This is a genomic window from Alphaproteobacteria bacterium (assembly GCA_024244705.1).
Lineage (GTDB): Bacteria > Pseudomonadota > Alphaproteobacteria > JAAEOK01 > JAAEOK01 > JAAEOK01.
The window spans coordinates 1-55,893 of sequence record JAAEOK010000052.1; the positions used below are offsets into that span (position 1 = coordinate 1).

The following is a 55,893-nucleotide window of genomic DNA, read 5'->3' on the forward strand; positions in this document are numbered from 1 at the left end:
AAATCGCATCTGGATGGGAAAACGAAACAACTCTATCCTCGTACATGGCGTATCCTTCCTTCTTGGAAATCGGCGACCTCAACATCGCCAGGATACGCCGCCTCTACATCACGCCATCACCAAGATTCGGTTATAGCTCGCTAATGGAACCGCGCCACGTTCGTGGGATCAGGGACGAGCACGCCGACCGGCCAGAAGCGGCAAACGCTCGCGTCAAAGCGCTCCGTCAGTTGTTTGGTTGGGCAATTGATCCGGACCAGGAACTTGCTGAGCGCAGCCCGGCGCGTGATGTTCCCTACATTCGCACTGGTTCAACAGGCTTCCATACCTGGACCATCGAAGAGGTTCGACAATTCGAGGCGCGCCATCCCATAGGCTCCAAACCGCGACTCGCCCTTGCGCTGCTGCTCTATACCGGCGTGCGACGTTCCGATGTCGTCACGCTCGGCCGTCAGATGGAGCGTCAAGGGCGGCTGCACTTCACGGAAGCGAAGGGCAGCGCCCAACATCCCAAGGAGAGGCAGATCCCCATCTTGCCGGAACTGCGCGCAATCCTTGATGCGACGCCATCCGGCCATCTGACGTACCTGACCACTGAGCACGGAAAGTCCTACTCGGCTGCCGGCTTCGGGAACTGGTTCCGGCGCCAATGCGATGCCGCCGGGCTCAAGCATTGCTCGGCGCACGGGCTCCGTAAAGCCGGGGCGACGATCGCCGCAGACAACGGCGCGACCGAACACCAGTTGATGGCAATGTTTGGTTGGGAGAGTCCGAAGCAGGCCGCGCTCTACACGCGGAAGGCAAACCGCAAGAAGCTGGCCGACAACGCCATGCACCTACTAGTCCCGGACGAAAACGGGAACGAAAGTGTCCCACTTTCCGGCGCAATGCACCCTAGTGGGACAATGAGGGGCAGAAAGTCGTGTTAAATCAACGACAAAAAACGGCAATGGTGCCCAGGGACAGAATCGAACTGCCGACACGGGGATTTTCAGTCCCCTGCTCTACCAACTGAGCTACCTGGGCGCCTGGGCTTGACCGCAGCGCTTATAGCCAAGTCGAGGCAGCCTGTCCACCGTCTATGGATTTGCGCGCGGCGGCGCCAAAACCATGGAAAATCAGCGCCTTCCGAGCCTAGATATCTCTGGTCATCGATCGTAGCCCGGGTCGTCGCGCGTCGCGTCTTCGTCCTCCGCCGGCTCCTCGTTGGCAATGCGGTAGGCGCCGGTGAACCAGCGCGCCAGATCGATGTCGGCGCAGCGCCCGGAACAGAAGGGACGATAGCGTGCGACCGTCGGCTTGCGGCAGACCGGGCATTTGCCGCCCGACCTCGGCACTGGCGTTTTCTGCTTTACGGTCACCCGGCCGTCCCCGCCACCTCGTTCATTCAGGTGTCATCGCCTCGGTGAGCGCCGCGTAGGCGTTGCGTTCGCGGCTCATCTCGACCAGTCCCAGCGGCGATATCCCCAATACCTGGACCCGGCTGCGGTCGTCGTCAAGCGCGGACCGTAGCGCCGCCACGACCCGGTCGCGGTCGTCCCGGTGCCGCATGTGGACGAAATCGACAACGACCAAGCCGCCGAGATTGCGGATCCGAAGCTGGCGGGCGATTTCCGCCGCGGCGTCGAGGTTGGCGGTGAGGACCGGGTTTCCCCGGTCGGCGCTGCGGGTGCCGGTGTCGACATCGATGGCGGTCAGTGCCTGAGTCGGTTCGACGGCCAGCGAGCCGCCGCCGGGCAGATCGACATGGCGCCCGAGGTAGGGCGCCAGAGCGTCATTGACGCCGGCCGCTTCGAATAGGCTCTCGGGGCGGTTGTCGATTTCGACGCGGCCGCCGAGGTCGGGCCACATGCCCTCGATTTCCGGCATCAGTTCCGCCATTCCGGCAACACCCTGGGTGCGGATAACGGCGTCGGAAGCCAGCTCCGCTTCGCGCAGCACACGGAGCAGCGGGGCGCCCCCGTCATCGACCCGCGTCGGCGCGGTCACGGTCCGCAGGCCCTGTTCGATCGCGGCCCAGCGCGACCGCAGGCGCTCGGCCTCGCCGCGGAGCGCGGCGGCGGTGGCGCCTGCAGCCAGTGTGCGCACGACAAAACCGTTGGCGCCGTCGAGCAGCGGTTCGACCAGTGCTGCCAATTCCTGGCGCTTTCCTTCGTCGTCGATGCGCCGTGAGATCGACAGGGCCGGATCGGCGGCGCGAAAAACCAGATAGCGGCCGGCCAAGGTGAGCTCGGTCGTCAGCACCGGCCCCTTCCCGGCGATGCCGGGTCGGGCAACCTGCACCGCCACGGCCTGGCCTTCGGTGACATAGTCGCCGATTCTCGGCCGGTCCTCGCCGATCGATCGGTCGTCGGCCGGCGAACCAGGCGCGGCGGCACCCCTTGCCGCCGAGGCGCGCAGAAAACCGTCGGTGGCGGTGCCGAGATCGACGAAGGCGCCGTTGATGCCCGGCAGAACCCGGCGGACACGGCCGAGAAAGATGGCGCCGACCGGCGCCTCCTCATCGATCGCGACCAGGAACAGATCGTCCAGTTCGCTGCCGTGCATGATTGCGGCGCGCAAATGGGCTTTGTGGATATCGACCAACATACAATCGTTCATCGGCTCGTCGGGCTCCTTGGCCAGGGGTAGCCGAGGCCGCCGAGCAAGGCCACGGTCTCGTAAAGTGGCAGCCCGACGACGTTGAAATAGGACCCGTTGAGCCCGGTGACAAATGCCCCGGCCAAGCCTTGTATACCGTAGGCGCCGGCCTTGCCGCGCCACTCGCCGCAATCGAGATAGGCGTCGACCTCCGACCGTGTGAGCCGTTTGAAACGTACCGAGGTCGTCACCACGCGAACCGCGGCGCGGCCGTCCGGTGCGACGACGGCGACTCCGCCAACGACGCGGTGGCGCCGACCGGACAGCATTCCAAGATATGCCGCCGCGGTATCCCGGTCCTGCGCCTTGCCGAGGATGCGCCGACCGCAGGCGACGACGGTGTCGGCGCCGATGACATAGGCCTCCCGGTGCGCCGCCTGCCCCGCCCTGGCCTTGGCCAACGCCAGACGCTTTGCCAACGGCGCTGCCAATTCTCTTCGTTGCGGGTGCTCGTCGACGTCGACCGGCGCGACGCGATCGGGGGCGAGCCCAATCTGCCTGAGAAGCTCATGCCGCCGCGGCGATGCCGATGCCAAGACCAGGGGCGGGCGATCGCTGGCGGTCAACTCCGGCCCTTAGAAATCTATTTGAAGCGGAAGGTGATGCGTCCCTTGGTAAGATCGTATGGCGTCATCTCAACGGTCACCCGGTCGCCGACCAGAACGCGGATGCGGTTCTTGCGCATCTTGCCGGAGGTGTGCGCGAGGATTTCGTGCTCGTTGTCCAAAACTACACGGAACATGGCATTGGGCAGAAGTTCCTTCACTGTGCCCGTCATTTCCAGGAGATCTTCTTTCGCCATTCTCGACCCTTTATCGGGAAACCGGGGTGCAAGGTACGGGTGGTGGCCGAAAAGTCAATGACTCGAAAGGCCGGCGTCGACGCCAACCGGCAGGTTTGCGGCCGCTAGCGTGCGGGAACGTGCTGGGTGTTGCAGTGAATACCGCCGCCGCCCTCGCAGATCTCGTCCACTTTCACTTGCACAATTCGGTACTTCGGCATCAGCCGGGCAAACAGATCCCGGGCCGCGTCGTCCCGCTCCCGATCGCCGAACCGTGGCAGGACCACGCCGCCGTTGGCGACGTAGCAATTGACGTAGGACGCGGCGAAATCGTTGCCTCGATCCACCATTTGATCCCAGCGCGGACGTCGCAGGCGGACCACCTCGAGGACGCGGCCGGCCGCATCCCGCGCCGCATCGAGTCGCCGGGCGTTTTCCAACAGGTCCTCGTATTCGGGATCATCGGGGTCTTCCGAAATCTCGACGACGAGCCGACCGGGCGCAACGAAACGCGCCAAGCCATCGACGTGACCGTCGGTGACCCTATCGGCGCGCGACCCGAACAGCCAGATGACCTTGGCCGCCCCGGTCAGTCGGCACAACTCGGCCTCGACTTCGGCCCGCGATAGACCCGGGTTGCGGTTGCGGTTCAGCAAACAGGTCTCGGTCGTGATCAAGGTGCCTTCGCCATCGACCTCGATCGCACCGCCTTCCGCGACGACACGCGCGCGAACTTGTGGAATGGACAAATGCCGGGCGAAGCGTTCGGCGAGGTCGCGGTCGTCGCCATAGCCGGGAAATCTTTCACCCCACACATTGAAGTTCCAGTTCACGGCATGGGTGCCGCCGTCGGCGCCGGAGACCAAGCTGGGCAGGGTATCCCGCGCCCAGATGTCGTGATGACGGAGCTCCAAAATTTCGACCGTTGGACCGCACAGCGCCCGAACCTCGGCCAAGTCGGCGCGATTGGCTATCATGGTCACCGGTTCGAATTGGGAAATTACCCGCGCGACCGCTGCCTGCTCGCGACGGATGGCATCGATCTGGCCCGGCGTATAGGTCCCGTGGGCCGCGCTGAAAGCCATGAAACAGCGGGCGTGAAGGTGCCATTCCGGGGCCAGCCGAAACGCCGCCTCCCCGCGCGCGGTCCCGATCGCACCCGCCATCGTCATGGCGCCGGCGCTGGCTACGAACATGCGTCGCGTCATCTCCATCGGCCTCACACGGGCTTCAGCGGCATCGGGAAACGCGCCATGATGCGCTCCATGATCTGGTCGCGCACTTGCCGATAGGCGGCCAATTGCACCTCGCGCGAGCCCTCGACGATCGACGGATCGAAGGTGTTCCAGAATTCCACGTCGCAGGCCATGGTCCGGGTCATCTCGACCGCCCGGTGCTGAGCCTCGGGAGACAACGTGACAACCAGGTCGAAGGACGAATCCTGCAATTCATCGAACGTCTTCGAGTGGTGCCGCGCGAGGTCGATGCCGATCTCCTCCATGACGGCGATCGCGAAGCCGTCGATTTCGCGCCCGTGCACGCCGACCGAATCGACGAAAATCAAATGGCCGAGAAAGTGTTTGAGGATCGCTTCCGCCATCGGCGAGCGCACCGAGTTGGCGGTACAGGCGAAGAGAACGCTGCCGGGAAGATCCGCCACCGCCGTACGCTACCCTTTGATATGGAGGACGCAGATCAGCGTGAACAGCCGACGCGCCGTATTGAAATCCATTTCGACTTTGTCGACCAACCGCTCCCGCAGCAGCTCCGAACCATCGTTGTGGAGCCCGCGCCGGCCCATGTCGATGGCTTCGATCTGGGACGGCGTCGCCGTCTTGATCGCCTCGAAATAGCTCTCGCAAACGGTGAAGTAATCCTTGATGAGCCGGCGGAACGGGTTGAGCGACATCAGCACCCGGTCCAACGGCTCGTCGTTGCCGCCATGGATATCGAGGGCCAGGCGATCGCCCTCGACCGACAAATGGAGAATAAACGGCCCCGGCATGGGATTGACCGGCTCGAACGAATTCTCGTCCAAGAGGTCGTAGATGGCGACGGCGCGCTCGTGCTCGACGTCGGCGTTGCGCCGAACGACCGTCCGTTCGTCAAGCTTCACGTCGATCAGGCGCTGGTCGTCGGACGCCACGGCGGCTAATCGGCCGTTGTCTGGCCCAGCCGGATGGCGACCGACCGCGCGTGGGCGTCGAGTCCTTCGGCCTCCGCCAAGGTGACGGCCGCCGGCCCGATCATTGCCAGGCCGCGGGCATCGCATTGGACCAGGGTCGTACGCTTCGTGAAATCGAGCACACCCAGGCCCGACGCATATCGAGCGCTCCGCGCCGTCGGCAGGACGTGGCTGGGACCGGCGACGTAATCGCCGATCGCCTCCGGCGTGTGGCGGCCCAGGAAGATCGCCCCGGCATTGCGGATCCGCGCCGCGAGGGCCTCGGGATCGGCGACCGCGAGCTCGAGATGCTCGGGCGCCAGTGCGTCGATCAAGGGTCCCGATTCGATGACATCGGGCACGACGATAATGGCGCCGTGTTCGCGCCAGCTGTCACCGGCAACCGCGGCCCGCGGCAGCGTATCGAGGTGTTCGGCGACGGCATCGGCGACGGCGTTCGCAAAGTCCGCATCGTCGGTGATCAGGATGGCCTGAGCCACGCTGTCGTGCTCGGCCTGCGACAACAGGTCGATGGCGATCCACGACGGGTCGTTGGCCGCATCAGCGACGACCAGGATCTCCGACGGTCCGGCGACCATGTCGATGCCGACGACGCCGAAGACCCGCCGCTTGGCGGCGGCGACAAACGCGTTGCCGGGTCCGACGATCTTGTCCACCGGGCTCACAGTTTGCGTGCCATATGCCAGTGCCGCGATCGCCTGCGCACCGCCGATACGATAAATCTCATCCACTCCCGTGATCTCGGCGGCGGCCATGACCAGGGGATTGAGTTCGCCGTCGGGGGTCGGCACGGTCATCACCAGGCGCGGCACGTTGGCGACGCGGGCGGGAATCGCGGTCATCAGGACCGAGCTGGGATAGGCCGCGGTGCCCCCAGGAACATAGATGCCGGCGGCGGCAACCGGCGTCCACCTTGCCGCCAAGCGGATGCCGGCGTCATCGACGAAGGAATCGTCGGCGGGAACTTGCCGCTCATGAAATGCGGTGATCCGCTGCGCCGCTTCGGCGAGCGCGCGGCGCGCATTGGCGGAACAGCGCGCCGCCGCCTCCGCGATCTCCGCCGCGCCGACGCGCAGGGTCTCGGGGGTAAGGTTCTGACCATCGAAACGCGCGGTAAGATCGATCAATGCTCGATCGCCCCGGGTCCGAACGTCGGCAATGATCTCGGCGACCGCGTCGTCGACATCGGCTTCGACGCCGCGCCGCGCTTCGACCAGCCTGATAAAGTCCGATTCGAAACCGGCCTCGGCGGCGTTCAATCTAAGCGTCATCGATCGCCTCCCTGAAGCGGTCGATCCACGGGCCCAGTTCGTCGGGCCGCGTCTTGAGCGATGCGCGGTTTACGATCAATCGAGAGCTGACATCGACGATCCGCTCGACCTCGACCAAATCGTTGGCCTCGAGCGTCGCGCCCGTCGATACCAAGTCGACAATACGGCGGCATAGTCCGAGGCGGGGCGCCAACTCGATCGCGCCCGACAGCTTTATGCATTCGGCCTGAACGCCGCGGGCGGCGAAATGGCGCTGCGTCAGCGCCGGATATTTCGTCGCCACCCGGATATGGCTCCACCGCGTCGGGTCGTCGCCCGCGACCAGGTCCGCCGGTTCGGCGACGCTCAGCCGGCACACCCCGACCCCCAGATCTACCGGGGCGTAGATCTCGGGATACTCGAACTCCATCAGCACGTCCTGCCCCGCGATGCCCATCGCAGCCGCACCGAAGGCGACGAAGATGGCGACATCGAAGCTGCGGACGCGGATCAGGTCCAATCCCGGAACACTGGTGCGAAAATGCAATTGGCGCGAATCGGGGTCGTCGAAAGCCGGTTCGGGCTCAATACCTGCCCGTCGGACGATCGGCATGACCTCCGCCAGGATACGCCCCTTGGGCAGGGCGAGGATGAGCCCCTCTTCCTTGCGCACCTTTCGTGACTCCGTGATGTGATCCGTGCATCGCCGTCAATCGCCATCGGAATCGGGGTGTCCCGGCTTCCATTGGGTCGGCCAGGGCTCCCCGATGTCCTGTAGATGGCATACTATGCGCTCTACTTCCAGCCGCACCTCGCCGCCGCCGCCGAGCACCAAGGTGATGCCATTGTCCTCACCGCTGAGGGCCAAAACGGTAAACGTCTGGCGGCGGTCCTTGAGATCGACGTTGCGGGTCCGCACCCGCGTCACGCAATCGAACATGACGCCGCAATTCACTCTTTCGTGGGCGCTGCAGTTTTCGCGGGCCGCATCGCAATTCTCCCAGCGGAACCGGCTGGCGACGAACGCGAAGCGGCGTTCCCGCGGCAGGTAGGTGATTTCGCTGAGCGGGACCACCGCATCCTGCAGGTGCGTCGAGACGACACTGAGATCGTCGCCGTCGAGGGCGCGCAGTTTCAGCCCGTCCTTCATCCTGCCTCCTTTACACGTTCGATGTCGGCGCCGCAGCCGGCCAGTTTGCGCACCACTTTCTCGAATCCGCGGTCGAGATGATAGACGCGGCTTATCGTCGTCTCGCCGTCCGCTGCCAGCCCCGCCAACACCAGCGACGCCGAGGCCCTGAGATCGGTCGCCATCACGGGCGCCCCGTGCAACCTCGGCACGCCGCGCACCATCGCCGTCCCGCCGTGAAGGTGGATGTCGGCGCCCATCCGCGACAGCTCCGGCACGTGCATGAAACGGTTCTCGAAGATCGTCTCGGTGACCATCGCCGCGCCGTCGGCAGTGGACATCAGCGCCATGAATTGAGCCTGGAGATCGGTCGGAAAACCGGGGAACGGTTCGGTATGGGTATCGACCCCCAAGAGCGGCCTTTCGGCGGCGCTGGCGACCAACCCGGCGCCGTTGCGGATCACCGTCACCCCGGCCCGGTTCAGGGTTTCGATCACCGCCGTCAAGTCGTCATGGCGCGCACCGACCAACTCGATCCGCCCGCGCGTGATCGCCGCCGCCATCGCGTAGGTGCCGGTCTCGATGCGATCGGCGATGATTTCGTGAGTTGCGCCGCCGAGGCGATCGACCCCTTGGACGGTCAGGGTTGACGAACCGATGCCATCGATCTGCGCCCCCATCGCCACCAGGCAGCGCGCCAGATCGGAGATCTCCGGCTCGCGGGCGGCATTCTCGATCACCGTTTCGCCGCGCGCCAGGCTGGCCGCCATCAGGACGTCCTCGGTGGCGCCGACCGAAACCATCGGAAACACGATACGCGCGCCGTTCAGGCCGCCCGTGGCGGTGGCGCGAATATAGCCGTCACCGAGCTCGATGTCGGCGCCCAGGCGCCGCATGCCTTCGAGGTGCAGATCGACGGGTCGGGCGCCGATGGCGCATCCGCCGGGGAGCGAAACCGTCGCCTGGCCGTAGCGCGCCAGCAGCGGCCCGAGGACCAACACCGAGGCGCGCATGCGGCGCACCAAATCGTAGGGCGCGGTGGTGTCGAAGATGCGGTCCGCGGTCAACGATATGGCGTGGCGCTCGCCGTCGCCGTTGCGGGAAACGCTGACCCCGAGCTTTTCGAGCAACCGGGCCATGCTCATGATGTCGGCAAGATCGGGGACGTTGGTCAGGGTCAGCGTGTCGTCGGTCAGCAGGCATGCCGCCATCAGCGGCAGCGCCGCGTTCTTGGCCCCGCTGATCTCGATCTTGCCGTCGAGCGGTCGCCCGCCGCGAATGTGGATCCTGTCCATGGTCCGCCCAAGGATTGCCGGGGCCGGCACCGTCGTCGCGGCGTCCCGCGCCCGATCGCGCCGAAGGCCCGTTTGTACGTGAGTCGGGGAACGGCCTCAAGGCCGCGCACGTCGTTAATCCGAATCGTGTTCGTCGCTATGCCGGCGCTCGGCGCGCGCCTTGGTCTGGGCCTTGCGGCGGCGCAGATTGGCGCGCAGGGCGGCCGCCTGGCGCTCGGCCCGGTCCTTGCTTGCGGCCGCGCCGCGCGGCCGGGTCTCATCCTCGTCGTCTCGCTTACGATTCACCGCGTTCCGCCCCATCGACTGCACGGTCGAAATGGTAGGCCGCGTGTCGGCCCGGCGCAACGGTTGCGCCGCCTTTTGGTGCCCCTATTGGACCCGCGGCACGCCACGGCAGGGGCCCGCCGCTTGGAGCTCGGTCAGGGTCATCGCGCCGTCGCCGTCGGCATCGACCCGACGCAGAAATGCCAGCCGCACCGCGAAGATTTCCGCCATCGTCACGGCGCCGTCGTTGTCCGCATCGAGCCTGACGAAACGCCGCTCTGCACGGTCGCCCTGGCGCCCTTGGCCGGCAGCCGAGAATTCGTCCGCGGACAGCACGCCGTCGCCATTGGTGTCGGCCCGCTGCACAAGCGTCAGGCGAACCTGCATCATCTCGTCTTCGGTGACGCGCCCGTCCCGGTTCGCGTCCATGCGGTCGAAATGCTTGGCCGCCCTGGCACCGTCGCAGCCGCCGGGCGGGTCGGCGCTCTGGCCGGCGGCGGGTGGGATGGAGACGGCGAGAATTGATAGGAATACGAGGATGCGGACGGTCACGGCGGCTCTCCTTGTCGTGGGCGCGGAGCGGAATGGCTCTCTGTCGTTGAACGGGCGAGCGCGCGAATCCCCGCGCCGGTGCCGAAGATTTAGCCGGTTTCAATCCGGTGCCGCCACGACCCGCGCCGAGCCGCCGAGCCGCTTGCGCGGCCAGGTCCCTTGTGGCATGTTGCGCGCCCTCTATGCCGCCGTAGCTCAGGGGTAGAGCACACCCTTGGTAAGGGTGGGGTCGTAAGTTCGATTCTTACCGGCGGCACCATTTTAATCCGCAGTAGATATGGGCTTTTCGACAATTCGCGCGGAAGTCCAACTCTGCATCGAACTGCGCAACTATGCATGGAGGAGGACCGATGAATGCCCTTGCGCGCTCAGGCGCGATCGTCGTCGCGTCCGTGCTCACCGCCGTTGCGATCGGGACGTCCGCTTTTGCCGATTCGTCCGTGCCGAATCTCGTCGGCACGTGGTCCGGGTCGGGTAACGAAGGAGCCGTACAGGGGACGCTTGGGCATCAAGCATCACGACAGGAACCAGTATTCGCTGACCGCTCGATCTTGTGGACGTTGAAGATCGACCGGCACGATGGTCGTGGGCTGATCGGCTTCTGGTCCTCGCCGACACACGTCGAGACTTTGGTCGGCGTGATCCGGAGCGACAACGAAAGCCTTTTGTTCTCCGACGAGGACTCTCTTTTCCAGGCAAAGTTGTTGTCGCCAACGTCAATGGAGGTGTGTGCCCAGGAGTCTGGAAGCGCGCTCATTGCCACCTGCAGGGTTCTCGAAAAGCAGTGACGATAGCCATATCGGGCCTGACCGACCTGGCAACTCAACCGCCCGAACTACTCTCACGCCACCTTCGCGTGGTCGCGCAGGTCGTGGATCAGCCGCCCGGTGACCAGGCGGATCAGGAAAAAGGCGAACTCCCGGTTCTGGTACAGCAGCTCCATCACCTTCTGGTCGGAGATCGCCAACAATTCGCCATCGGTGGTGCAGGTGGCCGAATCCATGCGCATCTGGTCGGGCGCGAAGAGACCGATCTCGCCGATCAGATCACCGGCACCGAGGTCGTGGCCGAGCTCATCCAGACGCACCGTGCCGCTGACGACATAGAACATCTCGTGGGCCGGGTCGTTCTTCTCGAACAACACCTCGCCCGCCGCGAAGCGTCGCTTGCGCATGTAGGGCAGCAGCCATTGAACATTGAGGTCGCCATCCACCGCTTCGCGCACGCCGCGAATCGTCTTCCGGATCTCGTGCAACCGGTAGAGGTTGAGCGGCAGCAGGATGGTGTGGAGGATCAGGATCGGATAGAGCCCGCCAACGACGCCATAGGTGATGAAGGCGAAATTGCTGGTGATCGCGACATAGCGCAGCGGCATCATCGTCTTCATGCAAAACGTCGTGAAAACGAGGCCGGCGGCGAGATAACCAACCGCTTCTGACAAATCCATCGGAGCCCCTCCGTTCCAAACCGATGACAGGGCAAACTGGCGGAACTCTATCATGGCCCGCGAACGGCCGCGACACGCCGCGGCGCGGACCGCCATGAGGCCGACTGGCGGCATCGGTCCCGGGGCCCGGGACCGGAGATCGGTGTCAGGAGTTGCGCCGGTGTTCGGGATGGAGGCTCCGCCCCAATATGTGCTCGTTCTTACGGATCACATCGAGGCCCGACCCGACGATCAGTGGGTCCGGCGGACGCACCACATCCTCGTTCTTTTCCGGATAGGGCAATGAGTGGAGGAAATGCATCATGCAATTCAGGCGTGCCCGTTTCTTGTCGTCCGACTTGATGATCGTCCACGGTGCGTCGGCGGTGTCGGTGTAGAAGAACATCGCCTCCTTCGCTTCCGAGTAGTCGTCCCATTTGTTGAGCGATTCGCGGTCGATCGGCGACAGCTTCCATTTCTTTAGCGGTTCGTGCTCGCGCGCCTTGAATCGCCGCAGCTGCTCTTTGCGAGTCACCGAGAACCAGTATTTGAACAAACGGATGCCGCTCCGCACCATCATTCGTTCGATCTCCGGCGCCTGGCGCATGAACTCGAGGTACTCGTTGGGCGTGCAGAAACCCATGACCCGCTCGACGCCGGCGCGGTTGTACCAGGAACGGTCGAAAAAGACGATCTCGCCACCGGCGGGGAAATGGCGAATGTAGCGCTGGAAGAACCATTGCGCCCGCTCCCTCTCGGTCGGCTTATCGAGCGCCGCGACGCGCGCGCCACGAGGATTCAGGTGCTCCGTGAAGCGTTTGATCGTCCCCCCCTTGCCGGCCGCGTCGCGGCCTTCAAACAGCATGACGATCCTTTGACCCGTCTCGCGGACCCAATCCTGAACCTTGACCAGCTCGACCTGCAGCTGAGCCTTGTGCTTCTCGTAGTCTTTTCGGCTAACCTTCTGCTTGTAGGGATATTCACCGGTCTCGAACATCCGGCGTATCGTGTCCGGATCGCGTGCCGGTTCCGCCGGACTGGGAGCCTCGATCGGCGGAGCTTCGGCGATCTCGCGTGCGCCGGTGTCCCTTGGGCCGGCGCCGGCGGCACTATCCGGCACTTCCGGCGCGGTCGCTCCGCTGCCGTCGACTGCACCGTTTGGGCTTTCGACCTTCAAGCTCTGGACGTTGCGCGGGCTCGCCATTCCGCCCCCCTTTCGGTTGTCAAAGTCCGAACAGGCCCGAATATCAGAGACCGTCGCCCGACACTTTGATTCAAATCAATTCCAGCAAAGAGTACCGTTTCCAGCGATCCGGCCGCGACCGGCCCGTCTTCGGGCGAACCGCGCGGGCGTCTGCCGTCCGCAATACGGCCGGCGAGGCCCCATTGGACAGACCGCGGCCCCGCTCCTACTCTTTGCCGCGATGAGCCCGGTGGACGACGAACCAGTCAGACCAGTCGCGGTTGCCGCGATCAGCCGTCTTTGCGCGCGGGCGGCACAGGCGCGGGAGGCCGGCCGGCTCGAGGCGGCACGCAATCTGCTCACCCAGGCGAGCGCGGCGGCCCGCATACAAACCGCGGCGCGGCACGAGGTCGCCGTCAATTTCAACAATCTGGCGGCCGCCTACGCCACCGTCCAACGGCACGACGATGCGATCGAGTTGCTCCGGGCGGCGCTTGCCGTCGTTCCCGAATATGCCCTGGCCCATGCCAACCTCGCCGACCTGCTGAAGCGCCAGGGCCGCACCGACGCTGGTTCTCCGAGAAAGTCGTCAGCCTGCCCCGCTGCTACCAGGTCAGCGACCCCGGCCAGGAGATCGACGATTCGCCAAACCGGTGCGAGGTAGTCCGGTTAACTGACTCACACCGTGCTGGCTGGAAGACTAGACTGGCAATGCGAATTCCACGAAAATCGATATCATCTGGGGAATGTCGGCTAAGCAGTCATCAGCTGAGGAAATGGGGCATGTCGAAACAGCGGCCGAGTAGCCGAAAGATCTCCCGGCGCCAAGTAGTCAAGATTTCAGCGGGGTTGGCTGCCGGGGCCATTATTGGGGCGCCGGCGATCGTCCGTTCGCAACAGGCGAAAAGGTTTTTTAAGCCAATTGTCGTCGGGCTGAACGGGAAGGAAGGCGATCCGTCCCACGTCTCCGTCTCACGCATCCCGGAGATCCTGCGTAAGAAGTATGACGTCGAGATGGACTTCCACATCTACACTATGTCGACGGTAGGCACTGATGTCTATCAGCTCGAGGCGGTACAGACCGGCTTCATCGACATCACCTCGCACGCGACGCCGCAGTTCAGCCTGTTCTCCGACAAGTTCTCGTTTGTTGACCTGCCTTATGCCATTACCGACTGGGACATGGCGCTGCGGCTGTTCAAGTCCGACTTGTGGAAGAAGCAGGCGGCGGGGTTCGAATCCGAAGTGCCGGTAAAGGTGCTGCCGCCGGTCGGTGCCGGTGGTTTCCGCCTCTTGTGGAACAATATCCGCGCGCTACCGGCGCCAGACGCGGTCGACGGTCTGAAGTTCCGCACGCTCCGCTCACCGTTGTCGATCGCACTGATCCAAAACTGGGGCGGCATCCCGACGCCGCTGCCGTGGACGGAGACATTCCAGGCCTTGAAGGTCGACGTCGTCGACGGCATTCACGTGCAGCCAATCTGGACTTTCCAGTTCGATATGCACGAGGTGCTGAAATACGCGACCGAGGTCAACGCGATCTTCTCCGTCCTGTTCCAAGTCATGAACATCAATACGTTCAACGCCATGCCGGAGTCGATGCGCGAGGTGTTCATGTTGGCCGCCCAGGAGGCCGCTTACGAAGCCACCGAGCAAGACCGTAGGCTCGAAAACTTTTACAAGAGAGCACTCACCAAGGCCGGCATGGAGATCTACACGCCGACGGCCGCAGAGGCGAACCAATGGACCGTCCTTGGCGAGGCCGTCTGGGAGACCGAAGGCAAGGACGTCGACCGCGGCGTGCTCAACGAATTGATGGCGCTGCGCGCCTAGCGTCGCCCTGGCCGCCTTCACGTGTGTCGGCCTGATTAGGCGGCTGGATGCGGTCGGGCCGGCGAGGTCCCCATTGGACAGACAGCGGCCCCGCTCCTACTCTTTGCCGCGATGAGCCCGGTGGACGACGAACCAGTCAGGCCAGTCGCGGTTGCCGCGATCAGCCGTCTTTGCGCACGAGCGGCACAGGCGCGGGAGGCCGGCCGGCTCGAGGCGGCACGCGATCTGCTCACCCAGGCGAGCGCGGCGGCCCGCATACAAACCGCGGCGCGGCACGAGGTCGCCGTAAATATTAATAATCTGGCGGCCGCTTACGCCACCGCCCAACGGCACGACGACGCGATCGAGTTGCTCCGGGCGGCGCTTACCCTTGTTCCCGAATATGCCCTGGCCCATGCCAACCTCGCCGACCTGCTGAAGAGCCAGGGCCGCACCGACGCTGCGTTGGGCCATCTCCGCCGGATCGAGGAAATCACAGGGCAATCGGCCGATAATCTCATTGCCCAGGGCAAGGCGCTCCAGCGGCTTGATCGCGTCGTCGAGGCGCGCGGCTGCTTCGAGGCCGCGCTCGATCTCGACCCAGGCCATGTCGGCGCCCTCGACGGCGGCCTCTATGCCCGGCTCAGCCTGGCGGACTGGACCGGCATTGGGGTGGATACCAAGCGGTTGATTGAGCTCTTCCGACTCCAATCCGAACCGCCACCATCCCACCTCATTGCCCCGTTCCATTCCCTGCTGTTGGACATTGCCGAGGAAGACCGGCTGCGGATCGCTCGAGCGTGGTCGCTGCAATTCCCGGCGGCAGGATCGCCGAGGCCCCATACGCCACACCCGGGACCGTTACGCATTGGCTATTTGTCGGGCGATTTTCGGCGCCATGCCACGGCTTACCTGATGCAGTCCCTGTTCGCCGCGCACGACCGGACCCGGGTCCGGGTTCATGCCTACGCGACGGGAACCGACGACGGCAGCGTCGAACGCCGGAAGATCGCCGCCGATTGCGACCGCTTCGTCGACCTGCACCGCTTGAGCGATGAAGAGGCGGCCCGCGCGATTGCGGCGGATGAAATCGATATCGTTGTCGACCTGATGGGATATTCCGGGTCGGCGCGGCCCGGCATCCTTGCCCGACGGCCGGCGCCGCTCCAGGTTTCGTACCTGGTCTACCCCGGCACGACGGGTGCCGCCTGGATCGATTACATCATCGCCGATCCGGTGGTGCTACCGCCGGCGAACCGGCGCTGGTTTTCCGAGAAAGTCGTCAGCCTGCCCCGCTGCTTCCAGGTCAGCGACCCCGGCCAGGAGATCGACGATTCGCCGACACTGCGCGGCGAGTGGGGACTACCCGACGATGTCTTCGTCTTCGCCTGCTTCAATATCGCCCACAAGATCGAGCCCAAGGTCTTTGGCCTGTGGATGGAGATCCTCCGCGAAGTACCGCGATCGGTCCTTTGGTTGCTCGCAGACAGCGATACCGTCACGGCCAACCTGCGCGCCGCCGCCGCGAGTGCCGAAGTCGATCCGGCGCGGCTCCTCTTTGCCAAGCGGGTCTGCCGTCCGCGGCATTTGCGGCGGCAACAATACGCCGACCTGTTCCTCGACACCCTGATCTGCAATGCCCATACCACGGCCAGCGATGCGCTGTTCGTCGGCCTGCCGCTGCTCACCGTCGCCGGACCGTCGTTCGCCGGCCGGGTCGCGGCCAGTCTGTTGACAACGCTTGGCGTCGAGGAGTTGATCGCCGCCGACGGCGCGGGCTACCGCGAGACCGCGATCGCGCTTGCGCGAGATCCGGACAGGCTCGCTCAATTGCGCGGCCGGATCGTCGGCGCTGCCGGGACCGGCCCGCTCTTCGATGTCGGACATTTCGCCGGCGCGATCGAAAGCGCGTTCGAGTTGATCTGGGAAAACCACAGCGTCGGCAATACGCCTCGCCACATCGACGTGCCGCCATTCGCCCCGTCAAACGGGGCCAAACGGCCTTGATCCAGGTCAATGCCGCCGATCGGCCGGTTTGTCACCATATGCTGGCGCGATTCCAACCGGCGACGGAGGGGAAGCGACCGATGTCGCGATTGCTGGACGAGATCAGGACGCCGGAGGCTCGGGCCGAGCCGGCACGCAAGGATTACGCGGTTTCGGCGCGGCCGTTTCATGCCGATACGGTGTTCACGATTTCCGCCCGCAGCAAGCCGCCGGAGCAGCCGGTGCTGCGCTTCTTGGCCAAGAACTACGCCACCGTGCCGATCGCCCAGATCGACAGCCTGTTCGGATTCGTCGAGGGCAGCACGCTCTATGGTGGCCGCGTCTTCAACCAGCCCGAGCTTTACGAGCGCGATGTTGCGGTGATGTACGATGTCGGCATCGGCGTCCGCATCCCGCTGACCAACCATTTCGCCGAAGAACCCGAATACGAGGAAAACCTGGCCTTCCTCGACAAGTATCATCGCCCGGGCAATGCCGCAATCGTCACCAATGACAAGCTCGCGGAGTGGATCCGGCGTGACTTCCCGAAATACAGAATCGAGGCCAGTGTCATCAAGAACATCGACACCCAGGCGAAAATAGACGCCGCGCTCGAGATCTACGATACCGTCGTGCTGCCGATGGAACTCTGCGAGCAGCCGGAATTTCTCGAAAAACTGGAAAACAAACAACGGATCACGCTGTTCGCCAACGCCGGATGCGCCCTGACCTGCCCGGCTCGGATCTGCTACGTGTCGGTATCGAAGATCAACAAGGGCCGCAACGATACCCAATGGCGCTGCTCGCAGCCGATCAAGGACCGCGATACGCGCGGCATGGTCGATTTCGACCTCGAACACTTGTCCGACCTCGGCTTCCGGCGCTTCAAGCTGCTGCGCTCGCGGCCCGGCGGCAAGACCGGCGTGTAACGCCGCGGCCACACGCCCACCCAAGGAAAATCCCTCGCCGCTAACGCGATTCCGCCGGACGGTGCTAGTGTCCGAAGGCGTTTGGACCCTGCCCGATCCCATTGGATAGCCGCCATGCACCGTGCCTGCCTGCCCGCCACGTCTTGTATCCTGGTTCTCGCCGGTTGCCGCGCGAGAACTGGCATGAACGGCGCAAGGCAGATATCACGCCCATGATCGAGCCGCAAATTGTTATCGCCGCGCTGCTCAAGGCGGCGCTGGCGATCAGCCCGGCGGCGCAGTATTCCGAAACCTTCCTGCGCGGCGCGCCGTTTGTCGTCTGTGCTGCGGAATCGCCCGAGGATGGCCGATTGTTCGATGCCGGCGGCATTGACGGCCGGGTTCTCTGCCGCTCCATCGACTGGAGCTGCTTCCGGTCCGATGGCGTGGTTATCCCCATAATCGACAGGCCCGTCGATGACTGAAAGCGAACGCCGATTGCTTGAATTCGCCGCCGCCGATCATGTGCTGGCCCTGACCCGCCTGCCTCACCCCGCCGCCTTCTGGGAGGGCGATCATGGGGCCGCCCCGGCGGTGGAATTCCGCCACGCCGAAGCACTGCGCAGGCAGGGGTATTTGGAACTCGATCCGGCCTCGGCACAGCCGAAGTGGAAATCGCTCTATCGGATCAGCGCGGCCGGACGGGACGCGCTGGCAAACGATCGCTAGGCCGGCGCGGATGGCAGCCGGACCAAGCCACCCGGCAGTCCAAGATCGGCGGCCAGACTGCGGCCATCGGGGAAACGCTTGAACCAGTCCCAGGCGACATAGGGAGCGCCACCGTCGGTATTGGGCGCGGCGCGGTGCGCGCGCACGTCGTCGATATTGACCGTCCGGCATTCGGTATTGAACCGCGTCAGGGCGGCAGCATCAGGCCGGCTGGCGTGCAGGTGCTGGGCGGAGAAGCATAAGAGATCGCCGGGATCGATGACGATGGGCACGGGCGTGGTGTCGCCCATCGGCTCCGCCAGCGCCGCCAGCCGCGGATACGCCTTGCGGTCGGTGGGCGGCAGCCGGCGCAGCTCGGCTAAGTCCCAGCGCGCGCTGGTGTTGGCGATCGGTCGTGACCAATAGTCGGGATAGACTACCAATGTCCGCTCCGCCTCGAGTGGGAAGACCGGTGCCCACCAGTTGATTTGCTGGTAAACGTTCGAACCCCAGCTGTCGCGATGGGGCGGCAGGTGGAGGCGGGGGTTGGCGGGAAAGTGATGCCGCGGCGGTACCGCCCGCAGGGCGAACCAATCGTAGTAGGTTTGCTCCGGATCGGCGCCGACGGCGCGCAAGATATCGATCCACAACGCGCGCACCCGACCCTCGCTGCGCCAATTGCGCCGCAAAGTTTCGACCTTGTCGAGATAGTCGCCCACCGTGAACCGTTGGTGCGCCGTTCGCGGCTCACCGCCAAGAACAGCCTCCACGTGATCGCGCGCCAGCGTCAGCAGTGGCGCCAACGCCGCGACCTGGCGATAGACGACCAGCGCGCCATCGAACACCCGTGCCGCGCGCGCCGGGTCATCCTCGGGAAAAGCAATCGATTCGACGGTCATCGCTTATCCGCCAAGATAGCGGTCCTCGGCCGCGTAGTAGTCGTCGAAGCCGACGATCTCGCACAGTTCGCCAAAATCGGTCATCATTTCGACCGGCTGGCGACCCTCGGCGAGCGCCGCCAGGGCCTCACTCATCGCCTTGATCGCCGCGGCGAGCGGCGTGAAGGGATAGATCGCGAGCTTAAATCCCAATTCCTCGAGGCGTTGTGGCGAGAGGACCGGGGTTAGACCCTGGTGCACCATGTTCGCCATTTGCGGCGTCGGGATCTCTTTACAGATACGGGCCAACTCCATTTCGTCGCTGGGCGCTTCGACGAAAGTGATATCAGCGCCGAAATCGGCAAAGGCTTGGGCCCGCCAGATCGCCTCGTCGATCCCGTCGGTGCCTCGCGCGTCCGTACGCGCGACGATCAGGATATCGTCGCCCTCATCGCGGGCGTCGACGGCGGCCCGCACGCGCGCCAGCGCTTCACCGCGGTCGACCACCTGCTTGCCGCGGGTATGGCCGCAGCGCTTGGGCGAAACCTGATCCTCGAGCATCACGCCGGCGAACCCTGCCCGCCGATAACCGTCCACGGTCCGTTTGACGTTGATCGCATTGCCATAGCCGGTGTCGCCGTCGCCGATGACCGGAATGTCGACGGCGGCGCAAATGTTGCGTCCCTGGTCGGCCATCTCGGCAAAGGAAATCAATCCGGTATCGGGCAGACCGAGACGAACCGCCGACACCGCGAAGCCGGACATGAACGACAGCGGGAAACCCGCGCGTTCGATCAGTCGTGCGCTCAAGGCATCGAAGCAGCAAGCGGTGACCCGTATCCCGGGCTCGGCAAACACCGCCCGCAGGCGGCCGGCAGATGACGTCACGGCGAAACTCCCTTGGCAATTTCCCATTGGCAATCGGCAAGCCTGGAATGGTACCAAGTACCGCCCCAGGGGCGCACGTCAATAAAGGACCGTTCAAGAGTTGGAGCCGCCGTCCGCAGTATCTCGTCAACCCGGTTTTCCCCAAGCGGAGCCGATGCAGCAGAAACAGATTTCCATTCCCGAGGCGCTCAAGCTGGCAAAAAAACTCCTGGCCAACAATCAGATTGGCAAGGCGGCGCAGATATTGGGAGAGGTCACCCAACGCCAACCCAGCTTGGTCGAGGCGCAACAGCTCTATGCCACCGCCTTGATGCAGATCGACCGTGCCGAAGATGCGGAGCCGGCCCTGCGGCGGGCGCTCAATGCCGCGCCCGACCATGTCGGGCTGCTCAACACGCTCGGACTATGCCTGGTCCTGCTCGGCCGTCTCGATGAGGCGCGCGACCTGCTGCAGCGGGTCGAAACGCTGGTCCCGAGCAATCCGCTGGTCCATCGCAATCTCGGGCTCCTGCACTATTACGGGCACGACTACGAGGATGCCGAAAAGGCGTTCCGGCGCACGCTTCGCCTCGAGGCCGGCTTCGTCTCTGCGCTTCACAATCTCGGAAATGTGCTCGAGGCCACCGCCCGCTTCGATGAGGCGATCGAAATATATGATCGTGCCCTGCGCCATGCGCCGAAGGACCCCGAAATGCGTTTCGATCGCGGGCTCTGCTATCTCCGCGCCCGCGACTACGAACGCGGCTTCGCCGACTACGAGGCGCGTCTGAACCGCCGCGACCAGCGCGCGCGGCACCAGCGATTCAAGCCACCGTTGTGGGACGGCGGTGATTTCGCGGGCAAAACGCTGATCGTTTACGGCGAGCAAGGCTTCGGCGACATTATCCAGTGCGCGCGTTATTTGCCGGGGATCAAGGAGCGCGGCGGCACCATAATCTTTTATGCGCCGCAACAGATCAAGAGGTTGCTTGAAACCGTCGCCGGGGTCGACCGGGTCGTGACGCCCGACGAAGAAATGCCGGCGGCGGACCTTAAGGTCCCGGTGTTCAGCTTGCCCGGTCTGTTCGAGACCCGGTGGCCGGACATACCGGCCAAGGTCCCCTATGTGTCCGCAGCGCCTCGGGACACCTCCCCGCTCGACGGCGACGGCCTGAAGGTCGGACTGGTGTGGGCCGGCAGCAAGATCTTCAAGGGCGACTACACCCGATCGATGCGTCTCGAATATCTTGCGCCGCTGCTCGACGTTCCGGGCGTCAGTTACTTCAATCTTCAGTTCGGCGAGTCGACGGCGGGCTTCGACGATCGGATTCACGACCTCGGGGACGAAACGCTTGGCGATTTCTATCAGACCGGCGGCATCATTGAGCAACTCGACCTGCTGATATCCGTCGACACCGTCACGGTTCACCTCGCCGGAGCGTTGGACCGGCCGGTGTGGGCGATGCTGGCTTACGCCTGCGATTGGCGCTGGGGCGCCGACGGCGACCGCTCCCCCTGGTATCCCAGCGTCCGCCTCTATCGCCAGCCCGAGCCAAAACAATGGGACGCGGTGGTCGCCCGGATCGCCGATGACCTCACCGCCTTGGCCACTGAAAGGGCGACATCGTGACGACGCAATGGTGAACGGAGTGATCGGTCGATGACCAAATCTATTCTCGTCTACGGCGATTCGATTTCCTGGGGCTTTCGGGCGGACAACATGTTGCGATACCCGCTGGCGCAGCGGTGGCCGCACATTCTTCGGGGCCTGCTCGGCAAGCGGGCGCATGTCGTCGAAGAATGCCTCAACGGGCGCACGACGGCCTATGACAGCCCGCTGCTCCCCGATCGCAACGGTGTCAAGGCGCTGCCGCCGCTGCTCGAATCCCATGCCCCGCTCGATCTCGTCATCATCATGCTCGGCACCAACGACCTGCAATCGAACATGCATTTGACGGCCAACGACATCGCCGCCGGATGCGGCGGGCTGGTCCTCGGCATTCTCAGGAGCCAAGCCGGGCCCGACCTCGGCATTCCGAAAATCCTCGTCGTCGCGCCGCCTTTGGTCACCCGGCCGGTCGACGCGATGGCGGTTTTCTTCGATGGCGTCGAAGAGAATTCGCGGGCGTTGCCGGAACTCTATCGGCGGCTCGCCGAGGGCTACAAGTGCGATTTCCTCGACGCCAGCACCATTGTCGAGGGGTGCGAAATCGACGGCATTCATCTGACGCCGGAGAGCAACGCCGTCCTGGCGCGCGCGGTGGCCGACGCGGTCGAACCGATCCTGTGGCCATGATCGGAACCGGGATTTCGGCGAGGAACGTTGAGGAGGCATAGGCATGAATAGCGACCAGTCAACCGGCCGACCGTCGGATCGCCGACCGGATATGGTGCGGATCGCCCGATCGACGCCGATCAACCGCCTGCCCGATACCGAAGCCGGCATCGACATGACCGCGCTCCGCCGCTATCGATTGGGGCGCGTCCGCGAGCAACTCGCGGCCCACGATTACGGCGCCTGCATTCTGTTCGATGCGCTCAATATTCGCTACGCCACCGGCAGCCGTCACAGCTCCGCCCTGCAGATGCACATCCCCTACCGCTATCTGTTCCTACCGGTCGAAGGTCCGGTTGTGTTGTTCGACGCCGGCTATTCCCATCATACGGCCGCCGGCCTGGATACCGTCGACGAATGCCGGCCGTTCAAGCCGATAAGCCCATTCTTCGGCGGGCCCAGAGTGGGTGAGATGACGAAAGCCTGGGCCGACGAGATCGGTGACCTGCTCGTTGCCCATGGCGGTGGCAGTAAACGGATCGCTATCGATGGCGGTCCGCCGTTGATACCGCAGGAATTGGCGGCCCGCGGCTACGTCGTCGGCGACGCGCAGGTGCCGATGGAACTGGCCCGCTCGATCAAATCGGCGGAGGAAGTCCAATGCATGGTCTACGCCATCGCCGTCGCCGAGATTGGGCTGTCACGCATGCGCGCTGCGCTCGAGCCCGGCATGACCGAGAACGAGCTGTGGTCGATTCTCTATCAGACCAATATCGCCATGGGAGGCGACTGGATCGACGACCGCGCGCTGAGCGCCGGCGACCGCGCCAATCCGTTGTTGCAGGAATCCTCCGACCGGCTCATCCGTCCTGGTGAGTTGGTCGATGTCGACACCGACATGTTGGGCCCGCTCGGTTATTGCGCCGACATTTCGCGGACCTTTTTCTGTCGTCCCGGCAAACCCAGCGACGAGCAGCGAAGGCTCTACAAGCTCGCCCATGAGGAACTGCACCATAATTTGGAGCTGGTGCGGCCCGGTATGGGCTTTCGCGAATTCTCCGAAAAGGCGTGGCAACGGCCGCCAGAGTTCGAGGCCAACCGCTACCCCGTCCTCATGCACGGCATCGGCGTCTGCGACGAGTACCCCAGCTTCTTCCACCTCCAGGATTGGGACCGCGTTGGCTACGACGGCACAATCGAAGAGAACATGACCTTGTGTGTGGAAAGCTTCATCGGCGAGGAAGGCGGCTACGAGGCGGTGAAGCTCGAGCAGCAGGTGCTGGTAACCGCAAACGGGTGCGAAGTGCTGACCAAATTCCCGTTCGAGGACGACCTCCTGGCTTGAACGCGGCGGGCTGCCGTCTAATCCGGCGCCATTCCCTTTTCGACCAACTGACCGACCGCCGATTCGTTCTTCACCAGCCCGCTCAATCCCATCCCGCGCAGGACATTGGCCGCCTTGGTAAATTGGATGTTGGGATAGCTGACGATCTCGATGCGGTTGCCCCAGGGGTCGAGAAAGTCGAGGAAGCGTCCGGGCAGGATCTCCACGCCCATTGCCTCCAGGGCTCGGCGCGCCGCCTCCTTGTCATCGACGACAAGGCCAAAGTGACGCGACCCGTCGGGGCCTTGGGTGCGGCCCTTCGACAGCGCGATGAACTGGTCGCCGAGATCGATCTCGGCTGAATTCTCGCCCTTGCCACGCAACTCGAAATCGACGAAGCCGCGATAGAATTCGATCGCCTCGTCGATATCGCCGACTTCGAGGGCGACGTGGTTGAAGCCAACGGCCCGCGCCTTCTGTTCCACGATTTCCAGCTCCCCAATCAAATGCCTAGACGACCCAAATAGACGCCGCGTAGTCGATCCGCGAAGGGCGGCGACCGCGACGCATCGAAACTGACATCTAACTAGGTCGGAGAACCAAGAATGGTAGTCCCGCGAGAGAGCGAGCGGGTGCAACCCGACCCCCGCCGGATCCCGATCGCCTATTCGGGGAACGGCAGCGGCGGCAGGGTCCGCAAGTAGGCAACGATGGCGTCGAGGTCCGACTCGTCGAGGTTCCGGTAATACCCAAAGCCCATGGGCGGAGACAGCGGATCGCCATCGGCGCGGATGCCCTCGGTGATGGCGCGCTTGATCTCGGCATCGGTCCAGTGCCCGATACCATCTTCGGGATGGGGGGTGATGTTCCGCGACACGGCGAGGCCCCAAGGGCCTTCCAAGACGAACCCGCCCGCGCCGAGATGATGTTCAAAATCGGGACGGCCGTCGACGGGCGTCGAGTGGCATTCGATGCAGTGCCCAAGCGGACCGGCCAGATAAGCGCCGTAGGCGACCATGTCGTCGCGCGGCACCTCCGCGACGCTCTCCGCGGGCGGGCCATAGGCCGGCGGCAGCGGGATGTTGTAGGTCGATCTCGGGACCTCGTTTCGCACCGCCGGCACCGACCGCAGATACGCGATGATCGCCGCCACGTCGCGGTCGGAGATGTCACGGTAGAGCTCGATCGGCATCGGCGGGCCGATGATCGACCCGTCCGGGCGCCGGCCTTCGCGGATGGCGGTCGCGATATCGGCATCGCTCCAAGCGCCGATTCCGGTTTCCGGATCGGGTGTGATATTCGGGGCATAGGCCGTGAACGCGTCCCCCATCTCGATCAGGAATTGGCCAGCCAACTCCATTCCTTCGACCGGGCCTTCCGGTCCTTGCGGCGTGTGGCAATTGCCGCAGGCGACGATGCCTTGCATCAAGTAGGTGCCGCGTTCAAGCAGCGCCTCCGCGTGCGATTTTACCGGTGACGCAAGCAAGAATACGCCTACCGCCACCGTGGCGGACAGCCCCCCAATACGACCCATGGCGGCCTCCCTCGTACGACACTGTCTATTTGTTGTCTCCACGCGACGCAGAATCGGTGTCTTCGTTCTGCGCGTTTTTCGACGACGGCGCATTGCACCCACATGGCGGATGAAAGTCAAATTCCGGCGTTGCGGCCGGGCCGCTCGAATGCCCTCGTCAAGCGGCGAATATCAGTCGAATCGTAACGTCGCTGCCGTGAGCCGAAGATTCCATGCGATCGGGATAAACGCCGGTCAAGAAATCGGCCAATCCATAGGAGAACGATTCCTCCTCGAAGAAGATGTGCCGGTGAACACCGACGTTCGGGAGGTTTAACAGTGTGCCCGAGTATTCCAAGGTCACGACAAGGTCGACGTCGTTGTAGGTAATCGCGGCGCGGATATTTCCTGAAATGAGGTTCGCGTCCTCGATATGGACCAGCACCTGCCGGGTCGTCGATACCGCCCGGTCCATGGTACCGGCGTCTATTCCCCATGCATTGCCGCGCGCCGTCAGCAATCCCTCTAGATCGTCCAGCGAATGATCCGATTGGTCGAGTTTGAAGGTCGCAGTGCGCCTGGCGCCAAGGCGAAAGAGCAGGTGCAGGCTCAGTGCCGTAACAACCGCCACCGACAGCATTGTCCCGGTCAATGGCTGAATCAAATGCGGCAATTGCTTGAAGTAGTTCTGAAACACCTCCTTGCCCAGGCCCAGCAGCATGGCAATGCCGATGACATAGGTCATACGCGAATCGATGTTGCGCGATACCATGATCTGGATGCCGCCCGAGATCATGAACGATGATGTAAAAACGAGCGCGGCGCCGATTACGGCTTTCGGCAACAAAAGAAAAAGCGCGCCCACGGCAGGCACGAAGGCCAGCAGGATCAAAATGGCCCCGGCCGAAAAGGCGATATAGCGGCTGGTCGCGCCCGAAGCCTTGGACACGCCGACCAGACTGGGCGCCGTGTTCTGTCCGATCGTGCCGAGCAGACCGGCAACGATGCACCCGATGCCGTCGGCCAGCATGCCGCCCTTTATCGACGTCAGGTCAGGCCGTTTCCAATCGGTGTCATTGATCTTCTGGCATGTCGTGATGACGCCGACGGTGCGCAGCGCGGCGGCGATTCCGGCGATCAGGAAAGCCGGCACCAACACCCATTCGAAATCGTACGAAATGTAACCGGGATCGGGAACGAATACGGCAGGCCCCGCAAATATCGCGCCGATGGCGGACAGCGGGACGAGACCGAAGACGACCGACATAACCAAACCGAACAGGATGCCGGCAGACGCGCACATCAGCCGTGCCAACCCGCCGGCCCACAGGCTCAACCCAACAATCGCCGCCAAGGTCAGCAGCGACACGATCACATGCGTGAGATAATCCGGCCTGCCATAGGCGTCCACGTTGAGCACATGGTCGATGCCGACGAGGCCAAGCTGTATGCCGACGATGACGACGATGAAACCGCTAATCGCCGGTGGAAAAAAGACGCGAAGGTGGCTGAGAAATCGCGAGATCACGATCTCGACCAGTCCGGCGAAAATGGTCATGCCGAAGACCGCGCCGAGGCCGAAGCTCGACGATGCCAACATGGAGGGGCCGAGGTAAATAGCCGAGAACACGGGCGCGGCGAGAAACCCGGACCCAACCGGGCCGCGCCAGATGGCCTGCAACAAGGATCCGATGGCAGCCGCAACCATGCCCAGACTGACCGCGTTGATCGTGTCCTGCTGGGTGGCGCCGCCGGCGCGCACGACGACGACGATGAGAATCAAGTAAACCGACAGAAGCGCCGCATACTGACCGCCGAGCAGGATCAGCCGAGGCCATGGCGGCACGTCATCGACCGCGTAGATCAAATCTTCGGGCGGTTTGGTCATCCCCTGGCTCTTCGACCTCGATCGTATAATCGGGCAATGCCCGCCGGGCCTGATTCTTCCTCGATCAGTGTTCCGGACTATCGCCGCCAATCCAACAACGGCGGTTCACCGTGTCCGGCCATGTCTCATGCGGCACGGCCCGGCACCGCCCGCTGGTCGGCCAGGACGGTGTCCTGCCCGGCGGCGCCGGCTTCGTGGTATTCGGCGTCCTGGTTGACCCGCCATACGTCGTAGATGGTTTTTCCGGCGAGAATGTTATCGACCGTCAGCATGGCCGTCATCATGGCGTGGTCCTGGTTGTTGTATTTGTGCATCCCCGCCCGACCGACCAGATGCAGGCCGGGATAGCTGTCGGCCACCGCCCGGCGCAGGATGGCGACGTTTTCTCCATAAGCGTCGTCATAGACTGGATAGGCCTTGCGTTGGCGGACCACGACGCCGTCGACGATGTCCTCGGGTTCGACCAATCCCAGCGTGGCGATTTCCGTCCGGGCGAGGGCGATAAGTTCGTCATCGGAGCTGTGCCAAAGCCGGTCGCCTTCGAAGCAGAAATATTCCATGCCGTAGCACACCATATCCGGGTCCGGGACCATATCGGTCGACCAGTTCTTGAAGTTCTCGATACGACCGACCTTGACCCGGTCGTCGTGGATATAGATCCAGTTGTCGTCGAACGGCGCGCGGTCGCGCGCGATCAGGCCGACGATCAGGAAATCCCGATAGCGCAGAGCCGCCGCGGCGCCCGATGCGGCAGCGCGGGGCGCCGGCTCGAGCATGGCGAACAAATCCCGCATCGGCGCCGAAGAGATGACGTGGGATGCGGTGTGGGTTTCGGTTTCCCCGTCGGGTGTCGTAGCTGCCACCCGCCACCGTGCCGTCTCCGGACAATGCGTCAGACCGGTCACCCGGCGGCCCATCTTGACCTTGCCCCCCTGCGCCGCAATCCGCCGCGCCGCTTCTTCCCACAGCATGCCGGGGCCGCGGCGGGGATAGCGAAAGCGGTCGATCAGCGTCTTGATGACGCCCTCGCGCGGGCTGGTCTTGGGACGCGGCTTGAGGGCGTTGAGTATGGCGGTCCCCAGGGTCAGGCGGTTGATGCGCTGGGCCGCCCAATCGGCCGAAATTTCCGTGCATTTCATGCCCCAGACCTTCTCGGTATAGGTCTCGAAGAAGGTCGAGAACAGCCGGCGGCCGAACTGGTTGACCACCCATTCCTCGAAATTCGCCGGCGGGCGATAGGGAAACATCCGCGCCTTGAAATAGGACAGGACGCAGGCCGCCGAATTGAACAGGCCGAGTTGCTTCAAGGCATTCGCCGCGCGCAGGGGGTAGTCGTAGAACTTGCCGCGATAGAGGATTCGGGTCTTGCGATTGCAATCGAGCATATCGCCGGCGAGCAGCTCGGTCCACAGATCCTCGACCTCGCGCGATTTGGAAAAGAACCGGTGGCCGCCGATATCGATCAGGAAACCCTGGTAATCCACGGTCCGGGAAATTCCGCCGACATAGCGCGGATCGGCCTCAAGGACCGTCACCGACCGGCCCCGCTTGCTCAACAGGTAGGCCGCGGTCAGGCCGGCCGGGCCTGCTCCGATGCAGAGGACTTCCGACTGTTGTTCCATGGGCGGTATATGAACTCTGGCGGCCCGTTACCCGCCCAAACGGCAAGGCGCGGCAAGATGCCACGACCGGCACCAGCGGGCAACAACCATGCAGTGGTGGCCGGCCGACGCAGGCGTTTTCTATACCTGCACCGCCTGCCATTCGAGCAACATGGTGCTGCAGCAGCGCCTCACCCGGCCGGTGTGGAACGAGGTCATCGATTCCATGGTCGCGACTCACGGCATGCCGGCCCCGGAGGCAGAGGACCGCGCGATGCTGCTCGACTATCTCGCCGCCCACCTCAAATGCCGGACGATATCGAGCGCGCGTCGCGGACGCCGCTTAGCCGTTCGCCGTAGGGAGCGTCGTACGTGTCGCGCCGCGCTTGAAAAGGGCAAAACCAGAACAGGCTCTACTCACAATCGGGGAATCAAAGGGAAACAAGTTGCGGGCGCCATCAACGTCCATGCCCAGTCTTCCATCTCGTACTCCAAATTGCACGCGCGAATTGTGGGAAAGCTCACTGCACACAGAGCTCACACGACCCATAATCACGAAAAAATCAGCACGAATTCCTTGGTCCAAACCGGATCATTGTGCGCCACAAACGCCGAATACGCCGGGCGAAGGGCGTTAGCAATTTTGAGTGGAGTGGGTCATGACCGACCAGACGGATACATTAGATCAACGTCAAGTTGTTTTGCCCGAGGGCGAATATGCCAAATACCTGGCGGACTACGCTGCCAGGGTCGCCGATGAAAGAGCCAGTGAAGTTCTCTTCGCCGTCGCCCAGGCCATCCAGTTCGGCTAGTCTCGCGCGTTATGGCCCGCCGCTACTACGCCCTGCCGTCGCTGACCAGCCTCGCCGTCTTCGAAGCCGCCGCGCGCCGGCTCAGCCAGAAGCTCGCGGCCGAGGAATTGAACGTCACCCCGGGCGCGGTCAGTCGCCAGATCAAGGCGCTCGAGGCGGAGCTCGGTACGCCGCTGCTCCGCCGCGTCCACCGCGGCGTCGAATTGACCCGCGAGGGCGAGGAGCTCCACCAGGCGCTGTCCCATGCCTTCGGCGGCATCGCCGACGCTTTCCACCGGTTGCGGACGAGAGGCGGCGGCGCGAGCGTGACCATCGCGGCAACGACCGCCGTCGCTTCGATGTGGTTGATGCCGCGGATCGGGGCCTTCTGGCGGACCCACCCGGAGATCAGCGTCAACCATCTCATCTCCGACGATGCGCGCGAGTTTCGCCGTGCCGACATCGATCTGCGCATCCGCTACGGCGACGGCGCCTGGCCCGACGAGACCGCGGTTGCGCTATTCGGCGACCGCGTGTTCCCGGTCTGCGGTCCCGGGCTCGCCAAGCGCCTCAAGGGCCTCGGCATCGCCGACCTGCCGGCGCAGACCCTGCTCCAACTCGTCGGCGTCGATCCGCGGTGGACGAGCTGGAACGATTGGTTCCGCCAGCTCGAGCAGGCCCACCCGCCGCTGTCGGGACCGCACTTCAACAACTATTCGATCGCCCTCCAGGCGGCCCAGGACGACCAGGGCATCGTTCTCGGCTGGGAGCGGCTGGTCCGGCCGCTGATCGAGGCCGGCGGCCTGGCGCGGGTGACCGACGCCGCCATCGTCGCGCCCGGCCGCTATTTCGTCACCACCAACGCCCAGCGCGTGCCGACGACCGAGGCCGCTGCGTTGCGCGATTGGCTCATCGAGCAGGCTTCGCGCGAAAGCGATTGAGGCGGTCTGGGTTTACCTCCGCTCAACCCTCGATTTCGCCGAATTCATATTGATTCCGGGGCCGATTCGGCGCCTCATCGAGCGTTCTCAGCGAGGGAGGCCCATCATGGTCCCGACCACACCGGAAGCACTCGGCGAGGTGATGCAGCCGGTCGCCGGCGCGCGCGGCCTGCCGAACAATTTCTACATCGACGCCGCCACCTACGAGACCGAAAAACAGAGGGTCTTCTTCGCCAACTGGTCGGCGATCGGCTTCGCCAAGGACGTCCCCGAGATCGGCGACGCGCGGCCGGTCGACTTCGTCGGCATGCCGCTGGTCGCACTGCGCGACGGCGACGGCGAAGTGCGGGTGTTCCAGAATACCTGCCGCCATCGCGGGATGATCCTGATCGACCAGCCGACCAACGTCCGCGGCGCGATCCGCTGCCCCTACCATTCGTGGTGCTACGGTCTCGACGGGGCACTCAAATCGACACCCCTGGTCGGCGGCCCCGGCCGCAACGACCATCCCGACATCGACCCGTCCAGGCTCGGCCTGTTCGAGATCCGCTCGCGGGTGTGGCGCGACGTCATCTTCGTCAATGTTTCGGGAACGGCCGCCGATTTCGAGACCTATGCCGCCGACCTCATCGAACGGTGGCGGGATTTCGACAAGCCGCTCTATCACGGCGGCGCCGAATCCTCGTTCGCCCTCGAAGTCCAGGCCAATTGGAAGTTGGCGGTCGAGAACTATTGCGAGAGCTACCATCTGCCGTGGATCCACCCCGGCCTCAACAAGTATTCGCGGATTCAGGACCACTACCACATCGAGGTGCCGGGCCATTATTCCGGCCAGGGGACGACGGTCTACAATCCCGGTCTCGATGTCGCCGGGCGGCGATTCGCCGACTTCGAGGGCACCCTGGAGAGGTGGAGCCAGGCGGCCGAGTATGTCGCCTTCTATCCCAATGTCCTGTTCGGCGCCCACCGCGACCATGCCTACGCGATCCTGCTCGAACCCCATGGGCCCGAACGGACGATCGAGCGGGTCTCGATCTATTATGCGTCGGACGAGATGCTCGACGACGGTTGGGCGACCATGCGGGCGACCAATGCGCGTCAGTGGGAAGGTATCTTCATCGAGGATGTTTTCGTCGTCGAGGGCATGCAGCGCGGCCGCCACGGCGTCAAATTCGACGGCGGCAAATTCTCCCCGGTGATGGACGGTCCGACCCATTGCTTCCACCATTGGGTGGCGAGCCAGTTCGCGGGCGAAAGCACGGCACCGTTCGCGCGGGCCGCCCGCGAGGCTTAGCGACAGCGCCAGGAAGCGAAAAACGGAACAATGATTTCGAGCGACGTGAGGCACCAATATGGACGACGCGCCTTCACCCTATTCGATCCCCGATCCGAAGATAAACCCGGCCCGTCGGCCGGCTGCGAGGCCCGACGGCACGCCGGACGACAATGACCGGGTCGAGACCGGGCCAACCCAGCTCGCTTTCGACGAATGGGCAAGGCTCGGCCTGACCCCGCCCAACCTGGAGGCGATGCGGGCCTACCGGCTCGGCCGTATCCGCGCCGAATTGGTGCGACACGACTATGCCGGCATCCTGTTGTGGGATCCGCTCAATATCCGCTACGCCGTGGACTGCACCAACATGCAGGTGTGGATCACCCACAATCCCGCGCGTGCCTGTTTCATCGCCACCGAGGGGCCGGTCGTGTTGTGGGATTTCGACCGCTGCGAACACCTCTCCAGCCATCTGCCGCTGATCGACGAAGTGCGCACGGTCACCGCGCAGTTCTATTTTCTGGTCGGGCCGCGGGTCGAGGAAATGAGCGCCAAATTCGCCGCCGAGGTCGAGGACCTGGTGCGGGGCCATGGTGGCGGCAACCGGCGGCTGGCGGTCGACCGGATGGAGGTTTCCGGTGCCCTCGCCCTGCAGGCGCTCGGTATCGAGCTGCGCAGCGGGCAGGAGGTGACCGAGCTCGCTCGCGAGATCAAGGATGCGAACGAAATCAATGCCATGCGTTGCGCGGTGGCGGCGTGCGAGGCGGCGATGGCGGAGATGCAGGTGGCCCTCCGTCCGGGTGTCAACGAAAGCGAACTGTGGTCGCACCTCCATGCCGGCAACATCCGACGCGGCGGCGAATGGATCGAAACCCGGCTGCTGTCGTCGGGGCCGCGCACCAATCCCTGGTATCAGGAGTGCGGGCCGCGGGTGATCGAGGACGGCGATCTGGTCGGCTTCGATACCGACCTGGTCGGGCCCTACGGCTATTGCGCGGATATCTCGCGCACCTGGCTGTGCGGTGACGGCCGGCCTAAAGACGCGCAACGCGAGCTCTATCGGATCGCCCACGAGCATATCCAGGCCAATCTCGCCCTGATCAAGCCGGGTGTATCCTTCGCCGAACTGACCGCGACCGCGCACCGCCTGCCCGAGGCCTACCGCGCACAGCGCTATACGGTCATCGGCCATGGCGTCGGGCTGTGCGACGAATATCCGTCGCTGCGTTATCCGGAGGACTATGAATCCTGCGGCTATGACGGCGTCGTCCGGCCGGGCATGACGCTGTGCCTCGAGGCCTATGTCGGTGCCGAAAACGGCCGCGAAGGGGTCAAGCTGGAGGACCAGGTGCTGGTCACCGAGACCGGCACCGAACCGATTTCGGTCTATCCCTTCGAGGCAGAATTATTGAATTGAGGCCGAGCGGCGCGCGTCCGGCAAACCCTTGAGCAGGGGTCTAGGCCGGGCCATCGCCGTCGCCGTGGCCGAGCAGACGCAATGTTTCCGGGCCCGCGCCCGGCCCCGCCACGACACGGACCTGATGCGGCCGCATGGCGCGTCCATCGGCATCGCGGACCGCGATCGGCGGCACCGGGCGACCGCCGTCGCGTTCGACCAGACGCAGCCGCGGTCCAAGCGGGTCGCCGTCCCAGCGGTCTCCCCAGACGGCAAGGGCCACCAAGACCGGATAGAGATCGAGCCCCTTCTCGGTCAGTCGGTACTCGAAGCTGCGGCCATCTTCGGCGGCGCGTCGCTTCTCGAATACGCCGCCGCGTACGAGCTTGGCCAGGCGCTCGGCCAGAACATTGGAGGCGATCCCGAGATCGCGTTGAAATTCATCGAAACGGCGGATGCCATGGAAGGCATCGCGCAAAATGAGTAGAGTCCACCACTCGCCGACCAAATCGAGCGCGCGGGCGATTGGGCATTCCCTGGTCGCGAAGGAGGTGCGTTCCATGGCCGCCTCATGACATTTAACTTGTATAATTAAACCTAAATCATTTAACTTTAAAAATACAAGTAAATTAACTCGAAACCCACGCTACATCTACTGTGGCGGTCGATCCTGGAGGATGAAAATGTCGACACCATTGGCTGGAAAAACCCTGTTCATTACCGGCGCCAGCCGCGGCATCGGCAAGGCGATCGCGCTGCGCGCCGCGCGCGACGGTGCCAACGTCGCATTGGCCGCCAAAACCGCCGAACCCCATCCCAAACTCGATGGCACGATCTACACCGCGGCCGAGGAAATCGAAGCCGCCGGCGGCACCGCCCTGCCGCTGATCGTCGATGTCCGCGACGCCGACCGGGTGCGCGATGCCGTCGCGGAGACGGTGGACCGTTTCGGCGGCCTCGACGTGCTGGTCAACAACGCCAGCGCGATCTCGCTGTCGGGGACCCTCGATACCGACCTCAAGCGCTTCGACCTGATGCACCAGATCAACGCCCGCGGCGCCTTCGTCTGCGGTCAAGCCTGCCTTCCCCATCTTATCGCCAGCGACAATCCCCACATCCTCAGCATCTCGCCGCCGCTCGATTTTGCCGATCACTGGTGGGGTACGAATTTCGGCTGGACCCTGGCCAAGTACGGCATGAGTCTTTGCGTCCGGGCCTGGGCCGAAGAGTTCCGCGACCACGGGGTCGCGGCCAACGCCCTGTGGCCACGCAGCACGATCAGCACCGCCGCCATCGCCATGCTCGGTGGCCAGGAGGCCCTGTCCCACTGCCGTACGCCGGACATCATGGGCGATGCGGCTCATGCCATTCTGAGCCAGCCCAGCCGCGAGTGCACGGGACGCTATTTCATCGACGACGAAGCCTTGACCATGGCCGGGGTGACCGACTTCGACCGCTATGCGGTCGCCCGCGGTACGGTGCTCTATCGGGACCTCCTGGTCGACAGCGACGGCGGTTTCGAGATGGCCGCCATGCCGCCGCGGGGAAACGGCTGACGCCACCGCCGATCACGAACCGTGGCGGCAAAGCTTGGCGTTGTCATTCGCCGCCGGCGCGGGTAGTAATCAGCCAACGCAGCCCTATCAAGGAACCGTTATGAAATCCGCATTCCAGGTCGTCCTCGTGTTTTTGTTGGGGGCGGTATCGCTCCCCGCCTTCGCCGCAGATGCGCGTCCGATCGAGGACTTCTACGGAGAGTATGTCGGCAAGAGCATCGCCGGCTCGACCGGTGCGACCGGCGAGGACGCGGAAATCAGGCCGCGCCACCTCAATATCTCGATCCAGGCCCATGAGAACGGTTTCACGGTCGCTTGGCTGACCATCATCACCTCGGCGAGCGGGAAGACCAAGGCGAAGTCCCAATTGGTCAATTTCAGGCCGACCGCGAACGATGGGCTCTACGCTTCGGCCATGCGCCGCGATACCACGGGCGCGCTGGTGCCGCTGGATCCGATGAGCGGTGATCCCTATGTATGGGCGAGCATAAACGGTGATACGCTGACCGTTCACGCCCTGTTGGTGACCGCGGACGGCGGCTACGAAGTTCAGGTCTACGACCGCACCCTGACCGAGGACGGCATCGATCTCACTTTTCGGCGTTTTCGTGACGGCGTGATGATGAAGGAAATCGAGGGCAAGCTGACCCGAGTCGGAGATTGACTCGCCACGCCTCAACACCAAGGTTAAAAAGATGAACGAACGCACCCATAAGCGGTTCGGACTATTCGGCCTCGGCGTGCTCGCGCTGGTTTCGTTGCTTGCCGCCTGTACCTACGAGCGGTCGCAAGTCGCGAAGGACGCCCGGACCGAACTGATCGGCAAGAGCCGTGGCGATATCCTCGCCTGCGCCGGCCGGCCAAAGACCACGATCAAGGATGGTGATCTCGAGTATTTCGCCTATTACGTCGGCAATCCCGATTACGACCGGGTACTGGGCGTTCAGCCGACCGAGGCGCAAAAGATAACCGGCAGCGCGCTCCCCAAGAATTGCAAGGTGCGGATCATGTTCCGCAACGGCATCGTCGAAACGGTCAGTTACTCGGGCAATACCGGCGGAATCATAACCCGCGGCGAGGTCTGCGCATCGGTGGTCAGCCGCTGCGTCTCTTCGACCTCGGATTAGCAACCGCGCGGTCGCCGCGCAGCGCGGCCAGCGAATGCACCAGCAGGGTGGCGATGACGACCGCCCCGCCGGCGAGCGCGTACGGCCCCGGCTCCTCCGCCAGCACCAGCCAAACCCAGAATGGGGCAATCACCGTTTCCAACGGCGTCAGCAATCCCACCTCCGCCGCCGAAAGATAGCGCGGGCCGATCGAGATCAACGTGAAAGCGACCGGCGTGACGACCACGCCGAGAATCGCCAGCATGGCAAAATCGACACCCGTAACCGTGAACGGCGTCGCCAGTGGCACCATCAGGGCCGCCGTGATCAGGCCGCTCAGCAATAGCCCGGGGACCATGTCGACAGTCCGCCCGCGGCGCAAGATGGTCAGAAACGCCGCGAAGGCTATGGCGTTGCAGAGGGCGGCAAGATCGCCGATCGCGCTCTGCCCGCTGATTTCGATGCCCTGCATCGAGGGGTAGACGATCACGCACAATCCGCCAATCGCGGCGGCGATCGCGAGCCAGGTTCTCGGCGGCACCGGCTCGTCCAGGAAAATGCGGCTGAAGATGGCGGCGAACAGGGGTGCCAGGCTGAATATGATCAACGCGTTGGCGACCGTGGTGAGATTGATCGACGCGACAAAAAAGATGGTGCTGACGGCAAAGGCGATCGCCGCCCACACTCCCCAGCGGCCGAGTGCGCGGGCGGGCGCCACCATCGCGCCGCGATGGCGCAGCGCCATGAAAGCGGCGAGCGCGGCCGCCATGAACAGGCTGCGCCAGAACGCCACCGTCCAGTGATCGGCCGAGATAAGGCGAATGAGCAAAGCGTCCGGGGTAAGCGCCAGATAGCCCGCCGACGTAATCAACAGACCCTTGACGTGGGCCGAATAGGCACTCATGCCGCGATCAACCGGCGCTTCCCGTCGGCGCGACGACCGCCGCCTGTTCGCTCCGCAGCGCGGCCAGCGAATGCATCAGCAGTGTCGCAATGACCAGACCGCCGCCGGCCAGGGCATAGGGACCCGGGTTCTCGGCCAGAACCAGCCATACCCAAATCGGCGCGAGGACGGTTTCCATCGGCATCAACAGCCCGACTTCGGGCGCCGATATATAACGGGGGCCGGTCGCGATCAGCGTGAAGGCAAGCGGCGCGATGACCAACCCGAGGAACGCCAGCAGGGCGAAATCGGTCGAATCCATCGCCAGCGGCGCCGACAACGGTGCCATCAGACACATCGTCAACAGGGCGCTCAATGCCAGTGCCGGCATCATGTCGGTATCCCTGGCCCGCCGCAGCACGGTGAAGAACGCCGCCATCGAGACCGCCGTACCGAGCGCGGCCAGATCGCCGGTCATGCTCTGTCCGCTGACTTCGATGCCGTACAGCGAGGGATAAACTATGATGCCGATCCCGAAGATCGCGACGGTGATCGCGATCCACGTCCGCAGGGCGACCGGCTCGCGCAGGAAAACCAGACTGAAGATGGCCGCGAACAGGGGTGCGACGCTGATGATGACCAGCGCGTTGGCCACCGTGGTGAAAGATATCGCGGTGACGAAGCAAATGCTGCTGATCGTGAACAACCCGCCGATCAGGGCACCCCGCCGGCCGATCGCCCGCACCCGGACCAGGAACATGCCGCGGTAGCGGAGGACCATCAGGCCGATGAGGCCGATGGCCATGAACGCCCCGCGCCAGAACACGATCGTCCAGTGATCGGGCGTTACCAGGCGAATGATCAATGCCTCGGGCGAGAGCACCAGATATCCCGCCGCCGTCACCGCCAGGCCCTTTACGTGATTGGAGTAGGCACTCATCCGTTGCCGCCTCTCGAATGGGTCAAAAGCGCGCATTCCCGGGTTCGCGGCGTCCGTGCTAAACTAGACCCGATGGCGATGCAAAGGGCGTTTTTCGTCGAGCGAGCTTGGAAAACGAACTCGTGGGAGAAATGGGAATAGCATCATGACCGACAACACCGTCACTATCGACGACAGCGTATCGCCGGCGAAGATCGAATATGCGTCGCGGTTCAATGTCGCCGTCACATTCGTCGACCGTCATCTCGACGAAGGCCGCGCCGACAAGATCGCGATCCGAACCGCTAACGAGACGGTGTCATTTGGCGAACTGGCCGACCGCGTCAACCGCTGCGGAAATCTGCTGAAATCCCTGGACATCGGCGCCGGCGAGCGTGTGCTGATGATCGTCAAGGATTGCCCCGAGTTCTTCTATCTGTTCTGGGGCGCCATCAAGTCCGGGATCATTCCGGTCCCGGTCAATACCCTGCTCCGTGCCGCCGACTACACGTTCATGATCGAGGATTCCGGCTGCGCCGCGGTGGTTTATTCCCCGGAATACGCCGCCGAGGTCGAACCCGCGCTCAAAGCCGCCGCGCACCAGCCTGACCATATCCTGCTCACTGACGGTGCGGACAATTGCGTTCGCACCTGGATCGCCGACCAGCCCTCGGCGCTGCAGGTAGTGCCGGCAAAGGCGACCGATGATTGCTTCTGGCTCTATTCCTCCGGCTCCACCGGACGGCCCAAGGGCGCCGTGCATTCCCATCGCGACATGGTCGTCACCAGCCAGCATTACGGCTGTGAAGTTCTCGGCGTGAAAGAGGACGATGTCTGCTTCTCCGCCGCCAAACTGTTCTTCGCCTACGGGCTCGGCAACGCCATGACCTTCCCGCTCTGGGTCGGGTCAACGGCGGTGCTGAGCGACCGGCGGCCCGACCCGGCAATGACCTTCGAGGTCATCGAACAATTCCGTCCGACCATCTATTTCGGTGTGCCCACCCTCTATGCCGCGCAGCTCCAGGCCCTCGAATCGGAGAGCCCCGACCTGTCGCCGGTCCGCATCTGCGTGTCTGCGGGGGAAGCCTTGCCGGCCGACGTGTTCCGCCGCTGGCGGGAAAAGACCGGCCTTGTCATCCTCGACGGCATCGGCTCGACCGAGGCGCTGCACATTTTCATCTCCAACCGTCCCGACGACCTCAAGCCGGGGACCAGCGGCCGCGCGGTGCCGGGCTACGACGCCGAGGTGCGCGGCGAGGACGGCGCGCCGATTCCCGCCGGTGAGAGCGGCCGCCTTTTCATCCGCGGCGGCTCAACGGCCAAGTATTACTGGAACAACGAAGAGCGCACCACCCAGACCATGGTCGATGGCTGGCTCGACACCGGCGATACCTATATCGAGGAGGACGGCTACTTCATCTATTGCGGGCGCAGCGACGACATGATGAAGGTCGGCGGCATCTGGTGCTCGCCGTTCGAGATCGAGGCCCGCCTGATCGAGCACCCCAAGGTCCTCGAGGCCGCCGTCGTCGGCCGCGACGACGATGAGGGACTGACCAAGCCCGAGGCCTTTATCATCCTCAGCGATGGCGTGTCCACCGACACCGAGCTGGAAACCGAGCTGATGGAACATTGCAAGGCCGGGCTGGCACGCTATAAGTATCCGCGCTGGTTCAATTTCGTCGACGCGCTGCCGAAAACAGCGACCGGCAAGATCCAGCGATTCCGCCTGCGCACCGGCTAGATCCGGGAACGGACGACTACGGAACAGCCCGACGCAGCGCGACCGAAGGAGAGTACCGATGACCGCACCCGCGATAACCGCCCCGACCGGCAAGGCTTCCCCGTCCCTGGCCGCCTTCAATTGGGAAGATCCGCTATTGCTCGACGCCGCGCTCGACGAGGACGAGCGCCTGATCCGCGACAGCGCCCGCGCTTATTGCCAGGAACAGTTGATGCCGCGAATCCTCGAGGCCAACCGGCACGAGATCTTCCATCGCGAGATCATGACCGAAATGGGCGAACTCGGCTTTCTCGGCTCGACCATCGATGGCTATGGCTGCGCCGGCGTCAACTACGTCTCCTACGGCCTTGTCGCGCGCGAGGTCGAGCGCGTCGACAGCGGCTACCGCTCGGCGATGAGCGTCCAGTCGAGCCTCGTCATGTATCCGATCCACGCCTATGGCAGCGAGGAGCAGCGCCAGAAGTACCTGCCCCGGCTGGCGACCGGCGAGTGGGTCGGCTGCTTCGGCCTGACCGAGCCCGACCACGGCTCCGACCCGGGCGGCATGAAGACGCGCGCCCATGCCGCCGACGGCGGCTACCGGCTGACCGGCAACAAGATGTGGATCACCAACTCGCCGATCGCCGACGTCTTCGTCGTCTGGGCCAAGACCGACGATGGGGTCATCCGCGGCTTCATCCTGGAACAGGGGATGGAGGGGCTGAGCGCGCCCAAGATCGAAGGCAAGTTCTCGCTCCGCGCCTCGGTCACCGGCGAAATCGTCATGGACAACGTCTTCGTCCCGGAAGAGAACCTGATGCCCAACGTCAGCGGCCTCAAGGGGCCGTTCGGCTGCCTCAACCGGGCACGTTACGGCATTTCCTGGGGGGCGATGGGCGCGGCCGAGTTCTGCTGGCACGCCGCCCGTCAGTATACCCTCGACCGCAAGCAGTTCGGCCGCCCGCTGGCCGCCAACCAGCTGATCCAGAAGAAGCTCGCCGACATGCAGACCGAGATTACCCTCGGCCTCAACGGATCGTTGCGCGTCGGCCGCCTGATCGACAGCGGCGAGGCCGCGCCCGAGGCGATCTCCCTGGTCAAGCGCAACAATTGCGGCAAGGCCTTGGACATCGTCCGCATGGCGCGCGATATGCATGGCGGCAATGGCGTCGCCGACGAGTTCCATGTCATTCGCCATGTCATGAACCTGGAAGCGGTCAACACCTACGAGGGCACCCACGACATCCACGCCCTCATCCTCGGCCGCGCCCAAACCGGCATCCAGGCGTTCACCGGTTCGTAGGCGTCAATCCCGCCGGGCGCGATGAATTAGCGGCCCGCCCTATCCGATCTCGACGACGGCGCGGCCGCGGATCTGGCCCTTGAGAATGGCATTGCCGAGATCGGGCACGTCGTCGAGCGTCGCCGGCACGGCCAGCGAATCGAGCTTGTCCATGGGCAGGTCGGTGGAGATTCGGCGCCACACCTGCTCGCGCAGGTCGCGCGTGCAATTGACCGAATCGATCCCCAGCAGGTTGACCGCCCGCAGCAGGAACGGCAGCACCGTGGTGTCGAGATCGCTGCCGCCGGCGAGCCCGCAGGCGGCGACGCTGGCGCCGTAATCCATTTCCGCCAGCAGATGCGCCAGGCTGGTGCTGCCGACGGTGTCGATAGCCCCGGCCCAGCGCGTCTTGAGCAGCGGGCGGTCGGGCTTCGCCGCCAGTTCGGCGCGGTCGACGATGGTCGTCGCGCCAAGGCCTTTGAGAAAGTCGTGGGTCTCGGCCCGGCCCGTCGACGCGGCGACCGCATAGCCGAGATTGGCCAGAATAGCGACCGCCACGCTGCCGACGCCGCCGGCGGCGCCGGTGACCAGCACCTCGCCCTTGTCGGCGGCGAGGCCATGGCTCTCGAGCGCCATGATGCATTGCATCGAGGTGAAGCCGGCGGTGCCGACCGCCATCGCCCGCGCCGGGGTCAGCCCGTCGGGCATCTTGATCAGCCATTCGGCCGGAACGCGGGTCTTTTGCGCATAGCCGCCCCAGTGGATTTCGCCGTGGCGGTAACCGGTCAGCAGGACCGCGTCACCGGGTGCGAAATCGGCCGAGTCGGAGGCAATAACTGTCCCCGCCAGATCGACACCGGGCACGTGGGGATAATCCCGCACCAGGCGCCCGAGGCCGTTGAGGATCATGCCGTCCTTGTAGTTCACCGTCGAATGGCTGACGGCAATGGTGACGTCGCCATCCGGCAGGTCCGAATCCTCGAGCTCGACGAACCGCGACAGGACCTTGCCGTCCTCCTCCTCCAACATGATCGCCCGATGTGTCATCGTTTCGTATCCCCGTGTGTAATTTTCCAGACAATGGGTCGAGATGGGACGGCGATCACCGCAATCCTTCAACGATGCTGCAATAGTTGGCGACGCCGGCACCGCCCATGTTGAACACGCCGGCGATCTTGGCATCGGCGACCTGCATCTCGTCGGCACGGCCGGTGACCTGCATCGCCGCCATGATATGCATCGAAATCCCGGTCGCGCCGATCGGATGACCCTTCGATTTGAGCCCGCCCGAGGGATTGACCGGCAGCTTGCCGTCCTTTTCGGTCCAGCCTTCCTCGGTGGCCCGCGCGCCGTCGCCGTCTTCGGTCAGGCCCATCGCCTCATACTGCATCAGCTCGGCAATGGTGAAGCAGTCATGGGTCTCGACCAGGTCGAGATCGTCGATCGAGACCTTGGCGTCGTCGTAGGCGCGCCGCCAGGCGACCGCGCAGCCCTCGAGCCGCGTCATGTCGCGGCGGCTCATCGGCAGGTAGTCGCTGACATGCTGGGCGGCGCGGAACACCGCCGCCTTGCCGAGCGTGAGCGCGGTTTCGACGTCGGCCAACACCACCGCCGCCGCGCCATCCGAAACCAATGAGCAGTCGGTACGCCGCAGCGGTGCGGCGACCATCGGATTCTTGTCCGACACCTCGCGACAGAAATCGTAGCCGAGATCCTTGCGCAACTGGGCATAGGGATTGGCAACGCCGTTCTTGTGGTTCTTGGCCGCGATCCGCGCCAGGGCGTCGCTGTGGTCGCCGTATTTCTGGAAATAGAGCTGGGCGATACGGGCGAACACGCCGGCGAAGCTGCCAAGCTCCTCCTCTTCCTTGAGATAGGCGCCTTTCAACAGCACGCCGCCGACCTCCTCGCCGGGCAGCGCCGTCATCTTTTCGACGCCCACCGCGAGCACGATCCGGGCCTGTTTGGCGGCAATGCTCTTGAGCCCTTGATGGATCGCCGCCGAGCCGGTGGCGCACGCGTTTTCGACCCGCATCGCACGCTTGAAGCGCAGGCTGTCATCGGCCTGGAGCACCAAGGACGACGGAAATTCCTGCGGCACGAAACCACCGTTGAAGTTGCCGACGATGATCTCGTCGATGTCGGCGGGGGCAATTCCGGCATCGGCAATGGCATCGGCCGCCGCCTTGACGACCATCGATTCGAGGTCGTCGTCCTCGCGCTTGCCGAACGGCAGATGTGCCCACCCTACGATGCATCCGGTCATAATTCGTCCTCCGGCTCTTTGACGCTGCGAATCGGCGCGCACAATAGCAGACGCGTCCCGGGCCGATAAGCGTCATGTTGCAGTGCACAGGCCAGATCGCAATGACGGCGGAGCCAATTTTGGCTTATGCTTCCCGGGGACCCACGGGGAAAGAAAACGGATGACTCTCCAACTCGCCGACCGGTGGTTCGAGCGCCGGCGCATCGACGACGATATCACCCTGCTGTGGGAGCCGTTCGTCGACCCCTTGGGACGTTGCAACATCTGGCACGTGCGCGGCCGCGAGCGCGACCTGCTGGTCGACTCCGGCATGGGTATCGCCAGCCTGCGCGATGCCGCCGCGGACCTGTTCGAGGGCTCCCTGGTCGCGGTCGCCACCCACAGCCATTTCGATCACGTCGGCTCGATGCACGAATTCCCCGACCGCGTCATTCACCGCCTCGAGGCGGACCTGCTCGCGGCGCCGGGCGACGACCGTTCGCTAAAGGTGGCGGATATCGACAAGGACTTTCGCGACTATCTGGCCGAGGTCGGCTATCCGCTCGACAGCGAATGGCTGATCACCGCCCTCCCCACCGCCGATTACGACCCCGCGGCCTGGACCACACCGCCGGCGCCGGCGACGCGAACGGTCGATGACGGCGATGTCGTCGACCTCGGCGATCGCAGTTTCGAGGTCCTGCACCTGCCCGGCCATTCGCCCGGCAGCATGGGGTTATGGGAAGCGGCCACGGGGACCCTGTTCTCCGGTGACGCGGTCTATGACGGCCCGCTCCTCGACCGGCTGCCCGAATCGGACATCGCCGCGTATATGACGACCATGCATCGCCTGCGCGAACTTCCGGTGACGGTGGTCCATGCCGGCCACGACCCCAGTTTCGGCCGTACCCGTCTGGCCGAGATCGCCGACCGATTCATCGCTCACGGCGGCTACGTACCCGAGGCCTGATCTTTCTCGAGAGTCTCGACGAAGCGAACCGGCCGGCCGCCCGGATCGCCCAAGACCTCGCCGTCGCGCACGGCGAGCCGGCCACGCAGGATGGTCGTCACGGTGCGGCCGGTAATCGTCATATCGTCGAAGGGTGTCCACCCACAACGGCTCGCGATCCAGTCGTCGGTGATGGTCCATTTGGCATCGAGATCGACGACGGCGAAATCGGCATCGTAGCCACGGGCGATGCGGCCCTTGCCGGCAATGCCGTAGATCCGCTGCGGCCCGGCCGACGTCAAATCGACGACGCGCTCGAGCGAAAGCCGTCCCGCCGCGGCATGATCGAGCAGGAGCGGCAGCAGCGTTTGCACCCCGGGCATCCCCGAGGGGCTCTCCGGATAGGGCCGGTCCTTCTCTTCCCGGGTGTGGGGTGCGTGGTCGGAGCCGATAACATCGACGACGCCATCGGCCACCGCCCGCCACAGGCCGGCTTGGTGATCGGCATCGCGGATCGGCGGATTCATCTGCGCGTAGGTGCCGAGCCGGTCGTAGCAGTCGGGCGCGGCCAGGGTCAGATGTTGCGGCGTGGTTTCGACCGTAGCCAGGTCCTTGTTGGCGGCGAGCAGGTCCATTTCGTCGCTGGTCGTGACATGGAGGACGTGGACCCGCCGTCCGACCCGGCGGGCCAAAGCCAGCAGGCGTTGTGTCGCGAGCAACGCCGTCTCGACGTCGCGCCAAATCGGATGGGTCGCCGGGTTGCCGGCTTCGCGCAGGCCGGCTCGGGCGATCAGCCGGTCCTCGTCCTCGGCGTGAACCGCCATCCGGCGGCGGCCCGACTTGAGCACCTCGAAAACGGTCTCGTCGTCGGGGACCAGCAGGTTGCCGGTCGAGCTTCCCATGAACATCTTGACCCCGGCACAGCCCGGCCGGCGCTCCAGATCGGCGAGAGCGTCGACGTTCTCGGCCGCCGCGCCGACGAAGAACGCGTGGTCGCACCAGGCGCGGCCCGCGGCCCGCGCCAGCTTGTCGTCGAGATCGGCCGCGGTCAGCGTCGCCGGCGACGTATTGGGCATTTCAAAGATCGATGTCACGCCGCCGAGCAGAGCGGCGCGGGTTCCCGTGTCCAGATCCTCCTTGTGGGTGTTGCCGGGTTCACGGAAATGAACCTGGGTATCGATCGCGCCCGGCAGCACATGCAATCCGGAGGCATCGAAGACCTCCGCCGCATCCCCTGCCTCGAGGGTACCGAGCGCCGCGATTCGACCGCCAGCGACCCCGATGTCGGTCCCGACCCGCCCACCGGGCGTCATGACGGTGCCGCCAGCGACAATCAGATCGAATCGTGGGTTCATGGGGTGCCTATCGTTGGGACTGGGATGGGGGCGGTATTGGCAGCAGGACGTTAATGCGCCACCCCACCCTTGCCAAGACTCTGGCGGGTGTCCATCTTTGCGGGCGATGTCCGAATCTGTCTATGTCATTCCTGAGAACCGCGGCTTCATCGCTGTTTCCGGACCCGACGCGCGAACCTTCCTGCAGGGAATCGTCACCAACGATGTCGGCGCGGTAGGCCCGGCGACGGCGCAGTACGGCGCCATGCTGACGCCCCAAGGCCGCGTGATGTGGGACTTTGTGCTCGCCGAGATCGATAGCCGGCTGGTGCTCCAATGCGAGGCTGACCGCCTGCCCGCATTTCTCAAACGCCTGTCGATGTATCGGTTCCGCGCCGAGGCGACGGTCGAAGACGCCAGCGCCGAGTTTGCCGCGGTCGTCTTTCCCGGCGCCGCGGCGCTCGCCGCGCTCGACCTCGGCGACAATGCCGGTGCCGCCAGACCATGGCACGGCGGGTCCCTGTTCGCCGATCCGCGCCTGCCCGCGCTTGGCGCCCGCGCCATTGTTGCGAAGTCGGCCCTGGACGCGGCGTTGGCGGAGACCGGCTTCGACGCCGGCGAACGTGACGCCTACGATCAGCTGCGGCTTTCCCTCGGCGTCCCCTCCGGTGCGGTCGACTTGCCGCCGGAAAAGGCACTGCCGCTCGAGGTCGGCTTCGACGAACTGCACGGCGTCAGCTGGACCAAGGGATGCTACATGGGCCAGGAATTGACGGCGCGGATGAATTACCGGGCGCTGGTCAAGAAGCGGCTACTCCCGGTCGCCATCGACGGACCGGCGCCGGAACCGGGATCGCCGGTCGAGCTCGACGGCAAAGCTGTCGGCGAGATGCGTTCGTCCAATGGTGCGCTCGGTCTCGCTTACCTCCGCCTCGAAGCCGCAACCGCGGGAACACCGCTCAGCTGTGGCGGCGCGGCGCTGCGGCCGCAATTCCCGCCTTGGCTGAAATTGCCGGCGGAATAGTTGGCGCCAGCGAAGGTCTGAGCACTAAATCTGTGGACCGTTCAGATCGCCGCCTTGACCTTTTCGTAGGCCGCCTTGACGGCATCCACGTCACCCGGGATATGGCCCCAATTGAGCTTGAGTTCGTCGCCCATCCGGCGCGGCAGAATATGGATATGGAAATGCGGCACCGATTGCAGCGCCCCCGGCCCGTTGGCCTGGATCAGATTCAGGCCGTCGGGCGACAGCGCCTTCTCGATGCCCGCGGCAACGCGCTTCGCGGTCTTGACGCAGGCCGCGATCAGCTCTTCGGGCACCTTGTGGATGTCTTGATAGTGGGCCTTGATGATCGCCAGTGAATGGCCCTCGTTGGCCGGGTTGATGTCCATGAAGGCGAGGGTGTCATCGTCCTCGTAAAGCTTGAAACAGGGAATCCCGCCGGCCACGATTTTGCAGAAGATACAGTCCGGATCCGCGCTCATGTGGTCCTCCCCAAAAGATATTTTCCCGCCGGCAATCATTCGCTATTGCCGACCCCGGCATCAAGGGAAAAAACGACACCCGCTCAACCACGGAGGATGGTCACGATCTCCTGTCGGCGCCGGAACGGGGACTGGCCGGCGGATAACGCCAACGGACCGGCGCGAATGAGGCCTTCGCGACCATAGGCGTCCTCGACCGACCGGCTGAGCCAATTCTCCGCTTGCCGTCGACGCAGCGCGGCCAAGCGCCCGGCATCGGTGAGGTAGGCGCGATGATCGTCGATGGTAGCGATCAGCCGGTCGAGGCCGGTTCCCTGGGTCGCCGAAATCGTCATCACCGGCACCGCCCAGCCGCCGGCGACACCCGACAGGTCGAGCGCACCACGGGCATCCGATTCGGTCCTCGCCGCCGGCGCCCCGAGATCGCCCTTGGTCACGACGACGATGTCGGGAATTTCGATGATGCCGGCCTTCATGAATTGCAAGCTGTCGCCGGCGCCGGGCTGGATGCAGAGCACCACGGTGTCGGTCGTATCGGCGACATCGCCCTCGGACTGGCCGACGCCAACGGTCTCGACGACGACGGCGTCATATAGCGCGCGCATCAACACGGTGGCCGGCCAGGTCAGGCCGGCGAGGCCGCCGAGCCGGTCTCGAGCCGCCATCGAGCGAACGTAGACACCGTCGTCGCCGGGCGCCGTCTTTATCCTGGTGCGATCGCCGAGCAAGGCACCACCGCTGCGTCGCGACGACGGATCGACGGCGATGACACCGACCGTCCGGTCTTCCCCGCGCCAGGCGGCGATCAGCGCGTTCAACAACGTCGACTTACCAACGCCCGGAGGACCGGTGACGCCAAGAACATGCGCCCGGGGGGCAGCATAGGCCGCGTCCAGAAGATCGAGGCTGGCGGGCCCATCGGGTGAACGTTCGAGCTCACCCAGCGCTCGCGCCAGGGCGGTTTTGCCGTTCCGTTTGATCGTATCGAGCATGGGCGCCAAGTGCCTGCGTCGGTGGGCTAGCCTTCCCGTACCCCAAGCGCCGCCTGGGCGGCGGCGAGGCGGGCGATCGGGACCCGGAACGGGGAACAGGAAACATAGTCGAGCCCGACTCCCTCGAAGAAGGCGATCGATGCCGGGTCGCCGCCATGCTCGCCGCAAATGCCGAGCTTGATATCGGGACGCGTCGCCCGGCCGCGCTCGCAGCCGATCGAGACCAGCTCGCCGACGCCGGCGACGTCGATCGATACGAAAGGGTCGTGGTCGATGATGCCCTTCTGCAGGTACATGTCGAGAAAACTGCCGGCGTCGTCGCGCGACAGGCCGAAGGTGGTCTGGGTCAGGTCATTGGTGCCGAAGCTGAAGAACTCCGCGGTCTTGGCGATGACGTCGGCGCGCAGCGCCGCTCGCGGCAGTTCGATCATGGTGCCGACGAGGTATTCGACCTTCGTGCCGGTCTCTTCGGCAACCTGATCGGCGGCATCGTCGATTTCCTTCTTGAGCAAGTCGATTTCGACGACGCTGGCAGCGAGCGGGATCATCACCTCGGGCACCACCGGCCGGCCGGTCTTCTTTCCCGCCGCCACCGCCGCTTCGAAGATCGCCTGGGCTTGCATGCGCGAAATCTCCGGGTAGCTGACGCCGAGGCGACAGCCGCGATGGCCGAGCATGGGGTTGGTCTCGTGGAGTCGGAGCGTGGTCGCCCGGACTGTCTCCAGGTCGCTGCCGGCGGCCCTTGCGACCTCCTCCATCTCCCCCTCGTCCTTGGGCAGGAACTCGTGCAGCGGCGGGTCGAGGAGGCGGATCGTTACCGGCAGCCCGGCCATGATCTCGAAGATCTCGGTAAAATCCTCCCGCTGCATGGGCAGGATCTTGTCGAGCGCCGTTCGCCGGCCTTCGGCGTCACCGGCGAGAATCATCTCGCGTACCGCGGTGATGCGCTCGCTTTCGAAGAACATGTGCTCGGTGCGACAGAGGCCGATGCCTTCGGCGCCGAATTCCCGCGCCGTTTTCACGTCCTTGGGGGTATCCGCATTGGCGCGAACGCCGAGGCGGCGAATCTCGTCGGCCCACCCCATCAAGCGCTCGAACTCCGCCGACAGTTGCGGCTGAATCGTCGGCACCGCCCCGCGCATAACCTCGCCGGTGCTGCCGTCGAGGGTGATCAAGTCCCCGGAGCGAACCACGTTGTCGCCGGCTTTCATGGTACCGGCGTGATAATCGATGCGCAGACCGCCGGCCCCGGCAACGCATGGCCTTCCCATACCGCGGGCGACGACGGCGGCGTGGCTGGTCATGCCGCCGCGCGTAGTCAGGATGCCGCGCGCCGCATGCATGCCGTGGATGTCCTCGGGGCTGGTCTCGACGCGGACCAGGATGACGTTCTCACCCTTGTGCGCCATGTCCTCGGCGGCGTCGGCGCTGAACACGATCTTGCCCGATGCCGCCCCCGGCGAGGCGGGCAGGCCGCGTCCGAGCACCGCCCTATCGACGTCGGGGTCGAGCGTCGGATGCAACAGCTGGTCGAGCACGGCCGGATCGATCCGCGAAACCGCGGCCGCACGATCGATCAGGCCGGCGTCGACCATCTCGACGGCAATACGCAACGCGGCCTGCGTGGTGCGTTTGCCGCTTCGCGTCTGTAGCATCCACAGCTTGCCCTTCTGCACCGTGAACTCGATGTCCTGCATGTCGCGGTAATGGGCCTCCAGCCGCTGACGCACGTCGCCGAGTTGGGTGAAGACGTCGGGCATCACCTCTTCCATCGCCGGCATAGTGCTGTTCTGCGCCTCTTTGCCGGCCACGGTCAGGTTCTGCGGCGTGCGAATGCCGGCAACCACGTCCTCGCCTTGCGCATTGACCAGATATTCACCGTAGAACTCGTTCTCGCCGGTCGATGGATTGCGCGTAAAAGCGACACCGGTGGCGCAATCATCGCCCATATTGCCGAACACCATGGCCTGGACGTTGACCGCCGTGCCCCATTCCTGGGGAATGTTGTGGAGCCGGCGATAGGTCATCGCGCGCTGGTTCATCCAGCTATCGAAGACGGCGTCGATCGCGCGCCACATCTGCTCGTTCGGATCCTGGGGGAAGGGTTGGCCGAGACGTTCCTCGACCATGTCCTTGTAGCGGCCGATCAGGTCGTCGAGATCGTCGGCACCGAGCTCGGTATCGAGCGCCGCACCACGCTCCTCCTTCAACCGATCGAGCAAGTCTTCGAAATTGTGGTGGTCGACGCCGAGAACGACGTCGCCGTACATCTGCATGAACCGGCGATAGCTGTCGCGGGCGAAGCGCGGATCCCCGCTCATCGCGGACAGGCCCTCGACGGTCGCGTCGTTGAGCCCCAGATTGAGGACGGTATCCATCATGCCGGGCATCGAAGCGCGGGCGCCCGAGCGGACCGACACCAAAAGCGGGTTGTCGGGGTCGCCAAAGCGGGCGTCGGCGGTCTTTTCGACCTCCGCCAACGCGGTTTCGACCTCCTCCGCAAGCCCCGACGGATAGGTTCGGTCGTTGGCATAGAAGGCGGTGCAGACCTCGGTGGTGATGGAGAATCCCGGCGGCACCGGCAGGCCGAGATTGCTCATCTCGGCGAGGTTCGCGCCCTTACCGCCGAGCAAATCGCGCATCGCCGCGCTGCCTTCCGCCACGCCGTCGCCGAAGCCGTAGACCCACTTGGTCATGTTTCGTGTTTACCCTTCGATCTTCGAGAAATCCGCGATCCGGTCCATCGTCTTGCGGATTTGTGACAGCAGTTCCAGCCGGTTGGAACGCAGATTGGACTCTTCGGTGTTGACGGTGACCTGGTCGAAGAAAACGTCGACCGGCGTCCGCAGCTTGGCCAGCACCGCCATCGCCGCGCCAAAATCCTCACCCTGGATCGCCTCCGAGCTGTCCGTTTCAACCCGCCGTAGCTCCTCGAGCAAAGCCTTCTCCGCGGGTTCGGCCAGCAAGCCTTCATCGACGACGCCGTCGAATGTGGTCTTGTCCTTCTTCGCCTCGATGGAAACGATATTGCCGGCACGCTGATAGGCGACCAGCAGGTTGGTCCCGGCGTCACCGGTCACGAAATCCTGTAGCGCATCGACCCGCGCCAGCAGACGGACGAGATCGTCCTCCTTGGTCGCCGGCAACCTCTCGACCGCGAACACGGCAGCGATCAAATCATGCCGTACGCCGCGTTCTCGAAGCGCGACTTTCATACGATCGGTGATGAACTCGAGCAACGGGTCCTCGACCGGGACTTTCGAAACGCGGTGGAAGGCTTTCTGTGCCTGTACAAAGATTTCGCTCAACGGCAAGCGGAGATCGTTTTCCACGATCAAGCGGATGACCCCGAGAGCCGCGCGGCGCAAGGCGTAGGGATCCTTCGACCCGGTCGGTTTCTCGTCGATCGCCCAGAATCCGACCAGGGTATCGATCTTGTCGGCCAGCGCGACGGTGACGCTGACCGGCTTGCTCGGGCAGGCGTCGCCGGGCCCCAACGGCCCGTAATGCTCGGCGATGGCATCGGCGACTTCCACGTGCTCGCCGTCATTGAGGGCATAGTAGCGGCCCATCACGCCCTGCAATTCGGGAAACTCGCCGACCATGCCGGTGGTCAAATCGGCCTTGGCCAGGCGCGCCGCGGAGCGCACCCGATCGATATCGGCGCCGGAGACATGTTTGGCGATTTCGACCGCCAGCGCCTGGACGCGGTCGGCCTTGGCGTCGAGCGAACCGAGCTTGGCATGGAAGACCACGTCGCTCAGCGCCGGCACGCGGCTGGCGAGACTCTGCCTTCGGTCCTGGTCCCAGAAGAAGCGCGCATCGGCCAACCGCGCGCGCAGGACGCGCTCGTTGCCGGCGATGATATTGGTGCGGATGTCGGAGCCTTCCGGCGCCGGCATGTTGGCAACGACGAGGAACCTGTTGGCCAGGCCGTCATCGCCGTCGAGGCACGAAAAATACCTCTGGTGGCTGCGCATCGACGTCTCGAGCACTTCGTCCGGCAGGTCCATGAATGCGTCATCGATGGTGCCGATCAACACCTCCGGCCATTCGACCAGGCCGGTGACCTCGTCGAGCAATGCCGGGTCGTCTTTGACCGTCAACCCTTCCGCCGCTGCCTGCTCGATTGCCTGTTCGGCGATGATCTGCCGCCGCTCCGCCGGGTCGAGGATGACGAAGGCGGCGCGGAGCTTGGTCCGGTAATCGTCGAATGAATGAACTGTAATCTTCTCAGGCGCCAGAAATCGGTGGCCGGAGGTCGTGTTTGATATTATCAGCGGCCTAACTATAGACCCAATCTTGTTAGGATCACTGGTCAGCTCAGGATCATCACCTCCGACCATTACATCGCGTGCGGGAATTTCACCATCAAAGAGCATACAGATCTGATGAACGGGGCGTACCCATCGAAATTGACCACTCTCACCCCACTTCATCGACTTGGGCCATGCGAACTCATGAAATGTGAGCGTCACAATATCCGCTAGGACATCTGCTACCGGTCGTCCGGCAATGTCGCGCACCACGAAATAGAACGTGCTGCCCTTGATCTCGCGGACCTCGCACTGGTCGACCGAGTCGAGGCCGGCGGATTTGAGAAAGCCTTCGATCGCCTTATCGGGTGCGCCGACCCGCGGGCCTTTGCGCTCCTCGCTGAGATCGGGTTGCCGTTCCGGCAGGCCGTCCACGACCAGGGCCAGACGGCGCGGCGTGACAAAGGCCTCGGCGCGGTCGTAATCGAGCCGCGCCTCTTTCAGCTTGTCGGTGACCAGCCGCTCGAGGTCGGATGCGGCGCGGGCCTGCATCCGCGCCGGAATCTCCTCGGACAGGATCTCGAGCAGGAACTCAGCCATCGGCTGCGGCCCTGCCCACACCGACCCAGGCCTCGCAACAACCCTTGGCCAGGGCCCGCACGCGGCCGATATAGGCCTGGCGTTCGGTGACGCTGATGACGCCGCGGGCGTCGAGCAGGTTGAACAGGTGGCTCGCCTTCATGCACTGGTCGTAGGCCGGCAGCGAATGGCCGGAGGCGAGCAGCGCGCCGCATTCGGTCTCGGCGTCCTCGAAATGGCGCAGCACGATGGCGGTATCGGCGCGTTCGAAGTTGAAGGCGGAAAATTCCCGCTCCGCCTGCAGAAAGATGTCGCCATAGCACTTGCCCCCGGCGTCGGACGGAATGCCGTCCCAATCGAGGTCGTAAACGTTCTCGACACCCTGGATATACATCGCCAGCCGTTCCAGCCCGTAGGTCAGCTCGACCGGCACCGGATCACAGTCGATGCCGCCGACCTGTTGGAAGTAGGTGAACTGGGTCACCTCCATGCCGTCGCACCAGACCTCCCAGCCGAGGCCCCAGGCGCCCAGCGTCGGGCTTTCCCAATCGTCCTCGACGAAGCGGATATCGTGGGCCAGCGAATCGATACCGAGGTCGGCCAGACTGTCGAGATAGAGTCCCTGGCTATTCGGCGGCGACGGTTTCAGCAGAACTTGGAATTGGTAGTAGTGCTGGAGGCGGTTCGGATTGTCGCCGTAGCGGCCGTCTGTCGGCCGCCGCGACGGTTGGACATAGGCGCAATTCCACACCCGGTCGGGGCCGAGCGAGCGCAATGTCGTCGCCGGGTGAAACGTGCCGGCGCCGATTTCCATGTCGTAAGGCTGGAGGATGACGCAGCCCTGATTCGCCCAGAAGCGCTGCAGCCGCAGGATCAGTTCTTGAAAGCAGTTGTCCGGGTTGGCCGCGCGTTTCTGCGCCATGGGTCGGGTCGCGTCCCTGGAATTGTTGCGGCGCAAAATAACCGCCGCTCAGAACCCGGTCAAGCGCACTCGGCACGCGGTATCCCGCCGCGGCGCTGGGATTAGGCGTCGCAGCTATGGTCCCGGCCGGCGGGAACGAAGGTACCGCAATTCGGGCACTTGACCATGTCCTCGGCGTCGACCTTGCGGGTCTCCGCCGCGCCCTCTTCCTTAACCGCCCGGCGGCGATCGCGGTCGAGCTTGGTGATCCATTTGAAGCCGTACCAGATCGCCGCGATGATCAGCACCAGGACGAGCAACTTGGGCAGGGAGAATCCGAACATGGGGCCTTTTAGGTGGCGGCGGATGCGCGGTCAAGCACGGCGCCGCCGGTCCGACCGCCTAGAGCCCGTAGCGTTGCCACAGGGCGCGCTCCTCGATCGCCGAAAAAACCGCCCCCGCCCAGGCATCCGGGTCGGTGAGCTGGCCCAGGCCAAGCTTACGCTTGATCCAACTCTCGCGGCCGCCGACCCGGCGCAGCTTGACCCTGTCGCCGAAACGCTCGCGCATCACGCCGCGGAGATCGCCGAGGCCGTCGATGAGCCCCAGATCGAGCGCCGTGCGCCCGGTCCAGAACTCGCCGCTGAACAGCGCCCGGTCGTCGCCCTTGAGCCGTTCGCCCCGCCGCGATCGCACAAAATCCTGGAAGTTCTGATGCAATTCCTTGAGCAGGCCGTCGAGCTTCTCGACATCCTCGGCGTTTTCCGGCTTGAACGGGTCGAGGATCGATTTGCGCTCGCCGGCCGTATAGACGCGACGGCTGACGCCATGGGATTGGATCCATTCATCGAGGCCGAAGCCAGCGCTGATCACCCCGATCGAGCCTATGATCGAAGACATGTCGGCGTAGATTTCATCCGCCGCACAGGCCAGCCAATAGCCGCCCGAGGCCGCGACATCTTCGGCGAAGGCGATCACCGGGATCTCCTTCTCCTCTGACAAATCGCGAATGCGCTTGGCGATCAGCGACGATTGCACCGGCGAGCCGCCGGGTGAGTTGAGCGCCAACGCCACCGCTTTGAGGTTGCGCGGCTTGAAGGCGGCTTCGATCTGGGCGGCCAATCCGGTCAACGTCAACCCGCCGCGCATCAGGCCCATCTTGCCGATGACGCCGGCGAGCGGCAGCACCGTCACCACCGGCGCCGGGTCGCGGAACCGCTTCAGGGGAATCTTGGTCAGGACATCGTCGAATTTCATTGCTGTTAGATAAGTGATTCTTTGCCCTTTTCCAACGACCGAAATTTTGACACACTAAAATCCGTTCCTGAAAATCTTGGCAGAACGCGGGAGGATCGTTGTGCCGTTACGAATACGTCCGACATACCGGACCTACGCCGCGATCGGCTTGGCCGCCACCGTGCCTGCCGCGCTGCTGTTCGCCTATGGTCTGAGCTTTTCGCTCCTCGGCGAAACGCCGATCCACCGCTCGATCGACCTGTTCTGGGATGGGCCGTTCGGCATTGTTCTCGATGCATTGTGGCATCCCGCCGTCATCCTCGGCGGCCTGCTGGTGGCGCTGGTGCTGAGCGGCGGACCCTTTTTGAGAGCCGGAAAGACGCGCCGCAACGGTGTGACCGCCAAACTCGGCTGGTACGGGTGGGTGCTGAATGTCTCGATCACGGTGTTCGCCGCGACGTTGATGGCGGCCATCCTGTTGTACCTCTTCGTGGAGAACGCCGCCCCGCACGCCGCAGGTTAACGACCCACCGCCAGCGTTTGCAATCTCATCGAACACCCGCCATAAGGCGCAGATGGTCGCTTATCGCGAAGAAGAGGCGCGCGACCGCCCCGGCATACGCGCCGCCAATTGGCTGGCTTTCGGCGGCGGCGACGAAGTCTTGCTTATCGACCGGCTGTGGGCCGACGGCCTGGTGATCGTCTCGTTGGTCGCCGTCGACGGGCATCAAGTTGTGGGCCACATACTCTTCAGCCGCCTGGCAATCGAAACCGCGCATCGGACGGTCCGCGCCGCCGCGCTGGCGCCGCTGGCGGTATTGCCGGAGCGGCAGCGCGAACGTATCGGCTCGGCCCTCGTCGAGCGGGGCATCGAGGCCTGCCGGGAAGACGGTATCGAAGCCATCGTCGTCGTCGGCCATGAGGACTTCTATCCCCGATTCGGTTTCTCCGCGATTACCGCCGAGCGACTTCGCGCGCCCTTCTCCGGCCCCGCCTTCATGGCCCTCGAACTGGTTTCCGGTGCCCTCGCCGTCGATAGCGGCACCGTACGCTACCCACCCGCCTTCCGCCTCGAGAACGCGACCGCGGACACCTGAACGACCCAATTCCCGGCGATCGAAAGGGCGCCCCGCCGCGGCACCTTGGCCGGAAGGATGATCACCGCCTGGGTCCTCATAGGGGGCGCCATGGGCAAAGGTATGGCGGCAATATTTCTTTTGCGCTCTTACGCCGAGCGGGCGCTATAATGATGCCGGTTTCAAGAATTTTTCAGTGCAAGATCACGATGGTGAGGTTGCGATGAAGACTTGGAAATCAGCCACCGGCACGATGGCGTTGGCCGCCCTGATTGGATCGTCGGGCTGCGCCGACACCGTAACCATGGGCTCGCCGGCCTATGTCGAGGGCTGGCGGATGGGTTGCTACTCGGGCTACACCGATGCCGGCGTTACCTGGTACTGGGGTCTCGCCAACAACAAGCCGACCTACGGCGATAGCCCTGAATATGAGCCGGCGTGGCAGACGGGTTACCGATCCTGTTTCGACAACACCCTCGCCGGCGTGCCGCCCTGGCGAACCTTG

General features: G+C 64.4%; 59 protein-coding genes and 2 tRNA genes (1 of these 61 only partly in view). 26 read left to right on the plus strand and 35 right to left on the minus strand.

Annotation, left to right across the window (positions count from 1 at the left end):
- Positions 1-929: tyrosine-type recombinase/integrase (locus tag GY791_08455; GenBank protein ID MCP4328452.1), on the plus strand; the 929-nt coding region annotated here is incomplete at its 5' end.
- A 21-nt stretch (positions 930-950) separates the two neighbouring features.
- Here GY791_08455 and GY791_08460 read toward each other — a convergent pair.
- The 14 genes from GY791_08460 to GY791_08525 form a co-directional block, all read right to left on the minus strand.
- Positions 951-1,026: transfer RNA gene (locus GY791_08460), tRNA-Phe, on the minus strand.
- A gap of 122 nt (positions 1,027-1,148) precedes the next feature.
- A complete protein-coding gene (locus GY791_08465) occupies positions 1,149-1,337 on the minus strand; it encodes a DNA gyrase inhibitor YacG (GenBank protein ID MCP4328453.1) in 189 nt (62 codons plus the stop codon).
- Positions 1,338-1,383: 46 nt separating this feature from the next.
- Positions 1,384-2,601, minus strand: coding sequence for a ribonuclease E (locus GY791_08470; GenBank protein MCP4328454.1), 1,218 nt, complete (start codon positions 2,599-2,601; stop codon positions 1,384-1,386).
- Positions 2,598-3,206, minus strand: a complete 609-nt coding sequence (gene maf / locus GY791_08475; GenBank protein ID MCP4328455.1) for a septum formation protein Maf — start codon at positions 3,204-3,206, stop codon at positions 2,598-2,600. Before maf ends, GY791_08470 begins: the two co-directional genes overlap by 4 nt.
- 17 nt (positions 3,207-3,223) lie before the next feature.
- Complete coding sequence (gene infA / locus GY791_08480) at positions 3,224-3,442, minus strand: translation initiation factor IF-1 (protein MCP4328456.1); 219 nt, start codon at positions 3,440-3,442, stop codon at positions 3,224-3,226.
- A gap of 104 nt (positions 3,443-3,546) precedes the next feature.
- Positions 3,547-4,617: an agmatine deiminase family protein gene (locus GY791_08485; protein ID MCP4328457.1), complete on the minus strand. Its 1,071-nt coding sequence runs from the start codon at positions 4,615-4,617 to the stop codon at positions 3,547-3,549.
- Positions 4,618-4,640: 23 nt separating this feature from the next.
- Positions 4,641-5,081, minus strand: coding sequence for an arsenate reductase ArsC (locus tag GY791_08490; GenBank protein ID MCP4328458.1), 441 nt, complete (start codon positions 5,079-5,081; stop codon positions 4,641-4,643).
- Positions 5,082-5,090: 9 nt separating this feature from the next.
- Positions 5,091-5,693 carry a UPF0262 family protein gene (locus tag GY791_08495; GenBank protein MCP4328459.1) on the minus strand — a complete coding sequence of 201 codons (603 nt, stop codon included), beginning with the start codon at positions 5,691-5,693 and terminating at the stop codon, positions 5,091-5,093.
- A complete protein-coding gene (hisD, locus tag GY791_08500; GenBank protein ID MCP4328460.1) occupies positions 5,573-6,877 on the minus strand; it encodes a histidinol dehydrogenase in 1,305 nt (434 codons plus the stop codon). The genes GY791_08495 and hisD overlap by 121 nt, the downstream gene beginning before the upstream one ends.
- Positions 6,867-7,529 carry an ATP phosphoribosyltransferase gene (locus tag GY791_08505; protein ID MCP4328461.1) on the minus strand — a complete coding sequence of 221 codons (663 nt, stop codon included), beginning with the start codon at positions 7,527-7,529 and terminating at the stop codon, positions 6,867-6,869. The genes hisD and GY791_08505 overlap by 11 nt, the downstream gene beginning before the upstream one ends.
- Before the next feature lie 36 nt (positions 7,530-7,565).
- Complete coding sequence (locus GY791_08510; GenBank protein MCP4328462.1) at positions 7,566-8,006, minus strand: DUF2948 family protein; 441 nt, start codon at positions 8,004-8,006, stop codon at positions 7,566-7,568.
- Positions 8,003-9,280: a UDP-N-acetylglucosamine 1-carboxyvinyltransferase gene (murA, locus tag GY791_08515; protein ID MCP4328463.1), complete on the minus strand. Its 1,278-nt coding sequence runs from the start codon at positions 9,278-9,280 to the stop codon at positions 8,003-8,005. Before murA ends, GY791_08510 begins: the two co-directional genes overlap by 4 nt.
- A gap of 114 nt (positions 9,281-9,394) precedes the next feature.
- A complete protein-coding gene (locus tag GY791_08520) occupies positions 9,395-9,580 on the minus strand; it encodes a hypothetical protein (GenBank protein MCP4328464.1) in 186 nt (61 codons plus the stop codon).
- Positions 9,581-9,649: 69 nt separating this feature from the next.
- The gene (locus GY791_08525) at positions 9,650-10,096 is read right to left on the minus strand and encodes a histidine kinase (protein MCP4328465.1); all 447 of its coding nucleotides are present in this window, start codon (positions 10,094-10,096) and stop codon (positions 9,650-9,652) included.
- 184 nt (positions 10,097-10,280) lie between these two features.
- Here GY791_08525 and GY791_08530 point away from each other — a divergent pair.
- Together GY791_08530 and GY791_08535 are read left to right on the plus strand one after the other, a co-directional pair.
- Positions 10,281-10,355 (plus strand) — tRNA-Thr (locus tag GY791_08530).
- Between the two features lie 91 nt (positions 10,356-10,446).
- Positions 10,447-10,884: a hypothetical protein gene (locus GY791_08535; protein MCP4328466.1), complete on the plus strand. Its 438-nt coding sequence runs from the start codon at positions 10,447-10,449 to the stop codon at positions 10,882-10,884.
- A 53-nt stretch (positions 10,885-10,937) separates the two neighbouring features.
- Here the strand turns inward: GY791_08535 and GY791_08540 are convergent, their stop codons facing one another.
- Together GY791_08540 and ppk2 are read right to left on the minus strand one after the other, a co-directional pair.
- Positions 10,938-11,543 (minus strand): cyclic nucleotide-binding domain-containing protein, encoded by a 606-nt coding sequence (locus GY791_08540; GenBank protein ID MCP4328467.1) that lies wholly within the window; start codon positions 11,541-11,543, stop codon positions 10,938-10,940.
- 145 nt (positions 11,544-11,688) lie between these two features.
- The gene (gene ppk2 / locus GY791_08545) at positions 11,689-12,726 is read right to left on the minus strand and encodes a polyphosphate kinase 2 (GenBank protein ID MCP4328468.1); all 1,038 of its coding nucleotides are present in this window, start codon (positions 12,724-12,726) and stop codon (positions 11,689-11,691) included.
- Positions 12,727-12,955: 229 nt separating this feature from the next.
- Here ppk2 and GY791_08550 point away from each other — a divergent pair, with 229 nt between their 5' ends.
- The 6 genes from GY791_08550 (at position 12,956) to GY791_08575 (ending at position 18,140) form a co-directional block, all read left to right on the plus strand.
- Positions 12,956-13,369 (plus strand): tetratricopeptide repeat protein, encoded by a 414-nt coding sequence (locus GY791_08550; GenBank protein ID MCP4328469.1) that lies wholly within the window; start codon positions 12,956-12,958, stop codon positions 13,367-13,369.
- A 119-nt stretch (positions 13,370-13,488) separates the two neighbouring features.
- The gene (locus GY791_08555; GenBank protein ID MCP4328470.1) at positions 13,489-14,538 is read left to right on the plus strand and encodes a TRAP transporter substrate-binding protein; all 1,050 of its coding nucleotides are present in this window, start codon (positions 13,489-13,491) and stop codon (positions 14,536-14,538) included.
- A gap of 120 nt (positions 14,539-14,658) precedes the next feature.
- Complete coding sequence (locus tag GY791_08560) at positions 14,659-16,524, plus strand: tetratricopeptide repeat protein (GenBank protein MCP4328471.1); 1,866 nt, start codon at positions 14,659-14,661, stop codon at positions 16,522-16,524.
- Positions 16,525-16,703: 179 nt separating this feature from the next.
- Positions 16,704-17,432, plus strand: a complete 729-nt coding sequence (locus tag GY791_08565) for a hypothetical protein (protein MCP4328472.1) — start codon at positions 16,704-16,706, stop codon at positions 17,430-17,432.
- 212 nt (positions 17,433-17,644) lie between these two features.
- Entirely contained in the window at positions 17,645-17,896 is a 252-nt protein-coding gene (locus GY791_08570; GenBank protein ID MCP4328473.1) for a hypothetical protein, read from the plus strand.
- Complete coding sequence (locus GY791_08575) at positions 17,889-18,140, plus strand: hypothetical protein (GenBank protein ID MCP4328474.1); 252 nt, start codon at positions 17,889-17,891, stop codon at positions 18,138-18,140. Before GY791_08570 ends, GY791_08575 begins: the two co-directional genes overlap by 8 nt.
- On the opposite strand, the gene GY791_08580 is transcribed toward GY791_08575, so the two are convergent.
- The gene (locus tag GY791_08580) at positions 18,137-19,018 is read right to left on the minus strand and encodes a hypothetical protein (GenBank protein ID MCP4328475.1); all 882 of its coding nucleotides are present in this window, start codon (positions 19,016-19,018) and stop codon (positions 18,137-18,139) included. The genes GY791_08575 and GY791_08580 overlap by 4 nt on opposite strands.
- A gap of 3 nt (positions 19,019-19,021) precedes the next feature.
- Entirely contained in the window at positions 19,022-19,912 is an 891-nt protein-coding gene (locus GY791_08585) for an isocitrate lyase/PEP mutase family protein (protein ID MCP4328476.1), read from the minus strand.
- Between the two features lie 127 nt (positions 19,913-20,039).
- Between GY791_08585 and GY791_08590 the strand changes: the two genes are divergently transcribed.
- The 3 genes from GY791_08590 (at position 20,040) to GY791_08600 (ending at position 23,484) form a co-directional block, all read left to right on the plus strand.
- Positions 20,040-21,494, plus strand: coding sequence for a tetratricopeptide repeat protein (locus GY791_08590; GenBank protein ID MCP4328477.1), 1,455 nt, complete (start codon positions 20,040-20,042; stop codon positions 21,492-21,494).
- 30 nt (positions 21,495-21,524) lie between these two features.
- The gene (locus GY791_08595) at positions 21,525-22,160 is read left to right on the plus strand and encodes an SGNH/GDSL hydrolase family protein (GenBank protein ID MCP4328478.1); all 636 of its coding nucleotides are present in this window, start codon (positions 21,525-21,527) and stop codon (positions 22,158-22,160) included.
- 154 nt (positions 22,161-22,314) lie between these two features.
- Entirely contained in the window at positions 22,315-23,484 is a 1,170-nt protein-coding gene (locus GY791_08600) for an aminopeptidase P family protein (protein ID MCP4328479.1), read from the plus strand.
- A gap of 17 nt (positions 23,485-23,501) precedes the next feature.
- Here the strand turns inward: GY791_08600 and GY791_08605 are convergent, their stop codons facing one another.
- The 4 genes from GY791_08605 to GY791_08620 all read right to left on the minus strand — a co-directional run bounded on the left by GY791_08605 (position 23,502) and on the right by GY791_08620 (position 28,486).
- On the minus strand, positions 23,502-23,951 hold the full coding sequence (locus tag GY791_08605) for a VOC family protein (GenBank protein MCP4328480.1): 450 nt from the start codon (positions 23,949-23,951) through the stop codon (positions 23,502-23,504).
- Positions 23,952-24,127: 176 nt separating this feature from the next.
- Positions 24,128-24,997 carry a cytochrome c gene (locus GY791_08610; GenBank protein ID MCP4328481.1) on the minus strand — a complete coding sequence of 290 codons (870 nt, stop codon included), beginning with the start codon at positions 24,995-24,997 and terminating at the stop codon, positions 24,128-24,130.
- A gap of 157 nt (positions 24,998-25,154) precedes the next feature.
- Positions 25,155-26,864: a xanthine/uracil/vitamin C permease gene (locus tag GY791_08615; GenBank protein MCP4328482.1), complete on the minus strand. Its 1,710-nt coding sequence runs from the start codon at positions 26,862-26,864 to the stop codon at positions 25,155-25,157.
- Positions 26,865-26,989: 125 nt separating this feature from the next.
- Positions 26,990-28,486, minus strand: a complete 1,497-nt coding sequence (locus GY791_08620; GenBank protein MCP4328483.1) for an NAD(P)/FAD-dependent oxidoreductase — start codon at positions 28,484-28,486, stop codon at positions 26,990-26,992.
- Between the two features lie 638 nt (positions 28,487-29,124).
- On the opposite strand from GY791_08620, the gene GY791_08625 reads away from it, so the two are divergent.
- The 4 genes from GY791_08625 (at position 29,125) to GY791_08640 (ending at position 32,887) form a co-directional block, all read left to right on the plus strand.
- Entirely contained in the window at positions 29,125-29,277 is a 153-nt protein-coding gene (locus tag GY791_08625; GenBank protein ID MCP4328484.1) for a hypothetical protein, read from the plus strand.
- An 11-nt stretch (positions 29,278-29,288) separates the two neighbouring features.
- Entirely contained in the window at positions 29,289-30,197 is a 909-nt protein-coding gene (locus tag GY791_08630; GenBank protein MCP4328485.1) for a LysR family transcriptional regulator, read from the plus strand.
- Positions 30,198-30,303: 106 nt separating this feature from the next.
- Entirely contained in the window at positions 30,304-31,491 is a 1,188-nt protein-coding gene (locus tag GY791_08635; protein ID MCP4328486.1) for an aromatic ring-hydroxylating dioxygenase subunit alpha, read from the plus strand.
- 58 nt (positions 31,492-31,549) lie between these two features.
- Positions 31,550-32,887: an aminopeptidase P family protein gene (locus GY791_08640; GenBank protein ID MCP4328487.1), complete on the plus strand. Its 1,338-nt coding sequence runs from the start codon at positions 31,550-31,552 to the stop codon at positions 32,885-32,887.
- 40 nt (positions 32,888-32,927) lie between these two features.
- Here the strand turns inward: GY791_08640 and GY791_08645 are convergent, their stop codons facing one another.
- Positions 32,928-33,428, minus strand: coding sequence for a helix-turn-helix transcriptional regulator (locus GY791_08645; protein ID MCP4328488.1), 501 nt, complete (start codon positions 33,426-33,428; stop codon positions 32,928-32,930).
- A 121-nt stretch (positions 33,429-33,549) separates the two neighbouring features.
- On the opposite strand from GY791_08645, the gene GY791_08650 reads away from it, so the two are divergent.
- The 3 genes from GY791_08650 to GY791_08660 all read left to right on the plus strand — a co-directional run bounded on the left by GY791_08650 (position 33,550) and on the right by GY791_08660 (position 35,549).
- A complete protein-coding gene (locus tag GY791_08650) occupies positions 33,550-34,422 on the plus strand; it encodes an NAD(P)-dependent oxidoreductase (GenBank protein MCP4328489.1) in 873 nt (290 codons plus the stop codon).
- Positions 34,423-34,522: 100 nt separating this feature from the next.
- Positions 34,523-35,086 carry a hypothetical protein gene (locus tag GY791_08655; protein ID MCP4328490.1) on the plus strand — a complete coding sequence of 188 codons (564 nt, stop codon included), beginning with the start codon at positions 34,523-34,525 and terminating at the stop codon, positions 35,084-35,086.
- A 31-nt stretch (positions 35,087-35,117) separates the two neighbouring features.
- Positions 35,118-35,549 carry a hypothetical protein gene (locus GY791_08660; protein MCP4328491.1) on the plus strand — a complete coding sequence of 144 codons (432 nt, stop codon included), beginning with the start codon at positions 35,118-35,120 and terminating at the stop codon, positions 35,547-35,549.
- Here GY791_08660 and GY791_08665 read toward each other — a convergent pair.
- On the minus strand, positions 35,518-36,432 hold the full coding sequence (locus tag GY791_08665) for a DMT family transporter (protein MCP4328492.1): 915 nt from the start codon (positions 36,430-36,432) through the stop codon (positions 35,518-35,520). The genes GY791_08660 and GY791_08665 overlap by 32 nt on opposite strands.
- A gap of 7 nt (positions 36,433-36,439) precedes the next feature.
- Complete coding sequence (locus tag GY791_08670) at positions 36,440-37,351, minus strand: DMT family transporter (GenBank protein ID MCP4328493.1); 912 nt, start codon at positions 37,349-37,351, stop codon at positions 36,440-36,442.
- 145 nt (positions 37,352-37,496) lie between these two features.
- On the opposite strand from GY791_08670, the gene GY791_08675 reads away from it, so the two are divergent.
- On the plus strand, positions 37,497-39,074 hold the full coding sequence (locus GY791_08675) for a benzoate-CoA ligase family protein (protein MCP4328494.1): 1,578 nt from the start codon (positions 37,497-37,499) through the stop codon (positions 39,072-39,074).
- A 58-nt stretch (positions 39,075-39,132) separates the two neighbouring features.
- On the plus strand, positions 39,133-40,356 hold the full coding sequence (locus tag GY791_08680; GenBank protein MCP4328495.1) for an acyl-CoA dehydrogenase: 1,224 nt from the start codon (positions 39,133-39,135) through the stop codon (positions 40,354-40,356).
- 39 nt (positions 40,357-40,395) lie between these two features.
- Here the strand turns inward: GY791_08680 and GY791_08685 are convergent, their stop codons facing one another.
- Entirely contained in the window at positions 40,396-41,382 is a 987-nt protein-coding gene (locus GY791_08685) for an oxidoreductase (GenBank protein MCP4328496.1), read from the minus strand.
- A gap of 55 nt (positions 41,383-41,437) precedes the next feature.
- Complete coding sequence (locus GY791_08690; protein ID MCP4328497.1) at positions 41,438-42,601, minus strand: acetyl-CoA acetyltransferase; 1,164 nt, start codon at positions 42,599-42,601, stop codon at positions 41,438-41,440.
- 160 nt (positions 42,602-42,761) lie between these two features.
- On the opposite strand from GY791_08690, the gene GY791_08695 reads away from it, so the two are divergent.
- Positions 42,762-43,550, plus strand: a complete 789-nt coding sequence (locus tag GY791_08695) for an MBL fold metallo-hydrolase (GenBank protein ID MCP4328498.1) — start codon at positions 42,762-42,764, stop codon at positions 43,548-43,550.
- On the opposite strand, the gene GY791_08700 is transcribed toward GY791_08695, so the two are convergent.
- Positions 43,532-44,884 carry a dihydroorotase gene (locus GY791_08700; protein ID MCP4328499.1) on the minus strand — a complete coding sequence of 451 codons (1,353 nt, stop codon included), beginning with the start codon at positions 44,882-44,884 and terminating at the stop codon, positions 43,532-43,534. The two genes, GY791_08695 and GY791_08700, sit on opposite strands and share 19 nt — an antisense overlap.
- Positions 44,885-44,990: 106 nt before the next feature.
- Between GY791_08700 and GY791_08705 the strand changes: the two genes are divergently transcribed.
- Positions 44,991-45,887 carry a folate-binding protein YgfZ gene (locus tag GY791_08705; GenBank protein ID MCP4328500.1) on the plus strand — a complete coding sequence of 299 codons (897 nt, stop codon included), beginning with the start codon at positions 44,991-44,993 and terminating at the stop codon, positions 45,885-45,887.
- A 41-nt stretch (positions 45,888-45,928) separates the two neighbouring features.
- Here the strand turns inward: GY791_08705 and GY791_08710 are convergent, their stop codons facing one another.
- From GY791_08710 to GY791_08740, 7 genes are all read right to left on the minus strand, one after another.
- Entirely contained in the window at positions 45,929-46,348 is a 420-nt protein-coding gene (locus GY791_08710; GenBank protein MCP4328501.1) for an HIT family protein, read from the minus strand.
- A gap of 83 nt (positions 46,349-46,431) precedes the next feature.
- Positions 46,432-47,340, minus strand: coding sequence for a methylmalonyl Co-A mutase-associated GTPase MeaB (locus GY791_08715; GenBank protein MCP4328502.1), 909 nt, complete (start codon positions 47,338-47,340; stop codon positions 46,432-46,434).
- Between the two features lie 26 nt (positions 47,341-47,366).
- Complete coding sequence (locus tag GY791_08720; protein ID MCP4328503.1) at positions 47,367-50,036, minus strand: pyruvate, phosphate dikinase; 2,670 nt, start codon at positions 50,034-50,036, stop codon at positions 47,367-47,369.
- Between the two features lie 9 nt (positions 50,037-50,045).
- On the minus strand, positions 50,046-52,196 hold the full coding sequence (locus tag GY791_08725) for a glycine--tRNA ligase subunit beta (GenBank protein MCP4328504.1): 2,151 nt from the start codon (positions 52,194-52,196) through the stop codon (positions 50,046-50,048).
- Positions 52,189-53,097 (minus strand): glycine--tRNA ligase subunit alpha, encoded by a 909-nt coding sequence (locus tag GY791_08730; GenBank protein ID MCP4328505.1) that lies wholly within the window; start codon positions 53,095-53,097, stop codon positions 52,189-52,191. Before GY791_08730 ends, GY791_08725 begins: the two co-directional genes overlap by 8 nt.
- A 101-nt stretch (positions 53,098-53,198) precedes the next feature.
- Complete coding sequence (locus GY791_08735) at positions 53,199-53,420, minus strand: twin-arginine translocase TatA/TatE family subunit (protein MCP4328506.1); 222 nt, start codon at positions 53,418-53,420, stop codon at positions 53,199-53,201.
- A gap of 58 nt (positions 53,421-53,478) precedes the next feature.
- Positions 53,479-54,333 (minus strand): S49 family peptidase, encoded by an 855-nt coding sequence (locus tag GY791_08740; protein MCP4328507.1) that lies wholly within the window; start codon positions 54,331-54,333, stop codon positions 53,479-53,481.
- A 148-nt stretch (positions 54,334-54,481) separates the two neighbouring features.
- Between GY791_08740 and GY791_08745 the strand changes: the two genes are divergently transcribed.
- The 3 genes from GY791_08745 to GY791_08755 all read left to right on the plus strand — a co-directional run.
- A complete protein-coding gene (locus GY791_08745; protein MCP4328508.1) occupies positions 54,482-54,835 on the plus strand; it encodes a hypothetical protein in 354 nt (117 codons plus the stop codon).
- A gap of 52 nt (positions 54,836-54,887) precedes the next feature.
- Entirely contained in the window at positions 54,888-55,409 is a 522-nt protein-coding gene (locus GY791_08750; protein MCP4328509.1) for an N-acetyltransferase, read from the plus strand.
- Positions 55,410-55,611: 202 nt separating this feature from the next.
- Positions 55,612-55,893, plus strand: the 5' portion of a protein-coding gene (locus GY791_08755; GenBank protein MCP4328510.1) for a hypothetical protein. Its footprint extends 51 nt past the window's final position; the window shows 282 of its 333 coding nt (coding positions 1-282); it begins with the start codon at positions 55,612-55,614; its stop codon lies beyond the right edge, outside the window.

Excerpts from the sequence above, each read along its gene's own strand:
- GY791_08730 (MCP4328505.1), bottom strand. The coding sequence starts at position 53,097 with ATGGCGCAGAAACGCGCGGCCAACCCGGACAACTGCTTTCAAGAACTG.
- GY791_08690 (MCP4328497.1), bottom strand. The coding sequence starts at position 42,601 with ATGACCGGATGCATCGTAGGGTGGGCACATCTGCCGTTCGGCAAGCGC.
- GY791_08645 (MCP4328488.1), bottom strand. The coding sequence starts at position 33,428 with ATGGAACGCACCTCCTTCGCGACCAGGGAATGCCCAATCGCCCGCGCG.
- GY791_08725 (MCP4328504.1), bottom strand. The coding sequence starts at position 52,196 with ATGGCTGAGTTCCTGCTCGAGATCCTGTCCGAGGAGATTCCGGCGCGG.
- GY791_08680 (MCP4328495.1), top strand. The coding sequence starts at position 39,133 with ATGACCGCACCCGCGATAACCGCCCCGACCGGCAAGGCTTCCCCGTCC.
- GY791_08535 (MCP4328466.1), top strand. The coding sequence starts at position 10,447 with ATGAATGCCCTTGCGCGCTCAGGCGCGATCGTCGTCGCGTCCGTGCTC.
- GY791_08615 (MCP4328482.1), bottom strand. The coding sequence starts at position 26,864 with ATGACCAAACCGCCCGAAGATTTGATCTACGCGGTCGATGACGTGCCG.
- GY791_08660 (MCP4328491.1), top strand. The coding sequence starts at position 35,118 with ATGAACGAACGCACCCATAAGCGGTTCGGACTATTCGGCCTCGGCGTG.
- GY791_08675 (MCP4328494.1), top strand. The coding sequence starts at position 37,497 with ATGACCGACAACACCGTCACTATCGACGACAGCGTATCGCCGGCGAAG.
- GY791_08575 (MCP4328474.1), top strand. The coding sequence starts at position 17,889 with ATGACTGAAAGCGAACGCCGATTGCTTGAATTCGCCGCCGCCGATCAT.
- ppk2 (MCP4328468.1), bottom strand. The coding sequence starts at position 12,726 with ATGGCGAGCCCGCGCAACGTCCAGAGCTTGAAGGTCGAAAGCCCAAAC.
- GY791_08655 (MCP4328490.1), top strand. The coding sequence starts at position 34,523 with ATGAAATCCGCATTCCAGGTCGTCCTCGTGTTTTTGTTGGGGGCGGTA.
- GY791_08590 (MCP4328477.1), top strand. The coding sequence starts at position 20,040 with ATGCAGCAGAAACAGATTTCCATTCCCGAGGCGCTCAAGCTGGCAAAA.
- GY791_08665 (MCP4328492.1), bottom strand. The coding sequence starts at position 36,432 with ATGAGTGCCTATTCGGCCCACGTCAAGGGTCTGTTGATTACGTCGGCG.
- GY791_08695 (MCP4328498.1), top strand. The coding sequence starts at position 42,762 with ATGACTCTCCAACTCGCCGACCGGTGGTTCGAGCGCCGGCGCATCGAC.
- GY791_08610 (MCP4328481.1), bottom strand. The coding sequence starts at position 24,997 with ATGGGTCGTATTGGGGGGCTGTCCGCCACGGTGGCGGTAGGCGTATTC.
- GY791_08485 (MCP4328457.1), bottom strand. The coding sequence starts at position 4,617 with ATGTTCGTAGCCAGCGCCGGCGCCATGACGATGGCGGGTGCGATCGGG.
- GY791_08710 (MCP4328501.1), bottom strand. The coding sequence starts at position 46,348 with ATGAGCGCGGATCCGGACTGTATCTTCTGCAAAATCGTGGCCGGCGGG.
- GY791_08735 (MCP4328506.1), bottom strand. The coding sequence starts at position 53,420 with ATGTTCGGATTCTCCCTGCCCAAGTTGCTCGTCCTGGTGCTGATCATC.
- GY791_08580 (MCP4328475.1), bottom strand. The coding sequence starts at position 19,018 with ATGACCGTCGAATCGATTGCTTTTCCCGAGGATGACCCGGCGCGCGCG.
- GY791_08540 (MCP4328467.1), bottom strand. The coding sequence starts at position 11,543 with ATGGATTTGTCAGAAGCGGTTGGTTATCTCGCCGCCGGCCTCGTTTTC.
- GY791_08740 (MCP4328507.1), bottom strand. The coding sequence starts at position 54,333 with ATGAAATTCGACGATGTCCTGACCAAGATTCCCCTGAAGCGGTTCCGC.
- murA (MCP4328463.1), bottom strand. The coding sequence starts at position 9,280 with ATGGACAGGATCCACATTCGCGGCGGGCGACCGCTCGACGGCAAGATC.
- GY791_08685 (MCP4328496.1), bottom strand. The coding sequence starts at position 41,382 with ATGACACATCGGGCGATCATGTTGGAGGAGGAGGACGGCAAGGTCCTG.
- GY791_08600 (MCP4328479.1), top strand. The coding sequence starts at position 22,315 with ATGACCGCGCTCCGCCGCTATCGATTGGGGCGCGTCCGCGAGCAACTC.
- GY791_08495 (MCP4328459.1), bottom strand. The coding sequence starts at position 5,693 with ATGCGATGCCCGCGGCCTGGCAATGATCGGGCCGGCGGCCGTCACCTT.
- hisD (MCP4328460.1), bottom strand. The coding sequence starts at position 6,877 with ATGACGCTTAGATTGAACGCCGCCGAGGCCGGTTTCGAATCGGACTTT.
- GY791_08630 (MCP4328485.1), top strand. The coding sequence starts at position 29,289 with ATGGCCCGCCGCTACTACGCCCTGCCGTCGCTGACCAGCCTCGCCGTC.
- GY791_08705 (MCP4328500.1), top strand. The coding sequence starts at position 44,991 with ATGTCCGAATCTGTCTATGTCATTCCTGAGAACCGCGGCTTCATCGCT.
- GY791_08640 (MCP4328487.1), top strand. The coding sequence starts at position 31,550 with ATGGACGACGCGCCTTCACCCTATTCGATCCCCGATCCGAAGATAAAC.
- GY791_08715 (MCP4328502.1), bottom strand. The coding sequence starts at position 47,340 with ATGCTCGATACGATCAAACGGAACGGCAAAACCGCCCTGGCGCGAGCG.
- GY791_08555 (MCP4328470.1), top strand. The coding sequence starts at position 13,489 with ATGTCGAAACAGCGGCCGAGTAGCCGAAAGATCTCCCGGCGCCAAGTA.
- GY791_08470 (MCP4328454.1), bottom strand. The coding sequence starts at position 2,601 with ATGAACGATTGTATGTTGGTCGATATCCACAAAGCCCATTTGCGCGCC.
- GY791_08585 (MCP4328476.1), bottom strand. The coding sequence starts at position 19,912 with ATGGGAAATTGCCAAGGGAGTTTCGCCGTGACGTCATCTGCCGGCCGC.
- GY791_08520 (MCP4328464.1), bottom strand. The coding sequence starts at position 9,580 with ATGGGGCGGAACGCGGTGAATCGTAAGCGAGACGACGAGGATGAGACC.
- GY791_08510 (MCP4328462.1), bottom strand. The coding sequence starts at position 8,006 with ATGAAGGACGGGCTGAAACTGCGCGCCCTCGACGGCGACGATCTCAGT.
- GY791_08635 (MCP4328486.1), top strand. The coding sequence starts at position 30,304 with ATGGTCCCGACCACACCGGAAGCACTCGGCGAGGTGATGCAGCCGGTC.
- GY791_08700 (MCP4328499.1), bottom strand. The coding sequence starts at position 44,884 with ATGAACCCACGATTCGATCTGATTGTCGCTGGCGGCACCGTCATGACG.
- infA (MCP4328456.1), bottom strand. The coding sequence starts at position 3,442 with ATGGCGAAAGAAGATCTCCTGGAAATGACGGGCACAGTGAAGGAACTT.
- GY791_08570 (MCP4328473.1), top strand. The coding sequence starts at position 17,645 with ATGATCGAGCCGCAAATTGTTATCGCCGCGCTGCTCAAGGCGGCGCTG.
- GY791_08750 (MCP4328509.1), top strand. The coding sequence starts at position 54,888 with ATGGTCGCTTATCGCGAAGAAGAGGCGCGCGACCGCCCCGGCATACGC.
- GY791_08650 (MCP4328489.1), top strand. The coding sequence starts at position 33,550 with ATGTCGACACCATTGGCTGGAAAAACCCTGTTCATTACCGGCGCCAGC.
- GY791_08620 (MCP4328483.1), bottom strand. The coding sequence starts at position 28,486 with ATGGAACAACAGTCGGAAGTCCTCTGCATCGGAGCAGGCCCGGCCGGC.
- GY791_08720 (MCP4328503.1), bottom strand. The coding sequence starts at position 50,036 with ATGACCAAGTGGGTCTACGGCTTCGGCGACGGCGTGGCGGAAGGCAGC.
- GY791_08625 (MCP4328484.1), top strand. The coding sequence starts at position 29,125 with ATGACCGACCAGACGGATACATTAGATCAACGTCAAGTTGTTTTGCCC.
- GY791_08670 (MCP4328493.1), bottom strand. The coding sequence starts at position 37,351 with ATGAGTGCCTACTCCAATCACGTAAAGGGCCTGGCGGTGACGGCGGCG.
- GY791_08595 (MCP4328478.1), top strand. The coding sequence starts at position 21,525 with ATGACCAAATCTATTCTCGTCTACGGCGATTCGATTTCCTGGGGCTTT.